Genomic DNA, 55367 nt, shown 5'->3' with positions numbered 1-55367 from the left:
CATCGAAGCGGCGGCTGAGAAGGTCGTCGAGGAGCTCAAGAAGCGCGCTACCCCGGTGAACTCCTCCGCGGAGGTCTCCCAGGTTGCCACCGTTTCCTCCCGCGATGCGGAGGTCGGCGAGATGGTTGCTGGCGCCATGGACAAGGTGGGCAAGGACGGCGTCGTGACCGTCGAGGAGTCCCAGACCATCGAGTCCACCGTGGACGTCACCGAGGGCATTTCCTTCGACAAGGGCTACCTCTCCCCGTACTTCGCGACGGAAGAGGAGACCTACAACGCCGTGCTTGACGACGCCGCAATTCTCCTCGTCCGCAACAAGATCTCCTCCCTGCCGGACTTCCTGCCGCTGCTGGAGAAGATCGCGGAGTCCTCGCGCCCGACCCTCATCATCGCTGAAGACATCGAGGGCGAGCCGCTGCAGGCGCTCGTGGTGAACTCCATCCGCAAGGTCCTCAAGGTCGCCGCCGTGAAGTCCCCGTACTTCGGCGAGCGCCGCAAGGGCTTCATGGATGACTTGGCTGTTGTAACCGGCGCTACCGTCGTCGACCCTGAGGTTGGCATCAACCTCAAGGAGGTCGGCCCGGAGGTGCTGGGTTCTGCCCGCCGCGTCACCGTGTCCAAGGAGGACACCGTGATTGTGGATGGTGCAGGTACCGCTGAGGCTGTCGAGGAGCGCCGCGAGCAGCTGCGCCGCGAGATCGAGCGCACCGATTCCACCTGGGATAAGGAGAAGCTCGAGGAGCGTCTGGCCAAGCTGTCCGGTGGCGTTGCCGTCATCCGCGTTGGCGCCGCTACCGAGACCGAGGTCAACGAGCGCAAGCTGCGCGTCGAGGACGCCATCAACGCCGCCCGCGCGGCCGTTGAAGAGGGCGTCATTGCTGGCGGCGGCTCTGCGCTGGTCCAGATCTCCCAGGAGCTCGAGGCTTTCGCCGAGGGCTTCGAGGGTGAGGCCAAGATTGGTGTGCTGGCCGTGGCCCGCGCGCTGACCCGCCCGGCCTACTGGATCGCTGAGAACGCAGGCCTGGACGGATCCGTTGTGGTCGCCCACGTTGCCGAGAAGGCCAACGGCGAGGGCTTCAACGCCGCCACCCTGGAGTACGGCAACCTGCTGGAGCAGGGCATCATCGACCCGGTGAAGGTCACCCACTCCGCCGTGGTCAACGCCGCCTCCGTGGCCCGCATGGTGCTCACCACCGAGGCTTCCGTTGTAGAGAAGCCCGCCGAGGAAGAGCCGGCACAGGCTGCGCACGCGCACGCGCACGCGCACTAAAACGTGCGTGCGGGAAACGTAGGTTTCCCGCGTGCCACAAGGGTTCCCGCATAGCCGTAAGGAAGGCCCGCTAACCCGCATATCTGCGGGGCGGCGGGCCTTCGCCGTGTCCGGGGCAGGACCCCGCCCCGTTAGTAGACTGCTGAGCCGTGGAACAAGAATTCATCACCGTCACCGGCGCCCGCGAAAACAACCTCAAGAACGTGGACGTGCGCATCCCTAAGCGCAAGCTCACTGTTTCACCGGTGTGTCCGGATCCGGCAAGACCTCGCTGGTCTTCGATACCGTTGCGGCTGAATCGCAGCGTCTCATCAACGAAACCTATCCCGGCTTCGTGCAGGGCTTCATGCAAGCCCCACCCCGCCCCGACGTGGACCGCTTGGAAGGGCTCACTGCAGCCATCGTCGTGGGTCAGGAGCCCATGGCGGCTTCCGCGCGCTCGACGTTCGGTACCGCCACCGACATCACCGGGCACCTCCGCGTGCTCTTCTCCCGCCTAGCCGAGCCCCGCGCCGGCGGCCCCGCGGCCTATTCCTTCAACGTGCCCTCCGCCTCCGGGCAGGGCGCCATCGAGGCCAATGGCGTCAAAGAGGTGCGTCGCTTCGAGCGCACCGGCGGCATGTGCCCGAGGTGTGAGGGAAGGGGGGAAGTGGGGGACGTCGACAAGCGCCAGCTCGTTGATGAAACTCTGACACTGAACGATGGCGCCATCATGTACCCCGGCATGAAGGTGGGCTCGTGGATGTGGCGCGCCTACGCCGAGTCCGGGCTGTACCCAGCCGACGTGCCGGTCAAGGAGTTCACCGAGGAACAGAAGCGGGACCTCTATGAGACCGAGACTAAGGTCAAGGTCGGCGGCATCAACATGAGCTACATGGGGCTGGTCACGCGTCTGAAAACCAACGTGCTGAGCAAGCCCGTGGAGTCCCTGCAAAAGCACATGCGGTCCTTTGTCGAGCGCGCGGTGGTCTTCATCGACTGCCCGGAGTGCCACAGCACGCGCTTGGCGCAGCACGCGCGCGAGTCCTACCTCAACGGCGTCTCCATCGCGGATGTCTGCGCCATGGAGCTTGCCGACGCCTCCGCATGGCTCCGCACCATCAACTCACCGCTTGCCGTGGCCCCGCTGCGTGGGTTGGAGGCCGCCCTGGATTTGGGGCTGGGCTACCTGACTCTGGCGCGCCCGACGGGAACGCTGAGCGGTGGCGAGGCGCAGCGCACGCGCATGGTGCGGCACATCGGGTCGGCGCTCACGGACGTCACCTATGTCTTTGATGAGCCCACCGCCGGGCTGCATCCGCATGACGTCACGCAGATGAATGAGCTTCTCCTGCAGCTGCGCGATAAGGGCAACACGGTGCTCGTGGTGGAGCACAACCCGGCGACGATGGCGATTGCGGATTGCGTCGTCGAGCTTGGCCCCGGCGCCGGAGTGGCGGGCGGCGAAATCCTTTCCGTCGGTGCCGCACCGTCCGTCAGCGGGAAGGTGGCGTTGAAGGATGAGGTGCGCGAGCCCACCGGCGCGCTGGAGATCCGCGGGGCGCGCCATAACAATCTCAAGGACGTCGACGTGGATATTCCACTGGGCGTGCTCACGGTCATTTCGGGCGTTGCGGGATCCGGAAAGTCATCGCTGATGGAATGCCTGCCGGACGACGACCGCATCCTCGTTGTCGACCAGTCTTCGTTGTCTGGCTCGCGGCGCTCAAACCCGGCCACCTACACCGGTGCGATGGACGCGCTGCGCAAGGCCTTCGCCAAGGCCAACGATGGGGCCACGCCGGGAATGTTCTCTTTCAACTCGGAGGGCGCGTGCCCGGCCTGTTCCGGCGCTGGCGTGGTGACCGTGGAGTTTGGTGCGATGGACAGCGCGGATGTGCCCTGCGAGGTGTGCGAGGGCCGCCGCTTTGCTGCCGACGTTTTGGGTTACGAGCTGGCGGGCAAGAACATCGCGGAGGTACTCGCGCTTCCCGCGGTTGAGGCCGTGGAGTTTTGCCGCGAGGCCAAAGTTACTGCTGCGAAGCGCGTGTACGAGCAGCTCGTTGCCGTGGGGCTGGGCTACCTGACGCTGGGGCAGCCGCTCTCGACGCTCTCCGGCGGCGAGCGCCAGCGGCTGAAGCTGGCGGTGCGGCTGTGTGACCGCAAGGCGACTGCGGACATCATCGTGCTCGATGAGCCGACGGTGGGCCTGCATCAGAAAGATATCGACACCTTGCTGCGCCTCTTTGACACGCTTGTCGACGACCACCTCACCCTCATCTGCGTCGAACACCACCGCGCCGTCCTGGCGCACGCCGACCACATCATTGATCTCGGTCCCGGCGCGGGCTCAGCCGGCGGCGAGGTTGTGGCGGCCTGCTCGCCGCGCGAGTTCCTCGACAAGGACACGCTGACCGCCCGCTACCTAGCGCAGGCGCTGTAAAAACTGGCGTCTTTCACCCGCTGCCCCTTGCCCGTGCTGGCTGTTGGATATCAGTGCAGGTGGGGGAGGGGCGTGATGCTACTTAAAGAAACTTCGCAAAAGGCCCGCTGCGCGACGGCCCACGGCGGGCTCATCCAGTGGGGAGAGCAGCCTTGTCGCGTCCAGCCAATAGAGGTGGTGGTTTGCCGTCCGACCCCAAGGCTGGGAGCTGGCAGAAGCGGACTAGGCGCCGACGGCCGCGTGGGTGCGACGAGAACGCAGGGCGACGACGCGCTCCGACTCGCTCATGCCGCCCCACACGCCGTAGGGCTCGCCGGAGGCGAGAGCGTGTTCGCGGCACATCTCGATGACCGGGCAGGTGCTGCAAATAGCCTTGGCGCGGTTCTCGCGCTGGGCGCGGGCGCGTCCGCGCTCGCCGTCCGGGTGATAGAACACGTCAGAGTTTTCTCCACGGCATGCGCCATGAAGCTGCCAATCCCAAAAGTCCGTATTCGGCCCGGGGAGCAGGAAGGACTGAGACACGTTCGATTCTCCTTTGCCAAAGATAGAGTGCCCAGGCGCGGGGCGCGTTGCGGGCACGCCCCCGTGAACGCCGAGGCGAAGTGAGACGAGATTGAAGTGTGTCCCCCTTGGGTAAACAGCGCGTTACGCAATGCTGACATGCAGGTATAACTGGCTGAAACTCCTCAACTGGAGCCCCTGTGACCTGCGCTTAAGGCTAAGATGAACGGTGTATGAACTTTTTCTAGTGGGGTCAAAGCTGGGGATGAGACCCGTCGTTTTGGGGTTTCGCCAAAAGGTTATGCCATGATGTTCATACAGAATATGAAGTAATGCATTAAGCAGAAGAGCAAAAGCAGAACGGCAAGGATGGCAGTGGCTACTCAGGCTACAGACGCGAGCGGCTCCTCAACGGCGGCGAAGCGCGACAGCGATAAGGAATTAGCGGACCTCGTTCCGCTGGCCGTCGACGGTAGCCGCCGCGCCCTCCAGCGCATCATGCGGATCATTCACCCGCAGGTCCTGCGCTATTGTCGCGCGCGCATCGGCGGCCACCGCCAGCCCACGGCGGAGGACGTGGCGCAGGAGATCTGTTTGGCGGTGGCGACGTCTATTGGCACGTACAAAGATAAGGGCCGCCCGTTTATGGCCTACGTCTATGGCATTGCTGCTCACAAGGTGACCGATGCCCACCGCGCCCTGAGCCGCGACCACACTCACCCCACGGAAGACCTTCCGGAGGATGCTGCTCAGGACGCTACCCCCGAAGAATCCGCCCTTGCCGTGGACGGTAGTAACAGAGTGCGGGCCATGCTCGATACGTTAAGTGACAAGGCCCGGGACATTATCATCTTGCGTGTGTTCGTGGGGCTGTCGGCAGAGGAGACCGCGGAAATTGTGGAGTCCACCCCTGGCGCAGTCCGCGTGGCGCAGCATCGTGCACTCGCGCAATTGCGCAAATCCCTCGATTCGCACGAGACGCAGTGAACCAACAATGTGAACCAGCAGAGTGAACCAGTAATTGGGCTAGCCCAGAGCTAGCAGTGAGCCATCGGCACTTGGCACCGACAAACTAATAATTCTCTAATAAGGAAGGGAGGTCATCATGGCAAAGAAGGACGAGCCTCAGCAGGGTGTCGCTGAGCAGCTGCAGCCCTTGGTTGATGATGATGCATTCCTCACTACTCTCTCCGAAGGAACAGATCCCTCCGATGGCGGTGATGAACTGGCGGGGCTTCTGCTGGAGCTGCGCGGGGACGTCGAAAAGCAGATGCCTCCGGCCCCTCTCATTGAGGGCGCGGAGGAAGAGCCGGAGATCATTTCCCTCGGCGCGGCACGCCGCCGTCGAAGCAAGCCTTTCATGCACGGACTCATCGGGGCGGCCGCAGCTACGCTGCTCATCGCAGGTACCGGCGCTGTGGTCGTCAACGCCGGCCCGGGATCTCCGCTTTACGGAGTGAACCAGTCGCTCTTCGGCGCGGACGAGCACGATGTGTCCGTAGTGGAGCTTGCCGGAACGCTCGATGAGATGGAGAAGCGTTCCGCCCAAGGCGACATGGATGGCACCCGCCAGTTGCTTGAAGAAGCCCGGAAGATGGTGGACCAGGCTAAGCGGGAACGTGAGGCAGAGGCCCCTCGTACCACGAAGCAGCAGCCCAGCGCCACGGTGACGCAGACGCAGACCGTGGAGAAGCCTGCCCCAGTGGAGGAGCAGCAGCCGCCGGAGCCGGAAACCGTAACGCAGACAGAGACTGCGGTTTCCACCGTCGTGGTGACCCGCACGGTTTCGGCGGGCAACCCGCTGAGCCCACCGGAGCAGAACCAGCCGGAGCCAGGCCAGCAGGGCGGCGATCAGGCAACACCTCCGCAAGGCGACAACTCCGACGGAGCTTCGGATGGCGCCACGGATAATGGCCAGCTCCCGCCGGCGCAATTCCAGCAATAAAACCACAAAGAACCTCTTCCCCCGCAACAGGAGGGAAGAGGTTCTTTCCGTTTAACGCGCGGTAGTTCTACCGCGCTGACCGCAGCTAGTAGCGCGAATCCATGCCGTCGAGATAACCCACCGCATAATCCCAAGGGACGTAGCGCATCGGGTCCGGCTCCGCGCCCGGCTCGTGCACGGGGGCTAGCTGGCCTGCCAGCGTGGCCTGCATGTTGGAGGCCATGATGTCCCACTCGTAAAAGTGGTTCTCCTCGCAGTCCTCGCAGAAAAAGAAGATGCCATCGATGCCGCGCGGGCTTAGCACGCGCGCAAACTCTTGGACCATGGCCAGATCGTGGATGACGGCGAGACGGTCCTCCTCGGACAGCGGCTCGACGTGATCATCCTCCTCGAGGAAGGAAGCTGGGTCGTTGGGGTCGTCCGCGAAAGGATCGCGGGGCATGTTGGCGAAAAAGTTCACGCCTGCGAGCCTATTGACTCCGTGCGCGCATGGCAATTCCCTATAGATACCTATTCCTCTACCCACGGCTACCACTACGGGGCGTCCACGCACTACAGTGAGGGCTACCGCATAAAACTATCTGGTCAGTTTAGGAGAGCCCCACCCTCATGAGCCACGTCCACACCGGCGGAGACAACCCCGACAAGATTGCACTCTACGGCCTTACCTTTGATGATGTCCTGCTGCTTCCGGCAGAATCCAACGTCGTTCCCTCCGAGGTGGATACCTCGGCGCAGTTTACGCGCAACATTCGCCTCGGCGTGCCCCTGGCTTCCGCCGCGATGGACACGGTGACCGAGGCCCGCATGGCCATCGGCATGGCGCGCCAGGGCGGCATCGGTGTCCTGCACCGCAACCTGTCAGTTGAGGATCAGGCCCAGCAGGTAGAGATTGTCAAGCGCTCCGAGTCCGGCATGGTGACCGACCCGGTCACGGCTTCCCCGGAGATGACCATCGATGAAGTCGATACGCTGTGCGCGCGGTTCCGGATTTCGGGCCTGCCGGTCGTCGATAAGCAGGGCACCCTCGTGGGTATCTGCACCAACCGTGACATGCGCTTCGAGCCGGATTTCTCCCGCAAGGTCTCCGAGATTATGACGCCGATGCCGCTCGTCGTGGCCAAGGAGGGCGTCAGCAAGGAGGAGGCGCTGGAGCTGCTGTCCGCCAACAAGGTGGAGAAGCTGCCCATCGTCAACGATGAGAACAAGCTCGTCGGCCTCATCACCGTCAAGGACTTTGTCAAGACTGAGCAGTTCCCCAACGCCTCCAAGGATGCTTCCGGGCGCCTGCTCGTGGCGGCGGGCATCGGTACCGGTGAGGAGTCCTACCAGCGCGCAGGCCAGCTTGTCGACGCCGGCGTGGACGTCCTCGTCGTCGACTCCGCCCACGCCCACAACAACCGCGTGCTGGAGATGGTCTCCCGCGTGCAGAAGGACTTCGGCGACCGCGTTGACGTCGTCGGCGGCAACCTGGCCACTCGTGCTGCGGCGCGCGACATGATTGAGGCTGGTGCCGACGCCATCAAGGTTGGCATTGGCCCGGGCTCCATCTGCACCACGCGTGTGGTGGCGGGCGTGGGTGCCCCGCAGATCACCGCCATCATGGAGGCCGCTGCGGTGGCCGGCCCGGCGGGCGTTCCGGTTATCGGTGACGGCGGTATGCAGTACTCCGGTGACATTGCCAAGGCGCTGGCTGCCGGCGCCGATACCGTCATGCTGGGCTCGATGCTGGCCGGCACCACGGAGGCGCCGGGCGATATCGTCGTGGTCCAGGGCAAGCAGTACAAGCGCTACCGCGGCATGGGCTCCATGGGCGCCATGCAGGGCCGCGGTCTGACGGGGGAGAAGCGCTCCTATTCCAAGGACCGCTACTTCCAGGCTGACGTCAAGAGCGAGGACAAGCTGGTGCCGGAAGGCGTGGAGGGCCGCGTGCCATTCCGCGGTGACATCGATGCCATCGTGCACCAGATTGTCGGCGGCCTGCGCGCCTCCATGGGCTACACCGGCTCCGCCACCCTGGCCGAGCTCAAGACCAAGCAGTTTGTCCAGATCACCGCCGCGGGCCTCAAGGAGTCTCACCCGCACCACCTTCAGCAGATCGTCGAAGCTCCGAACTACCGCTAAGGACTAATCATGCGCGATTACGTAGAAATCGGCGTGGGCCGTGAGGCTCGCCGCACCTATGACCTGAACCAGATCTCCCTGGTGCCGACTCGCCGCACCCGTTCCTCCAAGGACGTGGACACCTCATGGCACATCGATGCGTACACCTTCGAGGTCCCGTTTGTCTCGGCGCCGACCGATGCGCTGGCCACCCCCGAGTTTGTTATCGAGATGGGCAAGCAGGGCGGCCTGGGCGTTATCAACGCGGAAGGCCTGTGGGGCCGCCACGAGGATCTGGAGGGCGCGATTGCCCGCGTGACGGAGAACTACGGTGACCTGTCGACGCTGCAGGAGCTGCACGCAGCGCCCTTGAACGAAGAGCTGCTGGCCGAGCGCATCGCGCAGGTGCGCGATTCCGGCGTGACCGTGGCCGTGCGTGTCTCCCCGCAGCACGCCCGCGAGCTGGCACCCGTGGTTATTAAGGCCGGCGCAGAGTTGCTGTTCATCCACGGCACTTTGATCTCCGCTGAGCACGTGCAGACCGGTGGCGAGCCGCTCAACTTGAAGGAGTTCATCGGCTCGCTGGATACCCCGGTGATTGCCGGCGGCGTGGCGGATTACACCACGGCCCTGCACCTCATGCGCGCCGGTGCCGCGGGCATCATCGTCGGCTCCGGTGTGAACACCAACCCGGAGACCGTCGGCATTGATATCCCCATGGCGACGACCATCGCGGATGTCGCGGCCGCACGCCGCGATTACCTGGATGAGACTGGGGGCCGCTACGTGCACGTGCTTGCCGACGGCGACATCTTCACCTCCGCAGACATCGCCAAGGCCATTGCTTGTGGTGCCGATGGCGTCGTTCTCGGGCCAGTCTTGGCCCGCGCGGCGGAGGCTGGCGGCAAGGGCTGGTACTGGCCGTCCACGGCCGGCCACCCGCGTTTCCCGCGCGGCATCATCGAGCCGGTTGGCGTGGCTGGCGCCCTCCTCGGCACCGACGCTTCCGGCGTCGACGCTTCTGGCACCGCCGAGGACGCTTCAGCGACCTCCCTTGAAGTCGTGCTCCATGGCCCGTCCAACGAGCCGCTGGGTGAGTTGAACTTGGTCGGTGGGCTCAAGCGCGCGATGGCGAAGTGCGGCTACACGGACCTGAAGTCCTTCCAGAAGGTGGGCTTGGCCGTTCGCTAGCCCGCCCGTTGTAATGCTGCTCCGCTCAACAAAGCTCGGGGCGGAGTTTATGTCACCGCTCCAGTGGCCGTGGCGCTGGCCTCAGTGGCCGTAGCGTTAGAGTCGCTGGCGCGCGGTTTTGGGCGCCACGGCAGCCGGGGCTTCTTTAGGCGGCGTGGGCGCAGCGCCACCTTGCGGAATACCACGCGCCCGCGCGCCGGCACCATGGTTTGCAGTACCGAGGCCACCACGACCAGCCCGATAGCGGCCAGCTTAAGCTGGGAGGCTTTCTGGGAGAGCAGGAGCCAGCCAAAGAGAGCCGCGAAGACGGGCTCCAAAGCGATCAGGATGGAAAAGACGTTGGGGGCGAGCCTGCGCAGCGCAATGAACTCCAACGAATAGGGGATGAGCGAGGCCAGCACGCCCGTGCCTAGGGCGAGCATTAGGAGGTTTGGGTCGCTGGCCAAAGCCACCGCGCCGCGCCCGCCGACGGGCAGGAGCACGAGGCCACCGATGAGGAAGGCCACGGCCAAACCATCCTGCCCGCTAAAGAGAGCGCCCGCCTTCTTGCTGGCCAAGATATAGGCGGCCCACATCGCACCCGCGCACATCAAGAAGAAAACTCCACGCAGGTCGAGGGGGTCTCCGTTGAAGGAGTCCAACCCCAGCAGGCCCATGCCGATGAGGGCGAGGGCGACGCAGGTGGCGTCGCGAAGCGAGCGGGAGAGGCACGCCGCCAGCAGTAGCGGGCCGAGAAACTCGATGGTGACTGCCGGGCCCAGCGCGACGAGCTCGATGCCGGCATAGAAAAAACCATTCATCAGGCCCAGCGTGAGGCCGAAAATGGTGGCGGAGATCCACTTCTCGCGGCTCCACTCGCGCACGCGCGGGCGCGCGATGAAGAGCAGAATCACAGCGGCGAAGAGCAAGCGTAGCGAGGCGGTGCCCCAGGGGCCTCCAATGGGGAAAATCTGGATGGCGAGGCTGGCTCCGAGCTGGAGGGAAATACACGAGCCGATGACGCATAGAACGGCAAACGGATTGGTCATGCAGACCATTGTGGGGTGGGAAGAACTGTTAGTCTATCTACAGTTTTTAACACGTACCCGTTAGGGATTCTGCCATGTTGGACCTGCACCGCCTCCGCATTCTCTACGAGCTGCACCGCCTCGGCACCGTCACTGCGGTGGCGGAATCGCTGCGCTATACGCACTCGGCCATCTCCCAGCAGTTGGCGCAGTGTGAGAAGGACGTCGGCGTGGCGCTCTATGAAAAGGTCGGCCGGCGCGTGCGTTTGACGGAACAGGGAGAAATCCTGGCCTCCTACGCGGAGCGAATGCTCGCGTTGGCGGATGAGGCGGAGTCGCAGGTCATTGCGTCAACCAACGCGGTGCGGGGCACGATTAAGGTCACGACCTTTCAAACCATCATGTCCTCGCTGGTCCCGCGGGCGCTGACGGAGTTGGCCAGGGAGTACCCGGACCTGCGCGTGCAGATCATTCAGCGTGAAGCCGATGGCGCGATGGAGCTGCTGGCGCGCCGGGAGGTGGACCTCATCTTGGGTGAGGAGTACGAGTCGGACATGCCCGCCACGGATGAGCACACCCACCGGGAGCTGCTTCTCGACGACCCCCTCCGCCTCATCACCCCACTCACCGGGCCCTGGAGCGAGTTGCGCTTAGAGGATTTTGCAGCGCATGACGAGGAAATCCCCTTTGCCATGGACCCGGAGGAGTTTTTATTGGGGCGGTTCGTCCACCGGCTGTGCCGCAGGCATGGCTTTAACCCCAGCGTGCTCTATGAAACCCCGGACCCCTTTCTACATGCGCACCTGGTGCGCACCGGACACGCGGTGGCGGTGATCTCGGACCTTTTCCTCGACGAAATTGAGGGCGTGCGCGTGGTTTCCTTGCCTGGTAATCCCACCCGCACGCTCTACACCGCGGTGCGCGCCGGGCGCGAGGGACACCCCGCCTTGCGGGCGTTTCGGGCCGCGTTGAGCAAGGCGGCTGCCACCGCTAAAGATTTTGGGCCACTCCCTGCGGTCTAGGGTGTGGGTTCTTGCGTTAAACTGATGACCGTGACTAACCCAAATACAACCCCGCGTCCTGTCCTCGTGGTGGATTTTGGCGCCCAGTACGCGCAGCTCATCGCCCGGCGCGTGCGTGAGGCCAACATCTACTCCGAGGTTGTCCCCAATTCCGCCTCCGTGGAGGACATCAAGGCCAAGAACCCGGCCGCGCTGATCCTCTCCGGTGGCCCGTCCTCCGTATACGCGGACGGCGCCCCCGCACTGAAGCCGGAGCTGCTCGAGCTCGGCATCCCGGTCTTTGGTATCTGCTACGGCTTCCAGTCCATGACCCAAGCCCTGGGCGGCACCGTGGCCTCCACGGGTGCCCGCGAGTACGGCCGCACGGACATGACCGTGTCTGGCGGTGTGCTCCACAAGGGCCTCGAGGATACGCACAAGGTGTGGATGTCCCACGGCGATTCGGTTTCTGAAGCCCCGGAGGGCTTTGAAGTCACCGCCTCTTCCGAGGGCGCTCCCGTGGCCGCCTTCGAGTGCCTGTCCAAGAAGATGGCCGGCGTGCAGTACCACCCGGAAGTTCTTCACTCGCCGCACGGCCAAGAGGTGCTCACGCGCTTCCTGACGGAGGTAGCAGGCCTGGAGCAGAACTGGACTGCTGAGAACATTGCGGAGCGCCTCATTGAGGATGTGCGCGAGCAGATTGGTGAGGACGGCCATGCCATTTGCGCCCTGTCCGGTGGCGTGGATTCCGCCGTGGCCGCGGCCCTGGTGCAGCGCGCTATTGGTGACCGTTTGACCTGTGTCTTCGTCGACCACGGCCTGCTGCGCGCGGGCGAGCGTGAGCAGGTGGAGAAGGATTTCGTGGCGTCGACTGGCGCGAAGCTCATCACCGCTGATGAGCGCGAGGCTTTCCTTTCCAAGCTGGCTGGTGTGACCGAGCCGGAGGCTAAGCGTAAGGCCATCGGTGCGGAGTTCATCCGCTCCTTTGAGCGCGTCGTCGACCAAGCCCTGGACGGCCAGGATGCCGCGTTCCTGGTGCAGGGCACGCTTTACCCGGACGTGGTGGAGTCCGGCGGCGGTGATGGTACCGCGAACATTAAGTCCCACCACAACGTGGGCGGCCTGCCTGACGACGTCGAGTTCGAGCTCGTCGAGCCGCTGCGCCTGCTCTTCAAGGACGAGGTCCGTGCGGTTGGCCGCGAACTGGGCCTGCCGGAAGAAATCGTGGCACGCCAGCCGTTCCCGGGCCCGGGCCTGGGCATCCGCATTATTGGTGAGGTCACCGAGGAGCGCCTGGAGACCCTGCGCCAGGCAGACCTCATCGCGCGTACTGAGCTGACCAACGCTGGCCTGGATGGCGAGATTTGGCAGTGCCCGGTGGTGCTGCTTGCCGACGTCCGCTCGGTCGGCGTCCAAGGCGATGGCCGCACCTACGGACACCCGATCGTCCTGCGCCCGGTATCCTCCGAAGACGCCATGACTGCGGACTGGACCCGCCTGCCGTACGACGTGTTGGAGAAGATTTCCACCCGCATCACCAACGAGGTCAAGGAAGTTAACCGAGTAGTGCTCGACGTGACGTCGAAGCCGCCGGGAACCATTGAGTGGGAGTAAAGCGAAGCAAACTCCCAGACGCTGCGTAGCGCGGCCGTGCCTTGAATTAACAGGGCGCGGCTGCGCTCCCGTTTTCGGCCCCTGGTACCAAGCCCGCGTGGCTTGTCGTTGGCACCGTCTTTGTCGCCACAAGCTCCGACCGAGGCGCGGAGTAGAGCGTTTGTGTTGCCTCGTTGCTGTACAGCTCCGCGAATCGGGCGAGAGCTCTCGCATACCTCTTTAACGCGCGCGCGAGTAGCCGCACGCCGAGCGAAAATTCTCAGCGGGCGGCTGGTGAAAGCGGCTGTTTGTTGCTAAGGCGTCGCAGGCCGGTGAGCCGGCGTCCTACGACCCATCGATCCTGTTGATCCGGCGACCGGTTGGACTTCGACCTGGGGACTCGGGCGACGATTCACGGGCTGGTTGAACTCATGAACTCGGTGGCGGGGTCCGGAGGTTCGCCGGAGTTATGCGGCGGCGCCCCAGGGCTGGAGCCGTCAGCCGGACCGGAACGCGGATCAGGCGGGCCGGATGTTGGCGGATCTGAGGATGCGCGAGCAGTGCCTGGTGCTCGCCCCGGCGCGGAACGCGGCGGGTGGGCCGGGCTTTCGATGGGAATCGGCGGGCCGGCCCACGGCGGCAGGTAGTACACGCGGCCATCGATGCGGTCGAGGTGCCCGCGGCCGGTGGGCTTTTCCGGATCATCGTCGTTGACCGCGTTGTGATACGCGCACAGCGGCACCATATTGGCCATGTTTGTCGGCCCGCCATCTTGGAAGCGGGTGAGGTGATGAATCTGCGAGTCGTCGGCAGGCGCGTTGCACCCGGGCCAGGCGCACGTCGGGTGCTCTGCAGACAGTGCGAGGCGCTGCTTGATGTTGGCGAAACGGCTCGCCATGTAGAGGTTCACGGGGCCGTGGTGGGGGTGGACGAGGGTGATGAGGCCGACGTCGGCAAGCTTTTCGCGCACGAACTCCGCACCGGTCATCGTCGCCCCATTGGTCAACTGCAGCTCAATCTCCTCACCATCGCCATCCACGATGCGGTCCAGCTCATCCAAGCGCACGATGACGTTGGACTGCAGCTTCTGGCCCGAGCCGCCCCCGCCGCGGAACACGGTATGCGCCGCGGTGAGCAAGTCCTTGTCGGTGGTCTTCAACACGGCCAGCAGCTTCGAGATGTTGAGCGAGGAATCCGTAATGCTCAGCGTGTGGTTGCGGCCCGCGCGCCGCGTCACCCGCACGCCTGGGGCGGGGTCCTTGGGCGGGTGCCACTCTTTGAGTTTTGCCTTCGCCACCATGGGGATTTTCTCCCGCGGGGTAGCGGCCAGCAGTTGGCGCAGCTCCCACGCCTTGCGGGCCTTGAGCTTGGAACAATAGCGCTCGATATCGAGGAGCGTGAACACGTCGTGGCCCGTGCGGCGCGCTTTGCGCTGCCGGGAGCGGAACATCGTGTCCCCGAAATACACCGCGTGCAGCCCCAGGAGCTTCTCCGCGAAATCCGGCCGCGCACCCATCTCAATTAGCTGCGCGCGCGTGACACCGGCGCATTGCTCGACCACGTCGAGCCCGCGCGCTAGTGCTTGAATGTAACCCCCCAGTTGCATAGCTCACAGCCTAAACCAGGTTGGGGAACCTCGCTACTTGAGCGCAGAAATCGCAGAGCAGAGCTTATCGACGTCCCCCTCCTCCGTCGACCACGCCGTACAGAACCGCACCACGCGCAGGCCTTCGTGTTCTTCGAAGAACTGGCACACGAAGTCCTGCGCGAGCTTCTCTTCCTGTTCGCGTGTCAACAGCGCGAATTGCTGGTTGGTAGGGGAGTCAAAGAGCATGTCGATGCCTGCGGCGCGGAATGCCTCGGCGATGCGCTGGGCCTGGGCGTTGGCGCGGGCGCAGATGTGTTCGTAGAGGGTGGTTGCTGCTGCGCTATGTGCCTTAGCGTCTGGGGTAGTTGCGCTAGCGTCTGCGTAGGAAGCGTTGGTTCCGGGGAGCACATCGGCGGATTCAGGAGCGGGGGCGCTGAAGAGCGCGGCGAATTGCGCGCCGAGCAACCAGCCCTTGGCCAGCAGGCCGCCGTTTTGCTTCATTGCATTGCGAAAACGCGGCGCGCCCGCAGGGAAGACGATGGCCTCGCCGAAGAGGGCGCCGCATTTGGTGCCGCCGATGGTGAAGACGTCGACAAGCGCGGCCAGGTCCGGCAGCGTGATATCTGAGGCGGAGAGGCCATAGCCGAGGCGGGCGCCGTCGACAAACAGGCCCAGCTCGTACTCATCGCAGACCTCGCGCAGGGCCACGAGTTCGGCGCGGGAGTAGGCGGTGCCGAACTCGGTGGGCTGCGTGATGTAGACCAGTGCGGGTTCTGGCATGTGTTCCTCCACCCCGGAGGCGCGGTATTCCTCCATGCAGGCGCGCACCTGCGCGGCGGTGATCTTTCCCAGCTGGTTCGGCAGCGTGATGACCTTGTGCCCGGTGTGCTCGATAGCTCCCGTCTCATGGGTGGCGATGTGCCCGCTATCCGCCGCGATAACGCCCTCCCAGGGGCGCAGGCGATGGGCGATGATCGTGGCGTTGGCCTGCGTGCCACCGACCATGAAATGCACCTCGGCGTTCGGCGCCTGGCAGGCAGTGCGGATGCGCTCAGCGGCCGTGGCACAGAGCTCGTCGGCGCCATAACCGGTATAAGCCCCGCCCGCCCCTGCGATGGCATCAAGGACGCGGGGGTGGGCGGAGCGATGGTAGTCGTTGCCGAAGTGAATCATGGGTGGCCAGTTTAGCCGGTGACGGTGACTTCGCCGATGCCAGCGTCGATGTGAATGTTCAGCAGCGCGTCAGGGTCCTGGCGTTCGGTGCAGTTGCTCTCACCCAGGCCATCATCACAGGTCAGCGCGACGGGGATGTCCTTCGGGAGGATGACCTCGACGGCGCCGATGCCGGCGTCGACGGTGACGTCGTGCTTGGTTGTGAGGTCGTGGAGCTGGCTGAAGTCCACCGTCGATTCGCCGATGCCCAGGTCGTAGTAGTCCTCGAGCTCATCTTCATGGGTGGGCGCGATGTCTTGCTCACCGACGTTGAAGCGGGCGCTGAAGCCGGACTCGTCGGCCTCGGAGACGAAGGTGACTCCAAGGAAGGTAACCGTCAAGGCGGCGCCCACGGCACCGAGAGCAATTGCCCCCTCAACCCACTGCGAACCGCGCTTCTTTTTCGGTTCCTCCCGCGGGCCCGGCTCCGGCAGGTTCCAGGCATCGGGCACTACGCCGAGTGGATCCCAGGACGGCGGGGTCCTGCGGCCTGATGGGAAAGGGTGGCCGTCCGCCGGGGTATAAGAATTGAGGTTGACCGGCTCTTCGCGCACCGGCTGCTCGGCGGCCAGCAGCCCGCTAGGGGGTAGCGGCTCGCGTTGGTGAAGGGCGTACCACGCCAGCGCCAGCAGGCCGAAGGTCAGTGTAGCGGGCGGAAGGCCGGCGAGGAATTGCCCGCTGAGGAACAGTGGGCCGGAGCTAAACGTCAGAAGGACGCCGACAATTAGGATCCAACCGAGCTCTTGCTCCTCCTTGACGCCATCCTTGCCCAAGGCCGCATCGAGCGGGCAGTAGGGCGATCCGTAGCGCGGCATGAGCGCCCACGCGGCGAGGTAGGCGGCGATGCCCCCGCCGAAAGCGAGTGCTGCGACCACGAAGGCCACGCGCACAATCGTCGGATCGAGCTGATAGCGCACCGCGATGCCTTCACAGACACCGGCGAGCTGGGCGTCGCCGCCCTGCTTTTTGGGAAGGCGGACGGGGCGGGTTGTCCACATCTGGTTGAAAGTGCTGTTCTTCGTCATACTTTTATGGTGCCGCGCGGGGCTTCGCGGCGGTATCGGTAATCGCCCTGATTTTTAGACCTCAGGGTTGTCCCCGATGTGCCGGAGGGGTGGTGCGTGGGACTATGTCTAGTATGACTTCGCCCTATGTCCCCGCCGAGAACGCGGCGCCTTATCCCGTGATGTCACGCCCCCAATCTGGCCGCGTGGTGGCCGGCGTGGCAGCGGGGTTGGCGCAGAATCTGGGGGTTTCGGCGCTCTCCGCGCGCATCGCCTTGACCGCGTTGACCCTGCTGGGTGGGGTGGGGGCGATGGCCTATGCCGGGCTGTGGATCTTCACGCCCGCGCTTGACGACGCCCCCTCCACCCGCCGCAGCCCCCTCTCCCTCGTGCTGGTGTTCCTGGCGCTGGCGGGTAGTGCGGTGGGTGTGTTGGGGGTCTCGGGGGCGTCGCTAAGCGTGGCGGTGCCGTTGGCGGTTGTGGCCATCGGTGCGGTGCTGGCATGGTTGGCGTATGACCGCGGGCTGAACACGCCGGTGGGCCTGGTTGCTGTGGCGGCTGGTGCCGTCTTGGTCATCGGTGGCGTCGTGGTGGCAGCGGTGACGTGGGAGAGCGGATCCGGCTCGGCGATCCTGGCCACGGCGCTGACGCTGGTGGGCTTTGGCGCGCTGGTGGTGCCGCTGGTGCTGAAGCTCTGGCGTTCGCTGTCGCAGGAGCAGGCGGCCAAGGCGGTCTCGGAGGAGCGCGCCGAGATTGCCGCCCGCCTGCACGATTCGGTACTGCAGACGCTGGCGCTGATTCAGAAGCGGGCGGGGGATTCGCGCGAGGTGACGCGTTTGGCGCGCGCCCAAGAACGCGAGCTGCGCGCCTGGCTTTTCGACGCTCCCTCCGCCGCCCCCACCACCTGCTTCGGCGCCCTCGAAGCGGCGTGCGGGGAGGTGGAAGACCTCTTCGACATGCGGGTATCCGCTGTGACGGTGGGTGAGGATGCGGAGCTGACGGAGTCCGCGAAGTTGCTTATTCAGGCGGCGCGCGAGGCTATGGTCAATGCCGGCAAGCACGCGGGCGTGGACGCGGTGGATGTCTACGCGGAGTTGTTGGCGGGCGAGCTGAGTATCTTCGTGCGTGATCGCGGGGTGGGTTTCGACGTGGATGCTATTCCCGCTGATAGGCACGGGATTCGTGACAGTATTCGCGCGCGCGTAGAGGGATCTGGTGGGCGCGTGCGGATTTCCTCGACCCCGGGGGAGGGCACCGAGGTGGAGCTAGCGGTAGCGTTATGAGCATGGTGAAGGTCTTTTTGGTTGATGATCATTCCGTCTTCCGCGCGGGCGTGCGCGCCGAGTTGGCGGCGGCCCCGGAGATTGAGATTGTGGGCGATGCGGGCACCGTCGCGGAAGCACTGGAGGGCATTGCGCGTACCTCGCCGGACGTGGTGCTTCTCGACGTCCACATGCCCGACGGCGGTGGCCTCGCCGTTATTAACGCGACGGCTAACCAGCCTTCGCGGCCGGTGTTTTTGGCGCTGAGCGTGTCGGATGCGGCGGAGGACGTGATTGCGCTGATTCGGGCGGGTGCGCGCGGGTACGTAACGAAGAATATTTCCGGCCCGGATTTGGCGCGCGCGGTCCTGCAGGTCAACAGCGGGGATGCGTATTTCTCGCCGCGCCTGGCAGGCTTTGTCCTTGACGCTTTTGCCTCCGGATCGCCCGCACCGGAGCCGGAGGAGGGGCAAGACCCAGCAGTGGATGCGCTCACGCGCCGCGAGCTGGAGGTTTTGCGGTTGCTTGCGCGCGGCTATACGTACCGCGAGATTGGCAAGCAGCTGTTCATTTCAGTGAAAACGGTGGAGACGCACGCCTCCAATATTTTGCGCAAGACCCAGCAGTCCAACCGCCATCAGCTCACGCGCTGGGCCACCTCGCGCGACCTGGCTTAAGTCGCAGCCTAGGCAGGGGGAGCGTAGGCGAGCTTGCGGGAGCCGTCGACGTGGGGAAAGAGCAGGAAGGCCGCGCCCGCGACGAGCACCCACACCAGCGCGCTGCCCCAGGCAGGGAGCGCGAGGAGCGGGGAGAGCATAACCATCAACCACAGCACCATGAGGGGAATAAGCTGTGCGGCGTTGGGCAGCATGGTGACGTTGTGGCGCTGGGCATAATCGCGCAGGTCCGCGCGGTAGGGGTGCAGGAATACGAGCGCGCAGGCGGCGATGAGGAGGAGCAGGCTGAGCCCCATGGCGAGCCCGAAGTGGATGCGGCTGGTACCTGCTGCCACGGCGGCACCAGCCAGCAGCGAGGCGCCGAGGCGTACCCACGGCGGAGTGGGGATTGGGGTGGTGTGCGCGCGGAGGGGATTCATGGCGCCTAACGCTACCAGCGCAATTGCGCGTGTCCGGGGAGAGGTTCATAATAGGAGCCATGAATCAAACAGGTGTTCGCGTAGCGGGCGGCTCACGGGCCGACCAGATTGCGGTTCTACGCGCCCAGATTCAACGCCTGGAAACCCCGGATGATTCGGTGCAGGTGCAGCCGGATGCGGAACTTCTTGGCGTCCCTGAAAAGTTATCTGAGCTGCTCCCGGGTGGTGGTCTGCCGCGTAAACGGGCAACCGCCTGCGCGGAATGCGCCGCGCTCGTGGTGGAGCTGATAACTCATGTTAGCGCGGTGGGCGGACACGTCGGGGTAGTGGGCTGGCCGGATCTATCACTCGCACAAGTGGCCGAGGATGGTGATGTCTCCCGGGTCATCACGGTGCCCGACCCGGGCGCGGAGCCCTGGGCGGTAACTAGCGTGCTGTGTGAGGGGCTGGACCTCGTCGTGCACAAGGGGACAGGTGCGCTGAGTCCCACCCGGGCGCGCCCCGTGCTGGCGAAGGTGCGGGCAGGGCAGGCGGCCCTGCTCACCGTGGGGACCCGGCTGCCGGGCACGGCCGTGGAGATCGGTGCGGAGGTCGTCGCGGTGCATGGCCTGGGCCGGGGCAGCGGGCGGATTCGGGGGGTTGATATAGGGGTGCGGGTGGCGTCGGCAAGCATGCGCCCGCGGCGTGGAGTGCTCACGTGCGGGCAGCGACCAGACACGCGCCCGCACTTGGAGGCAGTGTGAGGGTCGCGGCGCTGTGGTTCCCGGATTGGCCCATCCAGGCGCTGCAGGATGCCGAGAGGGCGGCGTGTGTCATCGCCGCCCAGCACCGCGTGGCGGTGTGCAACGCGGCGGCGCGCCGGGCGGGAGTGCGCCGCGGGATGCGCGTGCGCCAAGCCCAAGCCGTCCTGCCGGAGCTGCGCGTGGAGGAGGCCAACCCGGACCGGGACGGGGTGGTGTTCGCGGAGATTGCCGCGGGCCTGGACGCGGTGGCTTCGTCGGTGGAGGTGCTGCGCCCTGGGCTGGTCATCGTGGACGCGGGCGCGGCCGGGCGTTTCCACGGCAGTGAGGCAAAGGCGGTGGAGATGCTTGTCGACGCCACCTCCAGATCCCACCTCGACGCCACCGTCGGCGTCGCGGACGAGATTGCTACCGCGCTGATTGCCGCCCGCCACCGCAACCTGGGCGCGGTGGTGCCGGTAGGAGGGTCGCGCGACTTTCTGGCTAAGCAGCCGGTAGGAGTATTGGCCGCGGAAGTGGCGCTGGGCTGTGCGGCGGACGTGGTTCATTCTTTAGAGCAGCTGGGTGTGCGCACCTTAGGGGAGCTGGCGAGCCTGCCGCTGCGCCAAGTCACCACCCGTTTCGGTGAGGCCGGGCGGCGGTGCCACGCGGTGGCCGCGGCTGCGCCGGATCGGCGCGTGGCACCGGAACTCGCGCGCCCTGACCTGGGCGTGGAGCAGGGCTTCGAGGAGCCCTTGGAGCGCGTGGATGCCGCGGCCTTCGCCGCGCGTCAGCTGGCGGCTCGCCTCCACGCGGCTCTCGAGGAGGCCGGCATGGTGTGCCTGCGCCTGCGCGTTGCCGCGGAGTTTGAGGGCGGTGAGCGCCTGGAGCGGATCTGGCGTACCCAGGAAGCGCTCAGCGAGGCCGCCACGGCGGATCGTGTGCGCTGGCAGCTCGACGGCTGGCTGAGTACTGCGCGGGCTGGGAGTGCGCCGGGTGAGGGAGGGGGCATCGCCAAGCTGGCGTTGGAACCGGTGGAGGTCGCCCCGCCGGGGGACGGGCTTTTGTGGGGCGCGGATGAATCCACCGAGCAGGCCAAGCGTGTCATCGCGCGCGTGCAATCCCAGCTGGGGGTGGACCGCGTGCTGCAGCCCCGCCCGGCGGCCGGGCGCGGGGTGGCCGAGCGCATCGAGTACGTCCCTTATGGCGAGCAGCGCGACCCGCAGCCGGAGGGCACGTGGCCGGGGCGCATCCCGGCGCCGCTTCCGGCGAGCCTGGCGCACCCGGCTGCGAGGATTCGGCTTATCGACGTCTCCTCGAAGGACATCATCGTCACCGCCGAGGCCCTCCTTTCCGGGGAGCCAGCAGGCCTGGGGTGGGGCCAGCACCGCTACCGGGTGACTGGGTGGGCCGGCCCGTGGCCCGTGGATACCGGGTGGTGGGAGGCGGGTGCGGCGCAACGCTGCGCGCGCCTGCAAGTCGTCGGGGAAAACGACAAAGGCCAGCGCGCCTGGCTCCTCGTGTGGGCAGGCGGGCGCTGGTCGGTGGAGGCAACCTATGCCTGAACGGCTTAATTTAAGATGTCGATGACCAGGCGCGTCGGCCCCCTGAGCACCTGGACCGAGTATGGGTGGCGCTCATCAAGCCCGATAACGAACTGCGAGCGGGCTTCGAAGGTGCCGCCGTTGACCACCTGGGTCACCAGCCCGCCGGCGCCCTTTACAGTGCCGATGTTCGGGTCTTCCATGTCGAGCTGGAAGGGATAAGCGGTGCCGTCGATGCTGACGTCGAGCGCGGTGGAACCTTTGTAAGCAATCGGGTTGCCGGAGCCCTGCTGGGCGGGGGCATCGGTGTAATCGATGAACCAGCCCGGTGAACCGTCCCCGACAAACTCGAAGACCACGCGGTCAAAACCTTCGTGCTTGCCCACGCGGACATCGGTCACCACCAGCTCCGAGGGGGCCGGTGGGCGGAGGGTTTTCATCTCCATGTTGGCGTCGCCTAGCGGGGTCAGCCCAGCCGGTGCGGCGGGGGAGGGGGCAGTGGGAGTAACGGTAGCCGTGGAGGTGGAGGCGCCGGACAGGGTGGCGTCGAGAGTCTTCGTGGGGCCGTCGGGGCTGCCGTCCGGGGAGGAAGACGGAGCGCATCCCTGAAGCGCGAGCGCACCCGAGACAACGAGTGCGGCCACTGGGGCGGCTGTGCGCAAGAGACTGTGTTTCGGCATGGTTTCGAGCGTAGTGGCACTACGGGGAATTATATGCATCGAGCTAGGCATCGTAACCACATTGTTGTGAAGAAAGTGATGCCAGTTAAGATGGCGCCATGACCTTCTGCTCCGACGTCCAGGTCGAGCCCCTGGCCGGTACCGCAAAACAAGAATCTGTGTACGTCCTTTTTGAGTGGCCCACGGCGTGGTCTCGCGACGTGCTTGACGGACGTACCTTTGACCCCGGCTTGACTGCGAAGCTCAAGGCCAAGCTCAAAGGCGTGGCGGGCCTGCAACTCATTCGCCGCCCCGGGCGCGCCGGGCATGAACGGGGGGCGGGGCACTTCCGCTGTTTCGTCGTGTGGGCACGCGAGGGGTTGGTACAGGATTATGTCCTCAACGGCCCGGAGGACATCCTCGATTTGGATCTGGAGCACCCCACTGGCACGTGCCTGCCGCTGGTGCTCGTGTGCACCCACGCCAAGCGCGATGCCTGCTGTGCAATCAAGGGCCGCCCGCTTGCCGCCTCCCTGGCGTGCGAATTTGAGGAGACCGTGTGGGAAACCTCTCACACCAAGGGGCACCGTTTCGCGCCGTCAGTGCTGTTGATGCCCTGGGGATATTCCTTTGGCCGCCTCAACGTGGAGGCCGGCCGTGAACTCGTGGGCAAGGCGCTGCACGGCGAGTATTTCTACCCCGCCAACCGTGGTTCCGGCCTCACCACGCCCCGGGGCCAGGTAGCGGAGCTCGCGGTGGCACGCCAGCTTCTCGACGCCTCCGAGACCCTCCACTACGGCGATCTCACCGTCGACGCGACAGATACCGCAGCGGCAGGTACTGCCGCTGTGCGACACCGCGACGGCCGCGCATGGGACGTGGAGCTGGAAGAAAAAGAGGCCTCCGGTGTTGTCTCCTCCTGCGGAGACAAACCGAAGACCTCTCGAATCTACGTCGCGCGTCGCGTCGAAAAGCGCAGCGTATAGATAGGGGTTGGCGCGGTTAGCGGCGCATAATCTTGGCCGAAAGCCAGTTGCCGAAGAACTGCGCTGCCTGCACCAGCACGATGATGATGAGGGTAGCCACCACGGTGACCTCCCACTCGAAGGCGCGGTAACCGTAGACGATGGCGAAGTCACCCAGACCGCCGCCGCCGACGTAGCCGGCCATCGCGGACATATCGACGATGCCGATGAACAGGAAGGTGTAGCCCAGCACCAGCGGGCCCAGTGCCTCCGGAATGATGACCGTGGTGATGATCTTCCACGGCGAAGCGCCCATCGCGCGGGCCGCCTCAATCACGCCCGGATCCAGCGCTACGAGGTTCTGCTCCACGATGCGTGCCACCGCGAAGGTAGCCGCAATGACCATGACGAACGTGGCCGGTTCACGGCCGATGGAGCTTCCCAGCACCGCCACCGTCAGCGGCTGGACAAAGGCCAGCAGGATGATGAACGGGATCGGGCGAATGAAGTTCACCAGAATGTTGATGACGAAGTGAATGGGCTTGTTCTGCAGGATGCCGCCCGGGCGCGTGGTGTAGAGCAGGATGCCCAGCACGAGGCCGATGATGCCCGCAAGCACCAGGGTCGTGGCGACCATGATGAGGGTGTCCTTGATGGCGTCGACAAGCGTACTGCCCAGTCGGTCCCAATTGGCCTGCGCGAGGTAGGTGACGTTCATCGTTGGATCTCCTCAATCTCGGTGGTGCGTTGCATGTGTGCGTAGAAGTCTTCGATGGCTGCGTCCGGGCCGTTGAGGCGGACGGTTATCTTGCCAAAGGAGTGCTTTTGCAAGGTGGTGATACCGCCGTGGACCACGGCGATGGACACGCCCTCGTCCGCGAGTTTGCCCGCGGCATCGAAGAAGCCGGACTTCTCCGTCAGGTTGATGGTGAACAGGCGGCCCTCGTGGGCCAAGAGGTCATCGGCCTCGACGACGTCCGGGGTGTTGCGCAGCGAGGTGGCCACGAATTTCTCCGCCACCTTGGTTCGGGGATTGGAGAAGACCTCATAGACGCTGCCGGACTCAATAACGTGGCCGCCTTCCATGACGGCGACCTTGTCTGCGATGGAGCGCACGACGTCCATCTCGTGGGTAATGACCACGATGGTAATGCCGAGATCGCGGTTGACCTTGCGCAGCAGGTCAAGAACCTCATGGGTGGTGGTGGGGTCGAGCGCTGAGGTGGCTTCATCCGCCAGCAGCAGGGAAGGGTTATTCGCCAGGGCGCGGGCGATACCGACACGCTGCTTCTGGCCGCCGGAGAGCTGCTCCGGGTAGTTATCGCCCTTGTCCGCCAGGCCGACGAATTCCAGCAGTTCCTGGACGCGCTGCTTACGCTCTTGCTTCTCGACGCCCTGCAGCTTCAGCGGGTACTCAATGTTGCCCGCCGCGGTGCGGGAGGACATGAGGTTGAACTGCTGGAAGATCATGCCGATGTTGCGGCGGATGCCGCGTAGCTTGGACTCGGGCAGGGGGACGACATCGGTGCCGTCGAGAAGCAGCTGCCCTGAGGTCGGCTTATCGAGGCCGTTGATCATGCGCACCAGCGTGGACTTGCCCGCGCCGGAGAAGCCGATGATGCCGATGATCTCGCCGGGCTCGACGGTCAGGGAGACATTATCGAGTGCGGTGGTGGTGGTTTTCTTGTTTTTAAAGACTTTGGTGATGTTGCGGAATTCAATCCGGGTGCCCTGGTGGGCGCCAGTGTGTTCAGTCACGTGGTTTTCCTTTGTACGTGTCCGTGTAGTGAATAAGCAGGGAGTAACGGGCAAAATCCCCCGGGTCACGCAAACGAGCGTGAGCGCGGGGGTGAGGGAGATTCGCTTAGCTAGAGGAGGCTTCCTCTTCTAGGCGGTCCAGTATCTCTTGGAGTTCTGCCTGGGGCTTGTCCACGAAGATGGTGGTGCCACCCGTGGTGTCTTGCACCGCGGCCTTCACCTCATCAGAGAGGTAGAGTTCAGCTAGCTTCTTGACCTTCTCATTGTCCTTGTCCTTTTCCTGCACAGCCCACACGTTGACGTAGGGGTCGAACAGGATCTCCGGGTCGGCGTTGGGGTTTTCCGGGTCGTCGTAAAGCACGGCGTCGGCCGGGTTGATACCAGCGCGCTTGAAGAAGGAGTTGGTGATGATGGCAGGCTTGCCTTCGCCGAAGGCGGACGGAGTCTGGGAGGCATCGACCGGGGTGATGGTCACCTTGGAAGCGGACTCGTCGATATCGGCGGGATCCGGGGTGAGCTTGCCCTCTTCCTTGAGCTTCAGCAAACCGTTGGCTGCCAGCAGGTTGATGGCGCGGCCCTGGTTCGTGGCGTCATTCGGAATGGCGATGTCCTGCCCCTCGATGCCGTCGATGCTGTCGTGGCCTTTCCAGAACAAAGGCATGGGGTAGACCTGCGTGGACGCAACCGGGACAAGGTTCGTGCCGTTGCCCACGTTGTACTCAGCGAGGAACTTCAGGTGCTGGAACTTGTTGGTATCCGTGCTCCCCTCAGCCAATGACTGGTTGGGGGTGGCGTAGTCGGTAAAGCTCTTCATCTCGATCTCAATGCCTTCTTGAGCAGCGAGTTCTTTGAGCACGCCCCACTCCGGAAGCTCGGCGTCGGTGGTGCCGATGATGATGGGATCCTCGGCGGTACCAGCGGCGAAATCGGAGCTTGCAGACGAGCAGGCGACCAAGCTGGTAGCGGCAGCGAGGCTAGCTACAGCGGCTGCTACGAGACGGCGGATGCGCATGATTCGTCCTTTGCTAGTTAGTCAGTGAAGGCTGCTTAAACCTGCTCCTCGAGGCGGTCCAGAATCTCCTGGAGCTCCTCCTGGGAGCGGTCCACGGCCACGGCGGTGTCGCCGGAGGACTTCAGGACCGCGTCGGTGACCTTCTGGTCCTTCCACAGCTTGGCCAGCTCGTGGAGGGTTTCGTTATCGGCGTCGTCGGCACGCACGGCCCAGACGTTGATGTAAGGCTCGGCCTCGGTGGAGTCCGGGTCATCCTGAGCAACGGCAGACTGCGGGTCAATGCCGGCGCGCTCGAGGAAGGAGTTGTTGATAACGGCAGGCTTGCCCTCGCCGTAGGCGGCCGGGGTCTGGGCGGCGTCCACCGGGGTGACCTTGACCTTGGACTTCTTCTCATCGATGTCCAGCGGGGTCGGGGTCAGCGGGCTGCCCTCCTTGAGGGTGACCAGGCCTTCCTGGACCAGCAGGCCGATGGCGCGGCCCTGGTTGGTGGAGTCGTTCGGGATGGCGACTTCCTGGCCCTCGACGTCAGCGAGGTCCTTGTGGTCCTTCCAGTAGATGGCCAGCGGGTAGATCTCGGTAGCTGCCAGCGGGACGAGGTCGGTGCCGTTGCCCTTGTTGTATTCAGCCAGGAACTTCAGGTGCTGGAACTTGTTGGTCGTCAGCTTGCCCTGGTCCAGAGCCTGGTTCGGGGTGTTGTAGTCGGCGAAGTTTTCCAGCTTGACATCGAAGCCGGCCTCCTTGGCCAGGTCCTGGAATACGGCCCACTCTTCCATGTTGGCGTCGGTGGTGCCGATGGTGATGGTGGAGTCCTTGGTAATGGCCTCACCGGAGTTCTCGGACTCGGCGGAGTCCGAGGAGCAAGCAACCAGGCCAGTTGCAGCGATGACGGCTGCCGAGGTGGCAGCAAGTACGCGACGGATGCTCATAGTGGGTTCCTAGTGTCCCTTCTTGGTTTGTGCGGCAAGTCGTATCACCGCAGGAGTATGCACTGCACGAAAAACTAGCAACGATTGAACCGCTTTGTCTATCCGAGTATTTGTTCAATGAAAACCTTGACTGGAATACATGTTCGAATATAGTGTGTGGGGCTATGAGATTCAATGGGGGTGAGGCACTGCCGTGGTCCCGGGTGGAGAGGATTCTCTCTGGCCGCCCAGGGCCCGTCCCGGTGCCGGTGGACCACCTTCCGGGGGCGGCAGAGGAGCCGAAGGCTGGGCATTCCGCCGTGCCCTTCGCGGAGCTGCATGCGGTGAGCTCATATAGCTTCCTTCATGGCGCCTCCGAGCCGGAGGAGCTCGTGGCGCGCGCCGTCGAGCTGGGCCTGCGGGGGATTGCGCTGGTAGATAGGGATGGATTCTATGGCCTCATGAAATTTGCGGAGGCTGCTGCCAAGGTGGGTCTGCCCGCCGTCTTTGGTGCGGAGCTTAGTCTCGCCCCGGCCCCGCTGACGGTCTTGGCGCGCACCCCGGAGGGCTATCGGCGCCTATCTCGGCTCATCGCCCGCGCCCACATGGAGGCGGGGGAGAAGGGGGCCGTGTCTTATCCTCCCCTGGTGGAGATTGCCGCGCAGCTACAGGATGAATGCCTGTTCTTGGTGGGCTGGGAGTGGGCGGAGCATTTCGATCTTCTGGTCGATGGAATAAAAATAGACAGCATGGTTCTGGAGTATGCCTGTACCCAGCTTCCGGAGGACGCGGACCACCACCTACTGCTGGATTCCTTGCCGGTTCCGCGCGCCATCGCTTCTACCCGCCCAGCTGCCGCCACGCGGCAACACGCGCGGCTGGCCGGCGCGAAAGAAGCCTTGTCTAGACGCCTCGCGCTTGTCGACGCCTCCCCCAACTCCCACCCCATGGGCTCGTCCTGGCTGCGCTCCGGGGAACAGATGGCGCGCTTGCTGCCTGAGCGCCCCGAGCTCATCGCGGAAACCGTCCGCGTCCTTGAGGAATGCAGCTTCACCTGGGAGGCGCTGGCCCCAAACCTGCCTGATTTCGACGTGCCGGAAGGCCATACCGAGATGTCTTGGCTAGAACACCTCACCTTCGAGCGCGCGGCAGCGCGCTATGCCACGCGCCCCGAGGAGCTTCGGGAGCGGGCGTGGGAGCAGATGCGGTATGAGCTGGGCGTCGTTAAGCAGCTAGGCTTTCCCGGTTACTTCCTCATCGTGTGTGATCTCGTGGACTTTTGTAAACGGGAGAACATCCTGTGCCAGGGGCGCGGCTCGGCGGCGAATTCGGCGGTGTGCTTCGCGCTGGGGATTACGAATGCGGAGCCGATTTCCGCGGGCCTGCTCTTTGAGCGCTTCCTCTCCCCGGACCGCGATGGCCCGCCGGATATCGACATCGATATTGAATCGGGGCGGCGCGAGGAGGTCATTCAGTACGTCTACGCCAAGCACGGCCGCGAGCGCGCCGCGCAGGTGGCGAACGTGATTACGTATCGGCGCAAAGGTGCGCTGCGGGATGCTGCCCGCGCGTTGGGCTACCCGCAGGGTTCGGCCGATGCCTGGTCGAAGGGGATCGCGCCCGCGCCTTCGGACGTCGAATCCTTGGCCGAGCAGTTTATAGGGCAGCCGCGCCACCTGGGCATTCACTCCGGCGGCATGGTGCTGTGCGACCGGCCAATTGCGGATGTCGTGCCCGTGGAATGGGCGCGCATGGAAAACCGCTCGGTGCTGCAGTGGGATAAGGATGATTGTGCCGCGGCCGGGCTGGTGAAGTTCGACCTGCTGGGCCTGGGCATGCTCGAAGCCCTGCACCACATGATGGACTTGGTGGAGGAAAGCACCGGCAGGGTGGTCAACCTGTGGGAGCTGGACCTGGCTGACCCGGAAGTCTATGACATGCTCTGCCGCGCGGATGCGGTGGGCGTGTTCCAGGTGGAATCGCGCGCGCAGCTGAGCACGCTGCCGAGGCTCAAGCCGCGGGTCTTCTTCGACCTCGTGGTGGAGGTCGCGCTCATCCGCCCGGGCCCCATTCAGGGTGGGTCGGTGCATCCCTACCTGCGTCGCCGCGATGGCAAGGAGCCGGTGACCTATGACCACCCGGTGCTGGAGAAGTCCCTGGGCAAGACGCTGGGAATTCCGCTCTTTCAGGAGCAGCTCATGCAGATTGCGGTCGATGCCGCCGGGTTCAGCGGCGCGGAGGCTGATGACTTGCGGCGTGCGATGGGCTCGAAGCGCTCGCCAGCCAAGATGGCGGCGCTCAAACAGCGCTTTTATGAGGGGTTGGAGGAAACCAACGGGATCGTCGGGGAAGTGGCGGACAAGTTGTGGGCCAAGATCGTGGCCTTCGCCGCCTACGGCTTCCCGGAGTCCCACTCGCAGTCTTTTGCCTCCTTGGTGTACTTTTCGGCGTGGTTTAAGCGCTATTGCCCGGCGCAGTTTTGCGTGGGCCTGTTGCGCGCGCAGCCGATGGGTTTCTACTCGCCGCAGTCGCTTATTCAGGATGCCCGCCGCCACGGGGTGGAGGTGCTGCCGGTTAGCGTTAACGAGTCGGGCCGCGAGGCGCGCGTGGTGGTGGGCTCGGACGGTCAAGCGCGCATCCGCCTGGGGCTTAACCTCATCAAGGGATTGGGGAACAAGGCCGCCGATCGCATTGAGGCGGCCGCGCCGTTTGGCGACGTCCCCGATCTCTCCCGCCGCGCCGACCTCACCGTCGATCACGTGGAGGCCCTCGCTGTGGCGGGGGCCTTGGATGTCTTTGGGGTGGATCGCCGCCAGGCACTGTGGCAGGCGGGCGTGGCCGCAACAGAACGGGCAGGGATGCTGCCGGGGCTGTCTGCGATTGAGGCGCCGTCTTTGCCGGGGATGAGCGCTTTTGAGCTCATGGCGGCGGACGTGGCGAGCACCGGCGTGACCCACAACCAGCAGCCGATGGAGCAGGTCCGCGGGGAGTTGCAGGCCCGCGGCATCCTATCGGCGGCGGATTTGCCGGGCGTGGAGGATGGCACCCGCGTGCGCATCGCCGGGGTGGTCACGCACCGCCAGCGTCCGCAGACTGCGGCCGGTGTGGTCTTCTTCGGCCTGGAGGATGAGACCGGGTTGATGAACGTGATGGTCTCGCCCGGCCTGTGGGCCCGGGATAAAGTCACCGCGCGGACAGCGTCCGCGCTCATCGTGCGTGGCATCGTGCAGAATGCCTCCGGGGCGGTCACGGTTGCTGCGGACCAGCTGGAGCCGCTGGCCTTCGGCGAGGCCCTTTCGCGCGGCTCGCGGGATTTCCGCTAAGAGGTTTATTCCTTTGAGATGAGCTCGTCGCGGTTCATCTTTCCCGCCAGGGAACGGGCCACCGAGAATGGCACCCACACCATGAGCAGCAGGATGATCTTGAGGTAGAGCTGGGACACGAACACGCCGTCCATGATGGGCATGGTTCGGGCACCCCAGGCGATAAGGCCAGTCACTGGCAGCAAGATGACGAGTGCTGCGAGGGAGAACTTGAGGCCGTCGTCGCGGGCTTCGACGTGCTGCTGCATTTGGTACTCATCGAGCTCCGTCGTGGGCAGGTCTGCGGCACCTATCGCTCCGCGCAGGCGGGCGGTCAGCAGCGCGGTGAGCAGCGTTCCGAGGCAGGCCACCATGAGTGAGGTAAAGGAGTCCCAGAACTGCAGGGGGAGGGACAGGATGATGAGGCAGGAGGAGAGATCGGCCAGGGTGATGTAGCGCTTGCGGGTCTTAACGGAATCGGGAATGGTGACGGCGGACATGAGCGAGTTAGTCCTTTCGGTAGATTTCGGAGGACATGGGGGTGAATTCGGTCCGGGAGAATACGGCTTCCACGGGCAAGTCAAAGACCTCGCAGATATTGAAGGCGAGATCCAGGCTGGGGGAGTGGTCGCCACGCTCGAGGGCGCCAATGGTTTGGGGGTTGACCCCGATGGCGGCGGCAAGCTGTGCGCGCGTCATGTCCCGTTCAACGCGGAGCACGCGGACCCGGTTAAATAGTGGGCGGGTTGGCTTTTTCTTTGGGGACATGCACCACAGTGTTGTATAAACCCAACGACTTGTCAAGGGTTCGTGTTAGTGTGTTGGCATGAACCCCGTATCCCCGTCACTCACGAAAGCCCGCTACATCACGAATTTGAGCTGGGACATTATCCTCGCCGTCCTGGCGGCCGCGGCGGCATATTTCTGGTGGGATTGGCTCTATTGGGTAGCCGGCGCGCTCGTTGCGTGGGCACTCTACGAACTGTGGCTCATCCCCGCGCAGGTGAAAAACCTGGGCTGGCAGGAAACCGCCGATGAATTACTGGTCACCCGCGGAAAAATCTGGCACACCTTCACCGTCGTGCCCTACGGCCGCATCCAGTTCGTCGACGTCACCGCCGGCCCCGTCGAGCGGGCGATGGGGCTGAAAAAGGTGAAGCTGCACACGGCGTCGCCCAGCAGCGACGCCACCATCCCCGGCCTCCTTGCTGCCGACGCCGACGCCCTGCGCGAGCGCCTCGCCGTCAAGGCCCGCGAGAGGATGAGTGGGCTGTGAAGGACCGCGCGCTTATCGACGCCGACGGCTACACCCGCGTCCACCGCCTCACCCCGCTGCTGCGTTTTTGGTCGCTGATTCTGGCGCTGGTGGCCGTTCTCGCGGTGAACGTCAACGCCTCCATGGTGTCGGATGTCCTGTCCTACGTGCAGGGTGGGCACTTGGGTGAGGTCGGCCGCGGCACCCTGCTGGGCATCGGTGCCTTCGTGCTGGTGTGTGCGATGATTTGGCTGGTCTCCGGAATTTGGTGGCGCAAGCTGGGCTACAAGCTCACCGAGGATGAAATCGCGCTGCGCCACGGCGTCATCTCAACGTCCTTCCGCTCCGCGCGCTACGAGCGTATCCAGGCGGTGGATGTCGTGGAATCCATCATCGCGCGCCTATTGGGCTTGGCCGCAGTCCGTGTGGAGACCGCGGGCGGCACCTCCTCCGTCATCAAAATCGAGTACCTGACCAAGGCGACAGCGGAGGAGCTGCGCGCGGAGCTGCTGCGGCGCACAAATAAGGGGCCTGCCAGTGAGCCAGCGCCGGAAACCCCCGCCGCCTTGATCCCGGAGATTCCCATCCTGCGCACGATTGCCGCTGAGGCTTTGCGCCTGCCCACGTTGGTTACCGCACTCGTCATCGGCGGCCTGCTCTTCCTCCCCGGGATGTGGACCGCGCTGCTGCCCATCATCGTGGGCTTCGTGGGGCGGGTGTGGGGGCTGGTAGATTCCTCCTGGAAATTCACCGCGCTTCACGACGCCCCCGCCAACGCCCTCAACGTCTCCTACGGTCTTGCCGACCGCCGCCGCCAAACCATCCGCATCAGTCGCATCCACGGCGTGCGGGTGAGCCAGCCTTTCCTGTGGAGGCGCTTCGGCTGGTACGAGGTGCACGTCTCGGTGGCCGGGTATGGCGCGAAGGGCGGCGGCAAGCAATCTGGTTCTACGCGCATCCTGCCGGTGGGCACCCGGGAGCAGGCGCTGGAGTTGCTAGCCCTCATCTCCGATCTAGACCGCGCGCAGATTGAGGACTATGCGCGCCCCGAAGGCCACACCCAGCCCACCTATACCTCCCCGCGCCGGGCCACCTGGGTCAGCCCCATCGACCGCAAGCAGCAGTCGGTGACGCTGGTGGAATCGCCTCAGCCGGTGACCATCGTGCATCGCGGCCGCATCAACCGCCGCGTCATGGTGATTGGCACCCCGCACATCCAGGAGCTCACTCTCAAGGTGGGGCCGTTGGGTCACCTCGCGGGCGTGCGCACCGTGCGCTTCGACCTTGTGGCGGGCCCAGTCAAGATGGCCGGCCAGGACCTCACGCCTGCCGACGCCTCCGAACTCCTTACCCGCTTGCGCTCCCGCCGCCTCCCCGCCCTAGAGTCTGCGCCTGCTCCTAGCAGCGGCGACGAAGCTTAAGCCCGGCGACGAAGCTTAAGCAGCACCGGTCCGCGGGTGCTGCTGGGGCCGGCACACGTTGAGGCCGCCGAACAAGACCCGCATCCGCCCGCGGGGCAGGAGCCGAGCGGCTCCATATCGAGCACCCCGCTGGCGGTGAGGTGGTCCAGGATGACATCGACCGTGCCGGGTTCCAGCCCGGTCTGCGCCGCGATGGCTACGCGCGAGCGCACTCCGGACTCAATGGCTTGCTGTACGGCGTGAATGGGCGAAGCGGACACTAGATAAACACCCTCAGAATCTGGAAGGCCGCCACTGCCAGCACCCACGCGGTGGCCAGCTGAATGCCGAAGCCAAAGAGCGTCCAGCGCCAGCCAATCTCGCGGCGCTGCGCGGCAATCGTGGCCACGCACGGAGTGTAGGCCAGCAGGAAGAGCATGTAGGCCCACACCGCGGCGAGGGGATGGCCACCGGAGGCGCGGTCGAAATCTTGACGCACGTGGTCACTGAGCGCGCTGTGGGATTGTTCCTCCGCGGAGGCGTCGGTGACGTCGTCGACGGCATAGGTCTGCGCCCACGTCGAAATCAGCGCCTCCTTGGCCACAAAGCCCGTCACCAGCGGGCCCGCCAGGGACCACGAGTCGAAACCAGCCGGGGCAAAGGCCGGGGCGATGGTGCGCGAGACCGCGCCATAGGCGGAATCCTCCGGCGCTGGTGGCTCGCCCAAGGTGGTCTCGTGCACCGCGGCCCCAACCGGGATGGCCATGAGCAGCCACACCACGACCACGGTAGTCACGATGATGCCGCCGGCGGTCTGCAGGAAGCCCTTCAATCGCGTCCACATCACGCTCAGCGCCAGACGCACGGTGGGCAGCTGGTACGTCGGCAAGTCAATAACCAGCGCTTCCTCAGGCACCGCGCGCCACAGCGTCTTGCGCAGCGCCAAACCCACCAGCACGAGCAGCGCGATGGAAATGACGTACATGATGAACACCACGCTGCCGGCGTGCTCTGGGAAGAACGTGGCCGAAAGCATGACGAAGACCACCAAGCGCGCCGAGCACGAGGTAAACGGGATGAGCAGCGCCGTCATAATGCGATGCCGCGGGCTTCCCAGCACGCGCGTGGCCGAGATCGCCGGCACGTTACAGCCAAAGCCCACCACGATGGGGATAAAGGCCTTGCCCGGCAAGCCTATGGCCCGCATAAGGCGGTCGGTCACCACCGCCGCGCGCGCCATGTAGCCGGAATCCTCCAGCACCGCCAAGCACAAGAACATCAGCGCCATGAGCGGGGCAAAGGTGAGGACCATGCCGACGCCGCCGATGAGGCCGTCGACAAGCAAGCCCGTAACGAGGGGATGACCTAAGCCGATGGCTTCAAGCCCCGCCCGTGCCCAATCGCTCAAGGGGCCGGAGACCAACGCCTCCAGGCCATCCTGGAGGGGAGCGGCCACCGTGGTGGTGATCTGGAAGACCAGCCACATCACGGCCAAGAACAGCAGTGGCCCCACGACCGGGTGAAGGGCTACCGCATCGAGGCGGTGGGAGAGTGGCGTGGCATGCTCGACCTCGCTCACCGAGGCCTTCGCCGCCGCATCCAGCTCCGCGAAGCGGCCCTCCAGGCCGGTGTCCTCGCGCAGCTGCACCGGGTGGTGCGCCAAAGACTCCACGACGACCTCGCGCAGCTTCTCGACGCCCTCTCGCTTACGCCCATCAACCTCCACCACCGGGATGGAGGTGGCCTCGGTGAGTGCAGCAGCGTCAACCACTTGACCCTGGTTGAGCGCCACGTCGGTCTTCGTCAGCGCGATGATGAGGCGATAGGGCTGCTCCGCCAACTGGAGGGCCACGTTGAGGCCGCGCGCGACGGCGCTGGCATCGACGACCACGACGACGGCGTCGGGGCGCTCATCATCGGGGCAATCGATGAGCATGGCGCGGGTGAGCGCCTCATCGGGGCTGAGCGGATCGAGCGAGTAGGTGCCGGGGAAGTCGATGAGATCGGCGGTGGATTCACCCAGCTTCCACGCACCGCGGCTGACCTCAACGGTGGTTCCCGGCCAATTGCCGGTCTGCGCCTTCGCGCCGGTCAGGGCATTAAAGAGTGTGGACTTGCCGGAATTCGGGGAGCCGACGAGCGCGATGATGGGTGCTCCGGCAGGGGCTAGCGCGCCGCCCGGATCGCCGTGGCAGCTGGGTTTCGTGGTGGCCATGGTTTAGACCTCGATGGCTTGCAGTGTTGCCTTGTCGATGGCGTAGCGGCAGCTGCCCACCGAGACAACGCGGGCGCCGCCGGCCACGCGCGGGCCCATGGTCAGCGTGGCGCCGGGGCGGATGCCCAGCTCGCCGAGGCGCACCGCTAAAGCGGCGTCGCAGGTGCAGGAAATGCACTCGTTTCCCAAGGTGATGGTGCATCCCATGGGGATGGCGTCGGCGGTTTGCCGTGGGCACCCAGACAACTTCACGGTGAGCTCTCTTCCTCTAAAGCATTACCGTTATAGGTTAACCTAAGTAAATATAGGTCTGTCTAGTTTTCGCCGCTTTCGGTTAGGTGATCCTCACCACGCGGCGCTCGGGGCGCCGCGTTTCCTACATGTTGCCTGAATTAGTTGGTCCAGCTGCTCACCTGGCGCAGCTTTTGGCGGTTCTTCAGCCGCGACTGGCCCAGCTTGCGGGACATGCGGTCCAGAATCTGGATGGCCTCCGTGATGTGAGGGCCTTTGTTGAGCATGACGCACTCCGCGCGCAGCGCATAGCCCGCGTCCGTGATTTCCGCGCGGGAGGGAAGCCCCGTCTTGGCCAGGGTCTCCAGCACCTGCGTGGCCATGATGACCGGGATGTGTGCCGCCTCCGCGACCTTCATGATCCGCCCCGGTACCTGGACCATCTCCTCGAATCCCAACTCCACGGCCAAGTCGCCGCGCGCAATCATGATGCCGAACTTGGCATGTCGCATGCCCTCCAGCAATACGCTTCCCAGCTGCTCATAGGCCGGCACCGTCTCAATCTTGAGCACGATGCCCAGGTCACGCACGCGCTGCGCCATCTCCTCGGACTCCTGCTCGGCGGCAATCTCCTCGAGCGTGTCATAGAGGAAGGCCACATCAGCTGGAGTGCGGATGAAGGAAACCGCTGCGATATCGCAGTGCGTGGCCACAAAACGCAGCGCTTCGATGTCTTCCTCGGTGAGGCTGGGCAGCGGGACGTCAGTATCCGGCAGGTTGATTCCCTTATAGGCGGCCAGGTTGGTGCCGGTGGGCCCGGCGTGCTCCACGGTGATGACAGCCTCGCGCTCAGCGCCGTTGTCCCGCACCTCGTGGACGCGGCCGGAGATTGCGCCATCATCGAAAATCACCCGGTGGCCCACCTCCAGCGCACCGACCACCTCCGGCAGCGTGCACCCAATGGTGGTCACCTCGCCCTCAACGATGCGCGCCGGCTCCTGCGAAGTGCTCAGCACCAACTCCTCGCCGCGGTGCAGGCGAATCTTCTGCTCCAGTGCCGGAACCCCATGCACCTGCGTGGTGTCCCCGCCGTGGCTCAACACCGTTCCCTCGGCGAGGTAGCAGTTGCGATCACCGTGCAGCACCGCCACGCCTGCTTCCGCGCTCTCCACGGTGAACACACGCGAGCGCCCGCGCGCTTCCGTGAAGCGCACCTCGCTGCCGGGGTGCAGGCGCGCCAACCACTCGCCATCCACCTCCAGCGCTACCGCCGGGCGTGCCGCGCTTGGCGACGCCTCCCCCGCCACCCCGTGGGCGCGGGTAGAGGAGGGGGCGTCGTGAAGCACGAGCGTTGCCGGGCTCAGCAGCTCACCTGCCGCGGTGCGCTCGCCGCGCACGCGAATGACCTGCGGACCCGGCTCGATGCTGCCGGTGCGGACCTTGGGGCCCGCAATATCGCAGGAAATCAGGATCTCGCGCCTCACCTCCTCGGCGGCGCGGTGGACGTGTGCCACCATTTTCTGCCAGGCATCCTGGCCATCGTGGGCGCAGTTGATGCGGGCGAGTTCCATGCCCGCGCGGGCGAAACCGAGGACCAGCTCATAGTCATCTGCGGCCTCGGTGGGAAGGGTCACCATGATGCGCGCGTGGGTGTCCTCCTGAGTGGGGCCGAGGAGGGCTTCGGTGTTGGCGTCGAGGATATCGTCCGCGTCCGCATAGGCCGTGGCAATCGGCTGCACGGGGTAGGTCGGTGCGTGGCCATCGAAGGCGTCGAGCACGTTGCGCGCGGCGTGGAGGCGCTCAAGCACCGCGGGCTCTGGATGGCTAAGGCTCGTGGCGCCCAATGCCGTGAGGCCTTCCTGGATTTCGACGGCGTCCTGGGAGCGCAATTCCATGTAGCGCACGAGGTTAACCGCGCCGGGGCGGTGGACGGGATCCACGCGCGCGATCTGCGCGGCGTGCGCGGCAGACGAAGCTTCGATGCGGGTAGTGAGGGAATCAAGAAGTGGGCGCAGGCTAGGCAAGGTTTCTCCTTCGTTGTGAAAGTCCACCCACATTGTGCCGCGACTTGTTAGACCGCGCCACGGAAGCCGAGCTGGCGCCAGGCCTCGTACACGGCCGTCGACGCCGCGTTGGATAGATTCATCGAGCGCCTAGCCGGCATCATGGGGATGCGCACGCGTTCGGTGACACGCGGATGGAAGGCGTGCTCTTCCGGCAGGCCAGTGGGCTCGGTGCCGAAGAGGAGGACGTCCCCCTCCTGGTAGTCGATGTCCGTGAACCACTTATCTGTGTGGGTGGTGAAGGCGAAGACCCGCGCACCGGGCAGGGCTTCCATGCAGGCGTCGAAGTCTTTGTGGATTTTGAGATCCGCCAGGTCGTGGTAGTCCAGGCCCGCGCGCTTGAGGTGTTTGTCCTCGAAGTTGAAGCCGAGCGGCTCGATGAGGTGCAGGCTCGCGCCCGTGACGGCGGCGGTGCGGATGGCGTTGCCGGTGTTGGTGGGGATCACGGGGTTGTCGAAGACGATGTGCAAGCTGCTCATAGGCATCAGTCTAGGATGGTGGGCATGAGCGCTACCAAACTAGATGGCAACTTGTACCGCGACGAGATTTTTGAGGACCTGGCCCAGCGCGTGGCCGCCCTCAAGGAGAAGGGGATTACCCCGGGACTGGCCACGGTCCTGGTGGGCGATGATCCGGGTTCGCATTCCTACGTGAAGATGAAGCACCGCGATTGCGAGAAGCTCGGAATCAATTCGATTCGCAAGGACCTGCCTGGCGACGTTACCCAGGAAGAACTCGAGCGCGTCATCGAAGAGCTCAACAATGACGATGCCTGCACCGGCTACATCGTGCAGCTACCGCTGCCGAAGCACCTGGATGAAAACCGCGTGCTCGAGCTCATCGACCCGGCCAAGGACGCCGATGGCCTGCACCCGATCAACCTGGGCAAGCTGGTGCTCAACGAGGACGCCCCGCTGCCGTGCACGCCGAACGGTTGCATCCACCTGCTGCGCCGCTTCGGCGTGGAGCTCGATGGTGCCAAGGTCGTGGTCATCGGTCGCGGCGTGACCGTGGGCCGCCCAATTGGCCTGATGCTGACTCGCCGCAGCGAGAATTCCACGGTGACGCTGTGCCACACCGGCACCAAGGACTTGGCCGCGGAGACCCGTGAGGCCGATGTCATCATCGCGGCCGCTGGCAAGGCACACATGCTCACCGCCGACATGGTCAAGGAAGGTGCTGCGGTTCTCGACGTCGGCGTGTCCCGCGTTGACGGCAAACTCGCCGGCGACGTGGCTGAGGACGTGTGGGAGAAGGCCGGCTACGTTTCCCCGAACCCGGGCGGCGTGGGCCCGCTGACGCGCGCGTTCCTGGTGAGCAACATCGTCGAGCGCGCCGAAAAGCTCGCCGCTCAGTAGTGCGTGAAGTCGAGCGCTCGAGTAGTGAGTATGTCTGACCAACCAGCACAGCCGCGCGGGAAAACTGCGCCGCCGGTGTCTTTATCGAACCCGCACGATGCGCACCTGAAGCCCTCGGCGCTGCCGCCGGCTCTTCAGTGGTTGGCCATCGGCTTGTTCGTGGCGGCGGTTGTGGTGTCGGGCTTCTATGCCGTGTTCGAGCACTGGCGCCGCGCCACGCTGCTGCTGGGCGGGGCGCTGGTGTGGCTGACGGTGGTCCGCCTGACCTGCGATTCCTCGCGGGTCGGCGTGCTCGCGGTGCGCTCCCGGCGCTTCGACGCCTGCTTTACAGGCATCTTGGGCGCGGCGATGGTGTTCATGGCCTTTTCCATCGACGCGCTTGGATCGTAACGCGTTTGGCTCCCGGAAAGAGCCAAACGGCTTCTTAAATGTAATACTCGTCGCCCACGTACGCAGGGCCCACGTCTAAGCCATTTGGCGCCGAGAGCAGCAGGAAGTTGCGCAGGATACGGTTCATCTGCCGGGTCTCCGTCAGAAAAGCATCGTGGCCCACGGGTGAGACAATCTTGGCCATCGCCAGCAGCTGGTTGACGTTGCGGGAGATGTGCTCCTGCTGGTGATAGGGGTAGAGGATATCCGTGTCCACGCCCACCACCATCGTTGGTACCTGGGAGGCCGCCAACGCCTTGATGAGCCCGCCGCGCCCGCGGCCGACGTCATGCCGGTTCAGCGCCTCCGTGAGAACCACGTAGGAACCCGCATCGAAGCGCTCGGTGAGTTTCGCCCCCTGGTAATCCAGGTAGGAGTTCACCGCGAAACGCTGGTTCAGCTGGCGGTGCGGCCCCAAGGGATTCTCGCCTTGCTGTGCGGTAGCGCCGAAGCGCTCGTCGATTTCCTGCTCGCCGCGATACGTCAAGTGCGCGATACGGCGCGCCGCCGCCAGGCCATCCCGCGGAGTCTTGTCCGTGAGGTAGTAATTGCCGCCATGCCAAAACGGGTCGCGCTCAATGGCGGAAATCTGCGCGGATTGGATGCCAATCTGCCAGCCCGAAGCCCTGGCCGACACCGCAATCACACACACCGCCGACACGCTTTCCGGGTGCAGCAAGCTCCACTCCAGAGTCCGCGCCCCGCCCATCGAGCCGCCGAGCACCGCGTGCACACGCGAAATACCCAGCTCCTTCAAGCAGTCGTGCTCGGCCTCCACCAAGTCCCGAATCGACAGCGCCGGGAAGCGCCCGCCCCACGGCTTTCCATCCGGGTGCAGCGACTTTGGCCCCGTCGAGCCGTTGCAGCCACCCAGCGCATTGGTCGCGATAACGCACCAGCGCGTGGTGTCCAGGGCCTTGCCCGGGCCCACCAGGTCGGACCACCAGTCCGCCACGTTGGAATCCCCGGTCAGCGCGTGCTCGACCACCAAGACATTGTTGACGCCGTCCGGGTCGCCGGCGAAAGCGCCCCAGCGTTGGTAGGCCAGGGAGGCGTCGGCAAGCACGGCGCCTGCTTCGGTGGTGAAGTCACCGATGGGGACGACGGCGAGCTCGCCTTCGGGCGCGAGCTCCGGGATGGCGCTAACCAATGGCCGCGAACCCACGCTCGAGGTCGGCGATGATGTCGTTGACGTCCTCAATACCGACGGACAGGCGCACCGTGGCCTGCGTAATGCCCGCGGCCTTGAGCGCTGCCTCGTCGGACTGGGAGTGCGTGGTGGTCGCCGGGTGCACCACCAGGGAGCGGGTATCGCCGATGTTGGCCAGGTTCGAGTGCAGCTTCAGCGCATCGATAAACACCCACGCCTCATCGCGGCCGCCGTCGATGTCGAAGGAGAGCACGGAGCCGGTGTAGTCATAGCCCAGCTTCTCCTTGGTGGCCTTGTAAGGCGAGGACTCCAGGCCGGCGTAGTTGACCTTCGTGACCTTGGCGTGGGACTCCAGGTACTCGGCCACGGCCTGGGCGTTGGCATTGTGCTTCTCGACGCGCAACTGCAACGTCTCAATGCCATTCAGCGTCAGCCAGGCGTTGAATGGGGAGATGGCGGCACCCGTATCGCGCAGCAGGCCCGCACGCGCCTTGACGGCGAAGGCCGGTGCGCCCAGGTCGGCGTACTTGAGGCCGTGGTAGGCCTCGTCCGGGGTGACGAAGTAGGGGAAGACGGGCTCGCCGTCGCGCTCGACGGTCCAGTCGAAGGAGCCACCGTCGATGATGGCACCACCGATGGCGGAGCCGTTGCCGCTGTAGAACTTGGTGGTGGAGACCACGACGATGTCTGCGCCCAGCTCCAGCGGGCGGGCGAGCGCGCCGGTGGCGATGGTGTTATCCACGATGAGCGGGACCTGGTTCTTGTGGGCTACCTCGGCGATGGCGGGGATGTCGAGGACATCGGCGACTGGGTTGCCGAAGGTCTCGCCGTAAAAAGCCTTGGTGTTGGGCTGGACGGCGTCCTGCCAGGAGGCCGGGTCGTCGGGGTTCTCGACGAGGGTGACGTCAATGCCGAGGCGCTTCAAGGTCACGGTAAAGAGGGTGGAGGTGCCACCGTAGAGGCGCGGGGAGGTGACGATGTGGTCGCCGGCGGAGGCCAGGTTCAGGATGGCAGCGGTCTCGGCGGCCTGGCCGGAGGCGAAAGCCACGGCGGCCACGCCACCTTCGAGGGAAGCGAGGCGCTCCTCCAGCGCGTCCTGCGTGGGGTTGGTCAGGCGGGTATAAATCGGGCCGGCATCCGAGAGATTGAAGCGGTTGGCGGCGTGCTCGGCGTCGTTGAAGACATACGAGGTGGTTTGGTAAATCGGCACGTTGCGTGCGTTGGTGGAGCCGTCCAGGTTCTGGCCGGCGTGGAGGGCGCGGGTGGCAAAGGACCACTCGTTGACTTTGGAATTATCGTATTTGGTGCTCATGTCAGGAAAGGCTAGACCAAGCGGTTCAGTGCCGTTAGTGGTTTTCTAGAAACCGCAGGCAAGCCCGAGAATAAAAATAGACCGAGCGGTTGGTTCGGCTTAGATTTCGATGCTTTCACCAACCCGCAGGCGCCGATAGCCGCTCACCCCGGCGCGTTGGAGCATGCCGTCGGTGATCTGCTTGCCGGCGTCGGAAAGCACGGCGTCATGGATGGGAACCGTAAGCCGCGCACCGATGCGCATGGCGTAATCCGCGGCATCCGCCCCGCGCACCCACGGGCCGGCGATGGGGAGCAGGAGCACGTCTACCGTGAGTCCTTCCGAGACAACCCACTGGTCGCCGGGGTGCAGCACGCCGCCGAAGAAATAACCCAGGTTCTCCGGGCGCGGGATATTGGGGTGGATCTCCTCGTGGAGGCCGCCCACCGCGTGAATCTCAAGGCCCAGAACTGTAAACGTCTCTCCAGCATGCACGATGGTGCCGGAGCCGAGGGCGTCGATAGCCTCCCGCGTTCCCCACACCGGCAGGCCGCTCCCGCGCACGGCATCGACGTCGAGGTGGTCACCGTGTGCGTGCGTGAGCAGCACCGCTTCGGCGCCTTCGAGGCAGCTCAGGTCAGAGAGGGGACCGGGGTCGATAACGATGCGACCCTGGGGTGCCTCGACGGCCACGGCGGATTGTCCATGCAGAGATAGCTTCATGATTCCCACGCTAGCCAAAAGTAAAGGAATACAGCGAGAGCCCTTCGCTTACTTCCAGCTCGATTGTTTCGGTGTGATTGTCAGGTTCCCGGACGAGATCCACCGTGCCGTCCTCGGTGATGTCAAAGGTGCGGACCGAACCATCGGCGTGATGCACGCGAACCGTTCCTTGCCCTGATGCCACGAGCTGTACCCGGGCGGCGCGGTAGTTCAGTCGCAGGCGCGCGTGAGGTCCGGCGGTGATGGGCTGGTCGGCCAGCGTCCACGTCCCGCCCAGCGAATATTGACCTAACGGCGGCTCGTTCATGGTGAACTGGTGCGTGCCGACGCGGTAGTCGGCGTTGGCGAAATACTGTGCGCGTGCGGTGCCGAGGTACGTCTCCGGCGAGCGCGGCGCGCTGTTCGCATCGGCGGTCTCGATTGGTTCGGGTAGCTCTATGCTGGGGTCGCGCTCGAGGAGAAGCTCACGAATGAGGCGCTCGGTCTCGGCGTAGTCGCCCTCGCCATGGTGGGATTGGCGCAGCATGCCGTGCTTGTCGACGACATAGTGCGCCGGCCAGTACCGATTCCCAAAGTTCTTCCACGTGGCGAAGTCATTGTCTTGCGCCACCGGGTATTCGATTCCTTGCTCGCGGGCCGCGCGGCGCACGTTGGCAGCCTCGTGCTCGAAAGCGTATTCCGGCGCGTGGATGCCGACGATGTCGAGGCCGTAGTCCTTGTAGTGCGCATAGAGCTTGGTCAGGTGCGTGTTGTTGCGCTGGCAGTTGATGCAGGCATAGGCCCAGAAATCGATGAGGGTGACCTTGCCAGAGGTACGCGGATCGACCGGCAGATCCGTGTTGAACCAGCCGGTCAACCCCGCGAACGCGGGCACTGGGGTTCCTTCGGCTGTTCGGGCGGCCTGCTCAACTGGGGTGGCGTCGGCGTTGATGCTGGGGAGCTTCTGCTGCAGCCAGGCGGGCGCGCCGAGTGAAATCGCACCAGCCATGGCGATAACTACCACTCCCGCGGTGATGCGCACCCCGCGCTGGTGGGAGCGGAAAGCATCGACGCGTTTGCCCACCTCGTTGCCGCCCAAAGCGAAGGCCAGCAGGGGGATGGCCACGCCGAGAGCGAAGGAGAGGCAGAGGGTGAGGATGTGGGCGTCGACAGTCCCAGTGGCGCCCGCCACGGAGATGGCGGCGAGTACAGGGCCGGCGCAGGGGACGAAGACAACCCCCATGGCCAAGCCGACGACGAACCCGCCTTTGCCGCGGGCCTTGGATTGCAAGCTGCCAGCTTTCGAGAGTTTCTGGAAAGGCCACTCAAGGATTTCTTGCACGCGGGGAAACACCATTCCCAGGCCCACGAGAACGAGCAGCACGATTCCCACCTTCCACAGGATGTCGGCGGGCAGTCCTAGGGAATTGAGCAGCGTTGTCGCAAACAGCGTGACGAGGCTGAAACTTGTGACGAGTCCGCCTACGACCTGCCATGGCCGCCACCGTGAGCCGCCGCTAACGGCGAGGACCAGCGGCAAGACCGGCAAGATGCAGGGCGAGATGCCCGTGATAAGGCCACCGGTAAACCCGATGAACAGCGTTGATAGCATGCTGTACTCCTTCGCTTGGTGTGCGGTGTGGGTATGCAACTAGTTCGGAGCACGAGTGAAAAACGGATTGGTTTTAAATCCATCCAATCCGCATCGCGGGGCGGCTCCGAATAGTCAGATACAGGGCCCGGAAAAGCCGAGCCCCGATTGCTTGAAGAAGGAGCACCGAAATGAAGAAGCTTGTTACTGTCGCCGCTGCACTTGCTGTTGCCGCCAGTGGGTTGGTTGCCTGCAACGACAAGAAGGAAGACATGGACATGATGCCCAGCTCGGAGATGATGGCCCCGAGCGAGGAAATGACTAAGTAAAACTGCCATGTCCACCCCGCTGCTGGAGGTAAGCTCAACACCCGTGCCTGCGATGTCCCCCAATGAACACGAGCGGCTGAACCGCCTTTTGGTTCAGACCGCTTCCGCAGACAAGCATGCCTTCAGCGCGCTTTACGACGCCCTCGCGCCCACCGTGTACAGCGTTTGCCTGAGCGTTCTGCGCAATCCCGCCTTAGCAGAGGAAGTTGCTCAAGATGTCTTCGTTGAGGTCTGGACCTCCGCTGCGAAGTTTGACCCGCAGCGAGGAAACGCTCGCTCGTGGGTGGGCAGGTTGGCGCATGGGAGGGCCGTCGATAAGCTGCGCAGCCATGTGGCCGCAGTGCAGCGCGATGACCGCGACTCGAAGCTTGAGCACGCCACTTTTGCTGAGCCGATTGAAGACGAAGCCCTGAACAATGTGGAGGCTCACCTCCTGCGCCGGGCCGTCGTCGAGATTGGGGAGCCGCATTCCACCGCGGTGGCGCTCGCTTTTTTCGATGGCTTGACGCATGCTGAGCTGGCAGAATCAACGGGAGTACCGCTGGGTACGGCCAAGACGCGCGTGCGCGACGGTGTTAAGAAGCTAAAAGCGATTCTCGGAAGGGAGGGGCGATGAGCAACACGCATGAGTTTTCTGATGAGACTTTCGATGACTTCCTCGATTCCCTCCCCGAGGTCGAACCGCCGGTGCGAATGAAAGATGCCGTCTTTGCGGAAATTGACGGTGGCGAAGCTACCGAGGTCATCGAGCTTCCGCGCCGCCGTTGGCGGGCCTTCGTGGCGGTGCCGGCTGCGGCGGCGGTCCTCGTAGTAGGCATGGTTGCCGTGCCGCCCTTGTTGCAGTCCGATGACTCGCAGAATCAGACGAGCGATAGCGCGCGGGTAGAGGCTGAATCGCCCGGCGAGAAGTCGATGCACGCCATCATGGGGGCAGAGGATCTCATGCAGGGCAACGCCGATGCATCGGGTGCACAGCTGGATATCGTGTCTTCGGCGTCGATGGAGAAATCCGGCGCGATGGTGGATGGCCAGCCGCAGCTCGCCGATGGCATGGGCGCCCAGGTATGGGCAGTCAGCGCCGATGGCGGCATGGCTTCGGCGGGGGTCATCGGCCAGGACCCACACGATGGGGTATGGATGCCCTTCGACGGCGCGGCAGTCAAAGTCATGGTCACCGAGGAACCCGCAGGCGGCAGCGAGCAACCGACAGGCCGCACCCTCGCCACCGTTACTTTGGCCAGCGCTAGCTAGCCTTGTATGCGATAGGGCAGCTACGCGCCAGGCCAGCTACGTGTCAGCTAGTTAAAGCCTGCTTGACCAGCTCCAGCGCGGCGGCGAGTTCGACGTCGCTCAAATGCCCAAAGCCCAAGACCACGCCTTCCTCGGCGGGCGCGCCGCCCCAATAATCGCGCAGCGGGGTCAGCGTGAGGCCCAGATCGGCCGCGCGCTGGACGACGCCCTCCTCACACAACAACACCGCGTGGAGCCCGCCGTGGATGGGCAGAAGGGTAGCTGGGGTGTCTTCCAGCGCGGCTTGGACGAGGTCGCGGCGGCGCTTGTAGGCGCGGCGCATCCGCCCGGTATGTCGCCGCAGCGCACCGCTGGCCAGGTAGTTCGCCAGCGCCGCCTGGGGGATAGCGCCGACAGGCTGGCCGAAGACCTCCCGCACGCGGTCCACGCCCGCGCGCAAGCTCGGCGGCACCACGAGGTAGCCGCAGGCAATCGACGGCGAAATCACCGAGGAAAATGTGCCCAGCAACACCGTGTGTTCCGGAGCGAGCGCGGTCAGCGCGGGCAAGGGCTGGCCCACGTAGCGCAGCTCGGAATCGAAATCATCCTCGATGATGAGCACGTCATTGCCGCGCGCCCACTCGACGAGCTCCGCGCGCCGGGCAGCCGGCAGCGAACCGCCATAGGGGTGCTGGTGGGAGGGGGTGACGATGAGAACGTCGAGGTCAACGGTGGGGACGGTGACGCCGTGGGCGTCGGTGGGGACGTCGACAAGCGTGTGCCCCAAGGCCTGGGGGATGCGGCGCAGGCTGGGGTAGCCGGGGGATTCCACGCCCACGCGCAAATGGCCGCCCAGCGCGCGCAGCAGCACCGACAGCCCGTCGCGGGCGCCGGCGGTGATGACGACATAAGCCGGGTCGACGGTCAGCCCGCGCATGTGGCGCAGGTGCGCGGCCACCTCGCGGGGGAGATCGCCGGAAGAATCCACGGCGGCCTTGCGCCACGCCGCCCTCCATTCGGGGGTGATGATTCCGGCCGTATCGGGCAAACCGGGGGTCAACTCCACGCGCGGTGGGGCAGGGGAGGGCCGTGGCGCAGGATGAGGCTGCGGGGCGCGCCCGTGGGGCAGGTGCGGGTTGATGACGGTGCCCGATCCAACCGCCGCGGTCAGGTAGCCCTCGGCGGTCAATTGCTCATAGGCGGTAACCACGCTGCCTCGGGAAATGCCCAAATCGCGGGCTAGTGAGCGCGTCGATGGAACCTGCTCGCCGGGCAGCAGAATGCCCGCCGCGACTTGGGTGCGGAGGGCTTCGGCGATCTGCACCGGCAGCGCGCGCGTATCAGATGGGTCGAGACGGAAAGACACGGCCCCATCATAAGTGGTCTAATTCAACACTCGGGAAATGGCTCTTGTCTTGGACCAATTTCCTGCGCCACTATGTGAGCCATGACTGAACAGAAGAATGAACAGGGACGCGCCACGACGCGCGTCAAGCGTGGACTGGCTGACATGCTCAAGGGTGGCGTCATCATGGACGTCGTTACCCCGGAGCAGGCACGAATTGCTGAAGACGCGGGTGCTTCCGCCGTCATGGCGCTGGAGCGCGTGCCGGCCGATATCCGCGCCCAGGGCGGCGTGGCCCGCATGTCCGATCCGGACCTCATCGAGGGCATCGTCAACGCCGTGTCCATCCCGGTGATGGCGAAGGCCCGCATCGGCCACTTCGTGGAGGCGCAGATTCTCGGCGAGCTGGGCGTGGACTTCATCGACGAGTCCGAGGTGCTCAGCCCAGCCGATTACGTCAACCACATCAACAAGTGGGATTTCGACGTGCCCTTCGTCTGCGGTGCTACCAACCTGGGCGAGGCCCTGCGCCGCATCACCGAGGGCGCGGCCATGATCCGCTCCAAGGGCGAGGCCGGCACTGGCGACGTCTCCGAGGCCGTCAAGCACCTGCGCACCATCAAGGGCGAAATCGCACGCCTCCAGAACCTCGACCGCGACGAGCTCTACGTCGCCGCCAAGGAGCTGCAGGCCCCGTATGACCTGGTTGCTGAGGTGGCGGAGACCGGCAAGCTGCCGGTCGTGCTGTTCGTTGCTGGTGGTGTGGCTACGCCTGCCGACGCCGCCCTCGTCCGCCAAATGGGCGCCGAAGGCGTCTTTGTCGGCTCCGGCATCTTCAAGTCCGGCGAGCCCGCGAAGCGCGCGGAGGCCATCGTGAAGGCGGCGACCCTCTACGATCAGCCGGCCGAGCTGGCTAAGATCAGCCGCGGCCTGGGCGAGGCCATGGTGGGCATCAACGTCAACGACATCCCCGCCCCGCACCGCCTGGCCGAGCGCGGTTGGTAAACGCGGTGCGCGCGATGAACACAGCGACGCGACCGCTCGTCGGAGTGCTCGCGCTGCAAGGTGGAGTGGAAGAGCACATCGCTGTGCTGGAGAGTCTCGGCGCTGCAACGCGCCGGGTGCGTCTGCCGCAGGATCTCGACGGGCTGGACGGAATCATTTTGCCGGGCGGCGAGTCGAGCACCATCGATAAACTGGCGCGCTCTTTTGGCGTCGCTGAGCCGCTGCGCCGCGCCGTCGAAAATGGGCTGCCGGTCTTGGCCACCTGCGCGGGGCTCATCTACAGCGCCCGCGAGCTGGAAAACCCCGCCCCGGGCCAGCAGGCGCTGGGGCTTATCGACGTCTCCGTGCGGCGCAACGCCTTCGGCAACCAGCGCTTCTCTGAGGAGCGCACCGTGCCGGTCGCGATGGAGGGCCAGAGATCCGGCGTAAATGCCTCAGAGGTCGGCGAGCCTCTAGCCATCGAGGCGAGCTTCATCCGCGCGCCCATCGTTACCCGCGCGGGCGAGGGCGTCGAGGTCATCGCCACCGTGCCCCTCCCTGCACCTGACATTGAGGTCAGCGGTGAGGGGAGTGGTACTGGGGCACGAACTCGTCCTGCCGCGGGGCGCGAGGTGATTGTGGGCGTGCGCCAAGGATGCGTCACGGCGTTGAGCTTCCATCCGGAAGAAAACGGCGACTCGCGCCTCCACGCCGCGTGGCTCGCTTGCTTCGTTCGCTAACTAATTCTGCCCGGAAGCTCTTTCCTTAAATAACTATCGCCCAATAGTGATCTGGGCTACATTGAGATGTGCCAGCTGAACACATCACGCCCAGAAAGGCACTTTGCCGTGAGCACACCCGCCCCTGAACAAGTCCGCGAAGATATCCGCTTCCTCGGCCGGGTGCTCGGGCGGGTCATCGCGCAGCAGGAAGGCGAGGACGTCTTCGAGCTCGTCGAATCGACCCGCCGCATGGCCTTCGACGTGGCGCACGGCGATGCAAAGCCCGAAGACCTCGTCGCCATCTTCCGCGATCTCGACATCACCAAGGTCAACCTCGTGGCACGCGCATTCAGCTATTTCGCGCTCATCGCCAACCTCGTAGAGGATCTGGATGACGAGTCCGTTGAAGCGCCCGTCTCCCTGCGCAAGACATTCGCCAAGCTCAAGGAAGAAGGCGTCACGCCAACCGACGCCTCTTCCGTCATCCGCGGCGCGCACGTCGCCCCCGTTCTCACCGCGCACCCCACCGAAACCCGCCGCCGCACCGTCTTTGATACGCAAACCCGCATCAAGACTCTCCTCAAGGAATCACACCGCGGTGGCGACATGGCGGCAATCGAGAAGGAAATGTATCTGCGCATGACGCTGCTGTGGCAGACCGCGCTGATTCGCATCGCCCGCCCCACCCTCGAAGACGAGATTGACGTCGGCCTGCGCTATTACAAGCTGTCGCTGCTCGACCAGGTCCCTGCACTCAACCGTGCCATCCGCCACGCCATGCGCGAGACTTTTGGCCAGCAGCTGCCCGATTCCCCCGTTGTCCGTCCCGGTTCCTGGATTGGCGGCGACCATGACGGCAACCCGTACGTCGACGAGCACACCCTGACCTATGCCACCCGCAAGGCCGCGGCGACGGTGCTGCAGTACTACGCCGACGAGCTCGGCGAGCTGGAGCGCGAGCTCTCCCTATCAGACCGCTATTCCTCCAGCTCCAAAGAGCTGGGCGCGCTTGCCGACGCCTCCCACAACGACGAAAAATCCCGCGTCGACGAACCCTACCGCCGGGCCATCTTCGGCATCCGGAAGAAGGTGCTGGCGAGGTTGGAAGGGGAGGCGTCGCCAAGCGCCTATGCGTCGCCGGAGGAACTCAAACGTGACCTGGACGTGATCGACCGCTCGCTGCGCCAGTTCAATGACGACATCATCGCCGATGACCGCTTGGCTCGATTGCGCTCGGCGGTAACCACGTTTGGATTCCATCTTTCGACGCTGGACATGCGCCAGAATTCGGAGTCCTTCGAGAACGTCCTCACCGAGATTTTCGCCGCGGCTACCATCACCCCGGACTACCGCGCGCTGGGGGAGGAGGAGAAGGTCGCGCTGCTCGTGCGCGAGCTGCAGACCAATCGGCCGCTGCTTTTCCCCGGTGCTGAGAAGGAATTCACCGAGGATACCGCGAAGGAGCTGGGCATCTTCCGTGCGGCGGCGCGCGCTGTGCGGGACTTTGGGCCGGAGTCGGTGTCGCATTGCATCATCTCCATGACGGGAACGGTCTCCGACATTCTGGAGCCGATGGTGCTACTCAAGGAGGTGGGACTGAGCGAGGTCGATGTGGTGCCGCTGTTTGAAACCATCGAGGATCTGAAGGCCGGCGCCGGCATCCTGGAGAAGCTGTGGCAGGTGCCCGTGTACCGCGAGCATCTGCGCTCGCGCGGGGATGTCCAAGAGGTGATGTTGGGGTATTCGGATTCCAACAAGGACGGCGGTTATTTGCAGGCGAACTGGGCGCTGTACGACGCCGAACTGGCCCTCGTTGAGCTCTGCGCGCGCCACGGCGTGGAGTTGCGGCTGGCGCATGGTCGCGGCGGGGCGGTGGGCCGCGGTGGTGGCCCGACGTATGACGCGATTTTGGCGCAGCCGAAGGGCGCGGTGTCGGGTTCGGTGCGTATCACCGAGCAGGGAGAGGTGATTTCTGCGAAGTATGGTGCGCCGGAGACTGCGCGCCGCCACTTGGAGGCGTTTGTTTCCGGAGCGCTGGAGGCATCGTTGTTGGATACCGAGCCCATTACGGATCCGGAGCGCGCCTACGAGATCATGCGCGAGCTGGCGGCGTTGAGTGGCGTGGCCTACCGCCAGCTTGTCGACGACCCCGGGTTCATCACCTACTTCACCCAGTCCACCCCGCTGCACGAGATTGGCGAGCTTAACCTGGGGTCGCGCCCGACCTCGCGCAAGCAGACCACCGCGATTACGGATTTGCGTGCGATTCCCTGGGTGCTGTCGTGGTCGCAGTCCCGCACCAACATTCCGGGCTGGTTCGGCGTGGGCAGCGCGGTGACGGCGTGGGTTCAGCAACCCTCCGGAGGATCGACAGCCTCCGGAGGTACAGCAAGAGCGGTAAATGCCACAGCGGATGTAGCAGTGACCGAGAAGGCTGGAGCAGATACCGGAGCTGGAGAAGAAAAGCGCTGGGAGGAGCTGCGCGAGCTGTACCGCACGTGGCCCTTCTTCCGCTCTGTCTTCGCCAACATGGCGCAGGTCATGGCCAAGGCGGAGATGCAGCTGGCGCGTCTGTACGCCAACTTGGTCGACGACAAGGACACCGCAGACCGCATCTTCGGCCTGATATCCGAGGAATTTGAGCGCACCCGCGAGGTCTACCTCAAGGTCACCGGTAACGCGGATCTGGTGAGCGAGAATCAGCGCCAAGCACGTTCACTCAAGCGGCGCTATCCTTACCTGCTTCCGCTCAACGCCGTCCAGTTGGAGTTGCTGCGCCGCTACCGCCGCGGCGACGACCAGTTCCTGGTATCCAAGACCATCCAGGTCACGATGAACGGGCTAGCCACCGCGCTGCGCAACGCCGGCTAAACCGCCCGCCCGCCCGCCCGGCCAACCGGCACGGCCAAAATTCCTGCAGGACAGGCTTGAGCGGATGATCAGTTCCATGAGGTAAGTCGGCACGCCGAAGGCCCCGCGAGGAAGTGATTTCCTGCGGGGTTCGGGACAATCATGCACCTTGCCCGGCTATACGTTGCCAAGATGAGTGCTGCCAAGGTGGGCGCGGTGGCTAGTTGAAGGCTGGCTAGTTGAAGGCGCTGGTGAAGACCGGCGCGGCGTCGTATGGCGGGATCCATGCCACCCGCCCGCCGACGCGATCCATGCGGCCGCGCGAGGGCGGGGCATCGGGGTCGTCGTCGTTGACCCCGTTGTGGTACGGACACAGCGGCACCAGGTTGAGGATGTTGGTGGGCCCGCCGCGGGCCCAAGCCTTAATGTGGTGGATTTGGCACTTCTCAAAGGGAACCTTGCAGCCCTCCCAGGCGCAGCAGGGATTCTCCGCGGCCAAGGCAAGACGCTGCTTGGCGGTGGCGAAGCGCTGGAAGCGGAAGACATCGAGCGGACCGTGTTCGCGGCTGACCGCCACGATGATCCCCTTGTCCAGCAAAGCGCGCTCCACCAGCTGCGATCCGGTCATCGTCGAACCACTGGTCGTCCGGACGATGAACTCCTCGCCGTCCTTCTCCGTATTGCCCTTGAGCAGCTCGGCATAGTCATCGAGCTGCAGGACCGCCATGGTGGCAAGCTCAGTCTTGATGCCACCGCCCTCCAGGTTCTCCAGGAAACTCTCGCCGGGGCGTTCCTGGTCGATGCCTTCGAAGACGCCGGTCAGCTGCAGCGAGTCCGCGGTGACCGTGAGCGTGGCAAGGCCGTTGCCATGCTGGGTGAGCTTGGCGCGCTCGGCATACGTGCGGGGCTTACGCATCTGACGCAGGCGCTTGCGAGCTACCTTTTCCACCAGCTCCGCGCTGGTCTGGCACAGCTCCACGCGCAAATCCCATGCTTTGTTGTGGTCCCGAACTTTGGCCACGAAGTGCTCGATAAGCTGCAAGGTCACCAGCCCGTGTCCCCGCCGGCGCGCGGCTTCCACGGCCGTGCGCTGCTTCTTCGTCGATGAGGTGTGCCCGAAGTAGGTGTGGTGGAGGGAGAGGAACACGGTGGCGTCGGCAGGCGCGGCGCCGAGGGCCACCAAGTCAGATTCAGACAGGCCCGCGCACTCGGCCACCAGGTCAATGGCGCGGCCGAGGGCGGCGAAGTACGTCTGCAATCTCATACCCCGCAGCCTAAAAGCGCTCCATCCCGCCGCCAAGCCCCCAACTCGCCATTTGACGAAATCTGTGGATAACTAGTCGGGACTAGGCGCCGGCCAGGCCGCGGCGCTTGAGCAGCGGCGCGACGTCCTTGTCGCGGCCGCGGAATTCGCGGTAGGCCTCCGTGAAGTCGCGGGATGCGCCCTTCGACAGGATCACGTCGCGGAACTTTTGGCCAGCCGCGCGCAGGTCGGTCTGCTCCTTGAACCACTCGAAACCATCGGCATCGAGTGCCTCGGCCCAGAGATAGGAGTAGTAGCCCGCGGAGTAGCCACCGGCAAAGATGTGGTTGAAGTACGTCGAGCGGTAGCGCGGGGCGATGAGCTCGTTGTCCAGCCCGGCCGCGCGTAGGGCCTCGGCTTCAAACTCGGCGACGGCCTCCGGGGTGGCCTCCAACTTGGCAGCCTCGGCAGCACTCAGGGAATGCCATGCGAGGTCGATGATCGATGCCCCCAGATACTCCGAGGTGGCGAATCCCTGGCCGAATTCGGAGGCGGCGGAGATGGCAGCGAGAAGCTCGTCCGGAATAGGTTCGCCGGTCTCCACGTGGCGGGCGTATTCCTTGACCAGTCTCTCATCGAGCGCCCAGTTCTCGTTGATCTGCGAGGGGAACTCCACCCAGTCGCGCGGGACGTTGGTGCCGGCGAAGGTGGGGTAGCGGACGTCGGAAAGCAGGCCGTGCAGGGCGTGGCCGAATTCGTGGAAGACGGTGCGGACCTCGTCCATGTTTAGCAGCGGCTGCGAGCCGTCGGCGGGCTTGGTGATGCCCATGACGTTGACGATGACCGGCTTGCGCTCCAGCAGCCGGGATTGGCCCACGAACTCGCTCATCCACGCGCCGCCGCGCTTGGTGGGGCGCCCGAAGTAGTCAGTAAGAAGAAGGCCGATCCCCTTACTCTCGTGATTGACGTCTCTGTCAATCACCTCCCAGACGCGAACCCCCTCCGCGTAGCCCTCGAGGTCATCGCGTGGGGTGACGGTGATGCCGTAGAGGCGCTCGGCGGCGGCGAAGACACCCTTCTCCAGGACCTGGTCCAGCGGGAAGTACTTGCGCAGTTCTTCCTCATCGAGGGAGAAGTCGCGGGCGCGGACCTTGGATTCCCAATAAGGCCAGTCCGCGGCGCTAAAACCTTGACCGTTAAGCGTTGCTTCCTCCGCGAGGAGTTTCTGCTCGCCTTCGGCGTTGGCCGCGGCGGCGGGGGCGAGGTCGAAGAGCATGGTGCGGGCGGCGTCGGCAGTCGCGGCGGTTTCCTCGGCGATGACGTAGTCGGCATGCGTGGCAAAGCCCAGCAGCTCGGCGCGCTCGGCGCGCAGCTGGACGGCCTCGATGAGACCCGGGATGTTGTTCTCGGAGCCTCTGCTTGCCGACGCCCCATACAACCTCCCCCTCGCATCCTCCCGCGCCAGACGGCTCAGCTCGGACTGCACGGTCGGCAGCTCCAGCGGGATGACATAGCCCTCGCGGCCTATCGCCTCGGCGTCGGCCTTGGCGGAGGCGATGCGCTCGGCGGGCAGGCCCTCGAGTTCTTCCTCGGTGAAGGAGACCGCGCGCTCGCGGGTAGACGCCATGAGGTTGCGGCCGAATTCTTCAGAGAGCGCGGAGAGGCGCTGGTTGATCTCGGACAGGCGGGCCTTGCCAGCCGCGTCGAGGTCGGCGCCCTTGCGGGCAAAGGTGCGCAGGAGGTGGTCGTGGAGGCGCTGGCCTTCGGCGTCGTCGGCAGGCGGCGTGGCCTCCTTGATGCGCGCGTAGAGCACCTCGTTCTGGTAGATCGCGTCATAGTGCGCGGACAAGCGCGGGTAGATGTCGGCGGCGATCTCCTCCATCTCCTCGGTGACGTCCGTGCCGGAGAGGTTGCCAAAGACCGCCATAACGCGGTCGAGGTCCTGCCCGGAGCGCTCGAGCGCCTCCACCGTGTTTTCCCACGTGGGGGCGGCGGGGTTGTCGGTGATGGAGGCGATCTCGGCGTCGTGAAGCGAGAGTGCCTCGTCGAAGGCGGGGCGGTAGTGCTCGACCTTGATCTTCGCAAACGGCGGGAGCTGGTAGGGCAGCGTGGAGGGAGTCAGCAGTGGGTTAGTCATAAGAAACTACCGTACCTAATAAGCTCCGCCCTATGTGATCGCTTTCACTAAACTATCCGACCGGGACCGGCGTGCGTTCCTTGCGCTGGGTTGTGGCACGGTTCACCAGAATGACATCGAGAACCAGGAAAGCTGCCAAGGTGATTCCTAAGAGCGGCAGGAAGACTCCGACGGTGGCGGCGAATAGCGCGCCCAGTCCTGTGGCGGCCCAGGAGAAGTGGGCAGTCGGGAGGAAGCGCGGGCGGCGTTTCCACCACATGTAGTAGCCCAGCACCACCAGCGCGGCGGTGGCGAGGCCCAGTGCGAGCAGCGCGATCTGCAGTGGAAGGCCAAACATGATCCCCATGTGCAGGTAGGTTCCCCAGCTGCTGAGTTTGCTAAACAGCGGCAGGCTGGAGAAAGGCTGGCGGTCGATGACCTCGCCGGTGGTGCCATCTACCGAAATTGCATCGGAGGTGGTGCGCCATTCTACCCAGCGTTCGCTGACCTGCCAGGCGGAGTGGGCGTCCTCTGGCGGGTACAGGCGCAGCGGTCCGGTCAGTCCCTCGGCGCGGCCGGTGGCGAGGACACGCTCGGCGTCGGCAGCCACGCTCGCGCTTGCCGACGCCCCATGCCCCTCGTGGCCTTCATGCCCGGTGTGCTCATGCGTTTCAGCGGTGGTGCCGTGCAGGGCGGTGTTGATGGGAGTGGCTTTCCAGTGCATGCGCTCGACGAGGGAATCGACGTTCCCTCCGGCCAGACCGGACCAGGTGATGCCGGTGGCAGACAAGCCGAGAAGGCCGA

The 55367-nt window shown here is 64.9% G+C and carries 50 protein-coding genes and 1 pseudogene (2 of these 51 cut by a window edge); 24 read left to right on the top strand and 27 right to left on the bottom strand.

Going from position 1 to position 55367, the window contains the following annotated elements:
• Both groL and HMPREF2822_RS04550 read left to right on the top strand, forming a co-directional pair.
• Window positions 1-1270, top strand: the 3' portion of a protein-coding gene (groL, locus tag HMPREF2822_RS04555) for a chaperonin GroEL (protein ID WP_070521544.1). The gene continues 353 nt to the left of window position 1, outside the view; the window shows 1270 of its 1623 coding nt (coding positions 354-1623); its start codon lies off the left edge, out of view; its stop codon occupies window positions 1268-1270.
• 149 nt (window positions 1271-1419) lie between these two features.
• A pseudogene (locus tag HMPREF2822_RS04550) lies at window positions 1420-3692 on the top strand (excinuclease ABC subunit UvrA).
• 222 nt (window positions 3693-3914) lie between these two features.
• Here HMPREF2822_RS04550 and HMPREF2822_RS04545 read toward each other — a convergent pair.
• On the bottom strand, window positions 3915-4214 hold the full coding sequence (locus HMPREF2822_RS04545) for a WhiB family transcriptional regulator (RefSeq protein WP_070521542.1): 300 nt from the start codon (window positions 4212-4214) through the stop codon (window positions 3915-3917).
• A gap of 348 nt (window positions 4215-4562) precedes the next feature.
• On the opposite strand from HMPREF2822_RS04545, the gene HMPREF2822_RS04540 reads away from it, so the two are divergent.
• Together HMPREF2822_RS04540 and HMPREF2822_RS04535 are read left to right on the top strand one after the other, a co-directional pair.
• Complete coding sequence (locus HMPREF2822_RS04540; RefSeq protein WP_070521539.1) at window positions 4563-5180, top strand: sigma-70 family RNA polymerase sigma factor; 618 nt, start codon at window positions 4563-4565, stop codon at window positions 5178-5180.
• A gap of 118 nt (window positions 5181-5298) precedes the next feature.
• Window positions 5299-6138 carry a hypothetical protein gene (locus tag HMPREF2822_RS04535; RefSeq protein WP_070521536.1) on the top strand — a complete coding sequence of 280 codons (840 nt, stop codon included), beginning with the start codon at window positions 5299-5301 and terminating at the stop codon, window positions 6136-6138.
• Between the two features lie 85 nt (window positions 6139-6223).
• Here HMPREF2822_RS04535 and HMPREF2822_RS04530 read toward each other — a convergent pair whose 3' ends face one another.
• Window positions 6224-6598, bottom strand: coding sequence for a DUF5319 domain-containing protein (locus HMPREF2822_RS04530; RefSeq protein WP_070521533.1), 375 nt, complete (start codon window positions 6596-6598; stop codon window positions 6224-6226).
• Between the two features lie 149 nt (window positions 6599-6747).
• Between HMPREF2822_RS04530 and guaB the strand changes: the two genes are divergently transcribed.
• Both guaB and HMPREF2822_RS04520 read left to right on the top strand, forming a co-directional pair.
• Complete coding sequence (guaB, locus tag HMPREF2822_RS04525) at window positions 6748-8262, top strand: IMP dehydrogenase (protein WP_070521530.1); 1515 nt, start codon at window positions 6748-6750, stop codon at window positions 8260-8262.
• Between the two features lie 9 nt (window positions 8263-8271).
• On the top strand, window positions 8272-9432 hold the full coding sequence (locus tag HMPREF2822_RS04520; protein ID WP_070521525.1) for a GuaB3 family IMP dehydrogenase-related protein: 1161 nt from the start codon (window positions 8272-8274) through the stop codon (window positions 9430-9432).
• 47 nt (window positions 9433-9479) lie between these two features.
• On the opposite strand, the gene HMPREF2822_RS04515 is transcribed toward HMPREF2822_RS04520, so the two are convergent.
• Window positions 9480-10460 carry an EamA family transporter gene (locus HMPREF2822_RS04515; protein WP_167595540.1) on the bottom strand — a complete coding sequence of 327 codons (981 nt, stop codon included), beginning with the start codon at window positions 10458-10460 and terminating at the stop codon, window positions 9480-9482.
• A gap of 74 nt (window positions 10461-10534) precedes the next feature.
• On the opposite strand from HMPREF2822_RS04515, the gene HMPREF2822_RS04510 reads away from it, so the two are divergent.
• Window positions 10535-11461: a LysR family transcriptional regulator gene (locus tag HMPREF2822_RS04510; RefSeq protein WP_070521519.1), complete on the top strand. Its 927-nt coding sequence runs from the start codon at window positions 10535-10537 to the stop codon at window positions 11459-11461.
• A gap of 24 nt (window positions 11462-11485) precedes the next feature.
• Entirely contained in the window at window positions 11486-13054 is a 1569-nt protein-coding gene (gene guaA, locus HMPREF2822_RS04505; protein WP_070521516.1) for a glutamine-hydrolyzing GMP synthase, read from the top strand.
• Between the two features lie 391 nt (window positions 13055-13445).
• Here the strand turns inward: guaA and HMPREF2822_RS04500 are convergent, their stop codons facing one another.
• The 3 genes from HMPREF2822_RS04500 to HMPREF2822_RS04490 are packed head-to-tail and all read right to left on the bottom strand — an operon-like array spanning window position 13446 to window position 16858.
• Window positions 13446-14639 carry an HNH endonuclease signature motif containing protein gene (locus tag HMPREF2822_RS04500; protein ID WP_070521513.1) on the bottom strand — a complete coding sequence of 398 codons (1194 nt, stop codon included), beginning with the start codon at window positions 14637-14639 and terminating at the stop codon, window positions 13446-13448.
• Window positions 14640-14672: 33 nt separating this feature from the next.
• On the bottom strand, window positions 14673-15794 hold the full coding sequence (locus HMPREF2822_RS04495) for a threonine aldolase family protein (protein ID WP_070521511.1): 1122 nt from the start codon (window positions 15792-15794) through the stop codon (window positions 14673-14675).
• Between the two features lie 11 nt (window positions 15795-15805).
• A complete protein-coding gene (locus tag HMPREF2822_RS04490) occupies window positions 15806-16858 on the bottom strand; it encodes a PspC domain-containing protein (protein ID WP_070521508.1) in 1053 nt (350 codons plus the stop codon).
• A 113-nt stretch (window positions 16859-16971) separates the two neighbouring features.
• On the opposite strand from HMPREF2822_RS04490, the gene HMPREF2822_RS04485 reads away from it, so the two are divergent.
• The gene (locus tag HMPREF2822_RS04485) at window positions 16972-18120 is read left to right on the top strand and encodes an ATP-binding protein (protein ID WP_198530956.1); all 1149 of its coding nucleotides are present in this window, start codon (window positions 16972-16974) and stop codon (window positions 18118-18120) included.
• Window positions 18121-18122: 2 nt separating this feature from the next.
• Window positions 18123-18776: a response regulator gene (locus tag HMPREF2822_RS04480; RefSeq protein WP_070521502.1), complete on the top strand. Its 654-nt coding sequence runs from the start codon at window positions 18123-18125 to the stop codon at window positions 18774-18776.
• A gap of 8 nt (window positions 18777-18784) precedes the next feature.
• On the opposite strand, the gene HMPREF2822_RS04475 is transcribed toward HMPREF2822_RS04480, so the two are convergent.
• Window positions 18785-19195, bottom strand: coding sequence for a hypothetical protein (locus tag HMPREF2822_RS04475; protein ID WP_070521499.1), 411 nt, complete (start codon window positions 19193-19195; stop codon window positions 18785-18787).
• A gap of 59 nt (window positions 19196-19254) precedes the next feature.
• Here HMPREF2822_RS04475 and HMPREF2822_RS04470 point away from each other — a divergent pair, with 59 nt between their 5' ends.
• Window positions 19255-19938, top strand: a complete 684-nt coding sequence (locus tag HMPREF2822_RS04470) for a hypothetical protein (RefSeq protein ID WP_070521496.1) — start codon at window positions 19255-19257, stop codon at window positions 19936-19938.
• On the top strand, window positions 19935-21479 hold the full coding sequence (locus HMPREF2822_RS04465) for a DNA polymerase Y family protein (protein WP_070521493.1): 1545 nt from the start codon (window positions 19935-19937) through the stop codon (window positions 21477-21479). Before HMPREF2822_RS04470 ends, HMPREF2822_RS04465 begins: the two co-directional genes overlap by 4 nt.
• Before the next feature lie 5 nt (window positions 21480-21484).
• Here HMPREF2822_RS04465 and HMPREF2822_RS04460 read toward each other — a convergent pair whose 3' ends face one another.
• Window positions 21485-22138, bottom strand: coding sequence for an AMIN-like domain-containing (lipo)protein (locus HMPREF2822_RS04460; protein WP_083306812.1), 654 nt, complete (start codon window positions 22136-22138; stop codon window positions 21485-21487).
• A gap of 98 nt (window positions 22139-22236) precedes the next feature.
• Here HMPREF2822_RS04460 and HMPREF2822_RS04455 point away from each other — a divergent pair, with 98 nt between their 5' ends.
• Complete coding sequence (locus tag HMPREF2822_RS04455; protein WP_070521490.1) at window positions 22237-23103, top strand: sucrase ferredoxin; 867 nt, start codon at window positions 22237-22239, stop codon at window positions 23101-23103.
• 16 nt (window positions 23104-23119) lie between these two features.
• On the opposite strand, the gene HMPREF2822_RS04450 is transcribed toward HMPREF2822_RS04455, so the two are convergent.
• The 4 genes from HMPREF2822_RS04450 to HMPREF2822_RS04435 form a co-directional block, all read right to left on the bottom strand.
• On the bottom strand, window positions 23120-23800 hold the full coding sequence (locus HMPREF2822_RS04450; protein WP_070521487.1) for a methionine ABC transporter permease: 681 nt from the start codon (window positions 23798-23800) through the stop codon (window positions 23120-23122).
• The gene (locus tag HMPREF2822_RS04445) at window positions 23797-24840 is read right to left on the bottom strand and encodes a methionine ABC transporter ATP-binding protein (RefSeq protein ID WP_070521484.1); all 1044 of its coding nucleotides are present in this window, start codon (window positions 24838-24840) and stop codon (window positions 23797-23799) included. The genes HMPREF2822_RS04450 and HMPREF2822_RS04445 overlap by 4 nt, the downstream gene beginning before the upstream one ends.
• Before the next feature lie 106 nt (window positions 24841-24946).
• A complete protein-coding gene (locus HMPREF2822_RS04440) occupies window positions 24947-25852 on the bottom strand; it encodes a MetQ/NlpA family ABC transporter substrate-binding protein (protein ID WP_070521481.1) in 906 nt (301 codons plus the stop codon).
• 35 nt (window positions 25853-25887) lie between these two features.
• Window positions 25888-26778: a MetQ/NlpA family ABC transporter substrate-binding protein gene (locus HMPREF2822_RS04435; RefSeq protein ID WP_070521478.1), complete on the bottom strand. Its 891-nt coding sequence runs from the start codon at window positions 26776-26778 to the stop codon at window positions 25888-25890.
• A gap of 164 nt (window positions 26779-26942) precedes the next feature.
• Here HMPREF2822_RS04435 and HMPREF2822_RS04430 point away from each other — a divergent pair, with 164 nt between their 5' ends.
• Complete coding sequence (locus HMPREF2822_RS04430) at window positions 26943-30080, top strand: error-prone DNA polymerase (RefSeq protein ID WP_070521476.1); 3138 nt, start codon at window positions 26943-26945, stop codon at window positions 30078-30080.
• A gap of 5 nt (window positions 30081-30085) precedes the next feature.
• Here HMPREF2822_RS04430 and HMPREF2822_RS04425 read toward each other — a convergent pair whose 3' ends face one another.
• Both HMPREF2822_RS04425 and HMPREF2822_RS04420 read right to left on the bottom strand, forming a co-directional pair.
• Complete coding sequence (locus HMPREF2822_RS04425) at window positions 30086-30559, bottom strand: hypothetical protein (protein ID WP_070521473.1); 474 nt, start codon at window positions 30557-30559, stop codon at window positions 30086-30088.
• Window positions 30560-30566: 7 nt separating this feature from the next.
• Complete coding sequence (locus HMPREF2822_RS04420; protein WP_070521471.1) at window positions 30567-30827, bottom strand: helix-turn-helix transcriptional regulator; 261 nt, start codon at window positions 30825-30827, stop codon at window positions 30567-30569.
• A gap of 58 nt (window positions 30828-30885) precedes the next feature.
• Here HMPREF2822_RS04420 and HMPREF2822_RS04415 point away from each other — a divergent pair, with 58 nt between their 5' ends.
• On the top strand, window positions 30886-31335 hold the full coding sequence (locus HMPREF2822_RS04415; protein WP_070521467.1) for a PH domain-containing protein: 450 nt from the start codon (window positions 30886-30888) through the stop codon (window positions 31333-31335).
• On the top strand, window positions 31332-32735 hold the full coding sequence (locus tag HMPREF2822_RS04410; protein ID WP_070521463.1) for a PH domain-containing protein: 1404 nt from the start codon (window positions 31332-31334) through the stop codon (window positions 32733-32735). Before HMPREF2822_RS04415 ends, HMPREF2822_RS04410 begins: the two co-directional genes overlap by 4 nt.
• Here the strand turns inward: HMPREF2822_RS04410 and HMPREF2822_RS04405 are convergent.
• The 5 genes from HMPREF2822_RS04405 to HMPREF2822_RS04385 form a co-directional block, all read right to left on the bottom strand.
• The gene (locus tag HMPREF2822_RS04405; protein ID WP_070521461.1) at window positions 32732-32995 is read right to left on the bottom strand and encodes a FeoC-like transcriptional regulator; all 264 of its coding nucleotides are present in this window, start codon (window positions 32993-32995) and stop codon (window positions 32732-32734) included. The genes HMPREF2822_RS04410 and HMPREF2822_RS04405 overlap by 4 nt on opposite strands.
• Entirely contained in the window at window positions 32995-34929 is a 1935-nt protein-coding gene (gene feoB, locus HMPREF2822_RS04400; RefSeq protein WP_070521457.1) for a ferrous iron transport protein B, read from the bottom strand. The genes HMPREF2822_RS04405 and feoB overlap by 1 nt, the downstream gene beginning before the upstream one ends.
• A gap of 3 nt (window positions 34930-34932) precedes the next feature.
• Window positions 34933-35181, bottom strand: coding sequence for a FeoA family protein (locus HMPREF2822_RS04395; protein WP_070521454.1), 249 nt, complete (start codon window positions 35179-35181; stop codon window positions 34933-34935).
• Between the two features lie 140 nt (window positions 35182-35321).
• Window positions 35322-37217 carry a pyruvate kinase gene (locus tag HMPREF2822_RS04390; RefSeq protein WP_070521452.1) on the bottom strand — a complete coding sequence of 632 codons (1896 nt, stop codon included), beginning with the start codon at window positions 37215-37217 and terminating at the stop codon, window positions 35322-35324.
• Between the two features lie 14 nt (window positions 37218-37231).
• Window positions 37232-37702, bottom strand: coding sequence for a tRNA (cytidine(34)-2'-O)-methyltransferase (locus HMPREF2822_RS04385; protein ID WP_070521448.1), 471 nt, complete (start codon window positions 37700-37702; stop codon window positions 37232-37234).
• Window positions 37703-37726: 24 nt separating this feature from the next.
• Here HMPREF2822_RS04385 and HMPREF2822_RS04380 point away from each other — a divergent pair, with 24 nt between their 5' ends.
• Both HMPREF2822_RS04380 and HMPREF2822_RS04375 read left to right on the top strand, forming a co-directional pair.
• On the top strand, window positions 37727-38581 hold the full coding sequence (locus tag HMPREF2822_RS04380; protein ID WP_070521445.1) for a bifunctional methylenetetrahydrofolate dehydrogenase/methenyltetrahydrofolate cyclohydrolase: 855 nt from the start codon (window positions 37727-37729) through the stop codon (window positions 38579-38581).
• A 75-nt stretch (window positions 38582-38656) separates the two neighbouring features.
• Entirely contained in the window at window positions 38657-38971 is a 315-nt protein-coding gene (locus tag HMPREF2822_RS04375; RefSeq protein WP_046648384.1) for a DUF3017 domain-containing protein, read from the top strand.
• A 34-nt stretch (window positions 38972-39005) separates the two neighbouring features.
• Here the strand turns inward: HMPREF2822_RS04375 and HMPREF2822_RS04370 are convergent, their stop codons facing one another.
• The 4 genes from HMPREF2822_RS04370 to HMPREF2822_RS04355 all read right to left on the bottom strand — a co-directional run bounded on the left by HMPREF2822_RS04370 (window position 39006) and on the right by HMPREF2822_RS04355 (window position 43765).
• A complete protein-coding gene (locus tag HMPREF2822_RS04370) occupies window positions 39006-40160 on the bottom strand; it encodes a homoserine O-acetyltransferase MetX (RefSeq protein ID WP_232755591.1) in 1155 nt (384 codons plus the stop codon).
• Entirely contained in the window at window positions 40153-41472 is a 1320-nt protein-coding gene (locus tag HMPREF2822_RS04365) for an O-acetylhomoserine/O-acetylserine sulfhydrylase (RefSeq protein WP_070521440.1), read from the bottom strand. Before HMPREF2822_RS04365 ends, HMPREF2822_RS04370 begins: the two co-directional genes overlap by 8 nt.
• Window positions 41473-41571: 99 nt before the next feature.
• The gene (locus HMPREF2822_RS04360) at window positions 41572-42174 is read right to left on the bottom strand and encodes an MBL fold metallo-hydrolase (protein ID WP_070521612.1); all 603 of its coding nucleotides are present in this window, start codon (window positions 42172-42174) and stop codon (window positions 41572-41574) included.
• Between the two features lie 10 nt (window positions 42175-42184).
• The gene (locus HMPREF2822_RS04355) at window positions 42185-43765 is read right to left on the bottom strand and encodes a cytochrome c biogenesis protein CcdA (protein WP_070521438.1); all 1581 of its coding nucleotides are present in this window, start codon (window positions 43763-43765) and stop codon (window positions 42185-42187) included.
• 170 nt (window positions 43766-43935) lie between these two features.
• Here HMPREF2822_RS04355 and HMPREF2822_RS13490 point away from each other — a divergent pair, with 170 nt between their 5' ends.
• The 3 genes from HMPREF2822_RS13490 to HMPREF2822_RS04345 are packed head-to-tail and all read left to right on the top strand — an operon-like array spanning window position 43936 to window position 45324.
• Window positions 43936-44073, top strand: a complete 138-nt coding sequence (locus HMPREF2822_RS13490; protein WP_167595548.1) for a hypothetical protein — start codon at window positions 43936-43938, stop codon at window positions 44071-44073.
• Window positions 44074-44080: 7 nt separating this feature from the next.
• Entirely contained in the window at window positions 44081-44689 is a 609-nt protein-coding gene (locus HMPREF2822_RS04350; protein ID WP_070521435.1) for a sigma-70 family RNA polymerase sigma factor, read from the top strand.
• Window positions 44686-45324, top strand: a complete 639-nt coding sequence (locus HMPREF2822_RS04345) for an anti-sigma factor (RefSeq protein ID WP_070521432.1) — start codon at window positions 44686-44688, stop codon at window positions 45322-45324. The genes HMPREF2822_RS04350 and HMPREF2822_RS04345 overlap by 4 nt, the downstream gene beginning before the upstream one ends.
• 43 nt (window positions 45325-45367) lie before the next feature.
• Here the strand turns inward: HMPREF2822_RS04345 and HMPREF2822_RS04340 are convergent, their stop codons facing one another.
• On the bottom strand, window positions 45368-46669 hold the full coding sequence (locus HMPREF2822_RS04340; RefSeq protein WP_070521429.1) for a MocR-like pyridoxine biosynthesis transcription factor PdxR: 1302 nt from the start codon (window positions 46667-46669) through the stop codon (window positions 45368-45370).
• A gap of 81 nt (window positions 46670-46750) precedes the next feature.
• On the opposite strand from HMPREF2822_RS04340, the gene pdxS reads away from it, so the two are divergent.
• The 3 genes from pdxS (at window position 46751) to ppc (ending at window position 51225) form a co-directional block, all read left to right on the top strand.
• Window positions 46751-47653, top strand: a complete 903-nt coding sequence (gene pdxS, locus HMPREF2822_RS04335) for a pyridoxal 5'-phosphate synthase lyase subunit PdxS (RefSeq protein WP_070521426.1) — start codon at window positions 46751-46753, stop codon at window positions 47651-47653.
• Between the two features lie 14 nt (window positions 47654-47667).
• Entirely contained in the window at window positions 47668-48372 is a 705-nt protein-coding gene (gene pdxT, locus HMPREF2822_RS04330; RefSeq protein ID WP_070521607.1) for a pyridoxal 5'-phosphate synthase glutaminase subunit PdxT, read from the top strand.
• 108 nt (window positions 48373-48480) lie between these two features.
• Entirely contained in the window at window positions 48481-51225 is a 2745-nt protein-coding gene (gene ppc, locus HMPREF2822_RS04325; protein ID WP_070521423.1) for a phosphoenolpyruvate carboxylase, read from the top strand.
• A gap of 214 nt (window positions 51226-51439) precedes the next feature.
• Here ppc and HMPREF2822_RS04320 read toward each other — a convergent pair whose 3' ends face one another.
• From HMPREF2822_RS04320 to HMPREF2822_RS04310, 3 genes are all read right to left on the bottom strand, one after another.
• On the bottom strand, window positions 51440-52468 hold the full coding sequence (locus tag HMPREF2822_RS04320; RefSeq protein WP_083306811.1) for an HNH endonuclease signature motif containing protein: 1029 nt from the start codon (window positions 52466-52468) through the stop codon (window positions 51440-51442).
• Window positions 52469-52550: 82 nt separating this feature from the next.
• The gene (locus HMPREF2822_RS04315) at window positions 52551-54584 is read right to left on the bottom strand and encodes a M3 family metallopeptidase (RefSeq protein ID WP_070521420.1); all 2034 of its coding nucleotides are present in this window, start codon (window positions 54582-54584) and stop codon (window positions 52551-52553) included.
• Window positions 54585-54636: 52 nt separating this feature from the next.
• A protein-coding gene (locus tag HMPREF2822_RS04310; protein WP_070521418.1) for a PepSY-associated TM helix domain-containing protein crosses the window boundary here: on the bottom strand, window positions 54637-55367 show its 3' portion. The gene runs 628 nt beyond the window's last position; only the last 731 of its 1359 coding nucleotides appear in the window; its start codon lies beyond the right edge, outside the window; the stop codon is at window positions 54637-54639.

The sequence above is a fragment of the Corynebacterium sp. HMSC062E11 genome, assembly GCF_001811845.1.
Taxonomy (GTDB): Bacteria; Actinomycetota; Actinomycetes; order Mycobacteriales; family Mycobacteriaceae; genus Corynebacterium; species Corynebacterium hesseae.
This window is presented reverse-complemented; position numbering and strand designations above follow the sequence as displayed.

What these genes read in the sequence shown, in the direction of transcription:
- HMPREF2822_RS04540 (WP_070521539.1), top strand. Translation starts at nt 4,563, where the DNA reads ATGGCAGTGGCTACTCAGGCTACAGACGCGAGCGGCTCCTCAACGGCG.
- HMPREF2822_RS04535 (WP_070521536.1), top strand. Translation starts at nt 5,299, where the DNA reads ATGGCAAAGAAGGACGAGCCTCAGCAGGGTGTCGCTGAGCAGCTGCAG.
- guaB (WP_070521530.1), top strand. Translation starts at nt 6,748, where the DNA reads ATGAGCCACGTCCACACCGGCGGAGACAACCCCGACAAGATTGCACTC.
- HMPREF2822_RS04520 (WP_070521525.1), top strand. Translation starts at nt 8,272, where the DNA reads ATGCGCGATTACGTAGAAATCGGCGTGGGCCGTGAGGCTCGCCGCACC.
- HMPREF2822_RS04515 (WP_167595540.1), bottom strand. Translation starts at nt 10,460, where the DNA reads ATGACCAATCCGTTTGCCGTTCTATGCGTCATCGGCTCGTGTATTTCC.
- HMPREF2822_RS04510 (WP_070521519.1), top strand. Translation starts at nt 10,535, where the DNA reads ATGTTGGACCTGCACCGCCTCCGCATTCTCTACGAGCTGCACCGCCTC.
- guaA (WP_070521516.1), top strand. Translation starts at nt 11,486, where the DNA reads ATGACCGTGACTAACCCAAATACAACCCCGCGTCCTGTCCTCGTGGTG.
- HMPREF2822_RS04500 (WP_070521513.1), bottom strand. Translation starts at nt 14,639, where the DNA reads ATGCAACTGGGGGGTTACATTCAAGCACTAGCGCGCGGGCTCGACGTG.
- HMPREF2822_RS04495 (WP_070521511.1), bottom strand. Translation starts at nt 15,794, where the DNA reads ATGATTCACTTCGGCAACGACTACCATCGCTCCGCCCACCCCCGCGTC.
- HMPREF2822_RS04490 (WP_070521508.1), bottom strand. Translation starts at nt 16,858, where the DNA reads ATGACGAAGAACAGCACTTTCAACCAGATGTGGACAACCCGCCCCGTC.
- HMPREF2822_RS04485 (WP_198530956.1), top strand. Translation starts at nt 16,972, where the DNA reads ATGACTTCGCCCTATGTCCCCGCCGAGAACGCGGCGCCTTATCCCGTG.
- HMPREF2822_RS04480 (WP_070521502.1), top strand. Translation starts at nt 18,123, where the DNA reads ATGGTGAAGGTCTTTTTGGTTGATGATCATTCCGTCTTCCGCGCGGGC.
- HMPREF2822_RS04475 (WP_070521499.1), bottom strand. Translation starts at nt 19,195, where the DNA reads ATGAATCCCCTCCGCGCGCACACCACCCCAATCCCCACTCCGCCGTGG.
- HMPREF2822_RS04470 (WP_070521496.1), top strand. Translation starts at nt 19,255, where the DNA reads ATGAATCAAACAGGTGTTCGCGTAGCGGGCGGCTCACGGGCCGACCAG.
- HMPREF2822_RS04460 (WP_083306812.1), bottom strand. Translation starts at nt 22,138, where the DNA reads ATGCCGAAACACAGTCTCTTGCGCACAGCCGCCCCAGTGGCCGCACTC.
- HMPREF2822_RS04455 (WP_070521490.1), top strand. Translation starts at nt 22,237, where the DNA reads ATGACCTTCTGCTCCGACGTCCAGGTCGAGCCCCTGGCCGGTACCGCA.
- HMPREF2822_RS04450 (WP_070521487.1), bottom strand. Translation starts at nt 23,800, where the DNA reads ATGAACGTCACCTACCTCGCGCAGGCCAATTGGGACCGACTGGGCAGT.
- HMPREF2822_RS04440 (WP_070521481.1), bottom strand. Translation starts at nt 25,852, where the DNA reads ATGCGCATCCGCCGTCTCGTAGCAGCCGCTGTAGCTAGCCTCGCTGCC.
- HMPREF2822_RS04435 (WP_070521478.1), bottom strand. Translation starts at nt 26,778, where the DNA reads ATGAGCATCCGTCGCGTACTTGCTGCCACCTCGGCAGCCGTCATCGCT.
- HMPREF2822_RS04430 (WP_070521476.1), top strand. Translation starts at nt 26,943, where the DNA reads ATGAGATTCAATGGGGGTGAGGCACTGCCGTGGTCCCGGGTGGAGAGG.
- HMPREF2822_RS04425 (WP_070521473.1), bottom strand. Translation starts at nt 30,559, where the DNA reads ATGTCCGCCGTCACCATTCCCGATTCCGTTAAGACCCGCAAGCGCTAC.
- HMPREF2822_RS04420 (WP_070521471.1), bottom strand. Translation starts at nt 30,827, where the DNA reads ATGTCCCCAAAGAAAAAGCCAACCCGCCCACTATTTAACCGGGTCCGC.
- HMPREF2822_RS04415 (WP_070521467.1), top strand. Translation starts at nt 30,886, where the DNA reads ATGAACCCCGTATCCCCGTCACTCACGAAAGCCCGCTACATCACGAAT.
- feoB (WP_070521457.1), bottom strand. Translation starts at nt 34,929, where the DNA reads ATGGCCACCACGAAACCCAGCTGCCACGGCGATCCGGGCGGCGCGCTA.
- HMPREF2822_RS04390 (WP_070521452.1), bottom strand. Translation starts at nt 37,217, where the DNA reads ATGTGGGTGGACTTTCACAACGAAGGAGAAACCTTGCCTAGCCTGCGC.
- HMPREF2822_RS04385 (WP_070521448.1), bottom strand. Translation starts at nt 37,702, where the DNA reads ATGAGCAGCTTGCACATCGTCTTCGACAACCCCGTGATCCCCACCAAC.
- HMPREF2822_RS04380 (WP_070521445.1), top strand. Translation starts at nt 37,727, where the DNA reads ATGAGCGCTACCAAACTAGATGGCAACTTGTACCGCGACGAGATTTTT.
- HMPREF2822_RS04365 (WP_070521440.1), bottom strand. Translation starts at nt 41,472, where the DNA reads ATGAGCACCAAATACGATAATTCCAAAGTCAACGAGTGGTCCTTTGCC.
- HMPREF2822_RS04360 (WP_070521612.1), bottom strand. Translation starts at nt 42,174, where the DNA reads ATGAAGCTATCTCTGCATGGACAATCCGCCGTGGCCGTCGAGGCACCC.
- HMPREF2822_RS04355 (WP_070521438.1), bottom strand. Translation starts at nt 43,765, where the DNA reads ATGCTATCAACGCTGTTCATCGGGTTTACCGGTGGCCTTATCACGGGC.
- HMPREF2822_RS13490 (WP_167595548.1), top strand. Translation starts at nt 43,936, where the DNA reads ATGAAGAAGCTTGTTACTGTCGCCGCTGCACTTGCTGTTGCCGCCAGT.
- HMPREF2822_RS04350 (WP_070521435.1), top strand. Translation starts at nt 44,081, where the DNA reads ATGTCCACCCCGCTGCTGGAGGTAAGCTCAACACCCGTGCCTGCGATG.
- HMPREF2822_RS04345 (WP_070521432.1), top strand. Translation starts at nt 44,686, where the DNA reads ATGAGCAACACGCATGAGTTTTCTGATGAGACTTTCGATGACTTCCTC.
- pdxS (WP_070521426.1), top strand. Translation starts at nt 46,751, where the DNA reads ATGACTGAACAGAAGAATGAACAGGGACGCGCCACGACGCGCGTCAAG.
- pdxT (WP_070521607.1), top strand. Translation starts at nt 47,668, where the DNA reads ATGAACACAGCGACGCGACCGCTCGTCGGAGTGCTCGCGCTGCAAGGT.
- HMPREF2822_RS04320 (WP_083306811.1), bottom strand. Translation starts at nt 52,468, where the DNA reads ATGAGATTGCAGACGTACTTCGCCGCCCTCGGCCGCGCCATTGACCTG.
- HMPREF2822_RS04315 (WP_070521420.1), bottom strand. Translation starts at nt 54,584, where the DNA reads ATGACTAACCCACTGCTGACTCCCTCCACGCTGCCCTACCAGCTCCCG.